Source organism: Asanoa siamensis (assembly GCF_016862555.1).
Classification (GTDB): Bacteria; Actinomycetota; Actinomycetes; order Mycobacteriales; family Micromonosporaceae; genus Asanoa; species Asanoa siamensis.
The window spans coordinates 1-48,499 of the sequence record NZ_BONE01000058.1; the positions used below are offsets into that span (position 1 = coordinate 1).

The window sequence follows — 48,499 nt, forward strand, 5'->3', positions numbered from 1 at the left end:
CCGCCGCCTAGACAACTCATCCGGCGCGACACGACCGCTTGCAGTCAGCGGCGGCTGGGGCGCACGTGTCGAAAGTCGCTGATTCCGCCGTGACTCGTGACTCAGCTCGTGCGCCGCGGGCGTTCATCCGCCCGCGGGCATTGATGCGACCGAAAGCGGCCGATGACCAGCCTGGTCGGCAGCCGGCGGCGGATCAGGCGACTGGCCGGAAGGGGCTGTCGTCGGTCTGGCGCCAGCGGGTCGGCGGTACGCCGGCGTGCCGGCGGAAGGCCCTGCTGAACGCGGCCTCGGACCCGTATCCGAGGCGTACCGCCACCTCGCCCACCGTTGTCCGATCGGTCAGCAGCCGCTTGGCGTGCTCCATCCGGATCCGCGCGAGGTAGCGGGCCGGCGAGTCGCCCACCTCGTCCCGGAAGCGCTTCGCGAACGACGACCGCGAGGCCAGCGCGACCCGGGCGAGCGTCTCGACCGTCCACGGCGACCCGGGCGCGTCGTGGATGGCCTCCAGCGCGCGGGCGACGTCGCTCGCCCGGATCTGGGAGGTGAGCAACGGCAGGCTGCCGCAGCCGGACTCGACCCAGTTCCGGATGGCAGCCGCCGCGACCACGTTGGCGAGCTGGGCGATCACCGACCGGGACCCGGGCCGCTCGGCGCCGGCCTCGCCGGCCATGCCGTCGAGCAGGGCGGCGGCCACCGGCTCGCGCGCCCCGAAGCAGCAGGCGATCACCATGTCCGGCATCGCGACGACGACCTGAGCGGCCTCAGGCGAGACCGCGTCCATGTCGCCGGTGTGCACGACGGTCTCACCCCGCGCCACCAGCGCGTAGTCACCGCCGCGCGGCACCATCAGAAAGCCACCTGAGTCGAGCCGCGCCGCGCTCGCGCCCCGGACATCGAGCGCACCCCGCGCCACGAAATGGAACCGCATCCCGCCACCCCGCACGGGACGACGCTCACCGTCGGACAGGATCTCCTTGCGGAAGGCGCCCACCGACCACCGGAGCCGTTCCAACACGTCACTCAGATCATCGACAGCCTGCGGCACAGTCACCCCCGGTCCAGCACCCCGAACCCGAACCGCATTCCGCATCGTGGCGTTCGCCACGAGTCAGCCCGTGGTCGCCGACCGGCGCATTCAGGACGTCGACGGCCCGCGCCGCACGACAGCGGTCCCCCGAGCGGCGCATTCATCACGCCGACGGCCGCCCGCGCCCGACAGCGGTCCCCGCCTGGTGCGCGGGTGGGCCCGCCGCGGTGCCCGCGACGGACCGACACCGCTGCGCACGGCCCTCAACCCCGCCGGCGGGCGGCCCCACGCCCAGCGTTTGCCGGTGGCCGGCCCCGCGTCCGCGGTAGCGCGGTCCTGGCCGACCCAGCCGGCCCGCCGCCCCGCGGCGGCCGGCTGGGCGGGTCGCTCACACCGCCGGTTTGCTCGTGTAGACCGTGGGATCGCCCTGGATGAGCCAGATCTCGGGTGTGTTGATCGGTAGGAAGGACCGGTCGCCGCCCGGTTCGCGGGTCGTGGGGATCGAGTCGCCGTTTGGTAGGTGCATGATGAAGTTGACCGGTTTGGTGTCGTCGGCCAGCGGGATCGTGTAGTCGGCCCAGCCGTCGGTCACCCGCGAGCGGGGCCAGGGCTTGTCCCAGGCCACCTGGGCGAGGACCTCGGGCGCGACCGCGTCGCCCCACATGTGCAGGCCCCAGCCCGCCGCCGGCGGGTCGCCGTAGTCGTTGCCCGGCCGGTAGTAGTGGACCGTGGCCGAGGTCGCCGGTGGACCGGCCGCGCGGACCCGGCGTGTCTCCGACGTCGCGCCTGGGCCCGCCAGGCCGCCGGGTAGGAGCACCGCCCGGTATTCCACCGGCGTGTTGGCCGCCAAATTCAGTGGCGTCAGGTCGTCGAACACCGTGTAGGCGGGAGACGACGAGTCGGTGCCGACGCGGGTCCAGGCACCGCCGCCGACGCGGCGTTCGATCGCGACCACGTTCGTCGCCCGCTCCGGGTCGACGACCGCGCGCACCTCGACGGTCCCCCGTACCCCGCTGCCCTCGCCCGGGGCCTCGATGGTGACCAGCGGCGCCGGGACCGTCGCCGACCGGACGGCGGACTCCCTGGTGTGGCCGCGGTTGTCGAGCACCACGGCCCGATAGCGGACCGGAGTGCCCGCCCGCAGGTCGCTCACATCGTCGAACACCTGGTAGGGCGCGTTGTCGTCGGTGCCGACCGGGCGCCACTGCCCGCCGCCGACCGAGGCGTAGAAGGTGACCTCGTAGAACGACGAGCCGCTGACGTCCGCGGTGACCTGGAGGCGCCCCCGCGATCCGGGCGCCGGTGCCGGTTGCCCTACGGACACCGACGGGGCCGTCCGCGACCCGGCCACCTTGCCGGTCGCCTCGTAGACGACCGCCGACAGCGGCGGCACCGAAACCGTCAGCCGGCCGTCACCGCCCGACCGCAGCGTCCGCGGCCCTGAGCCGTAGACCAGCTTGAAGTTCTGTCGCCCCGACGCGTAGGTCGGGATCTCCGCCGTCTGCGCGCTCTCGCTGTTGTTGAGCGCCACCACGTATTCCCGCTGGTCGCGCCGATCGAGGCGGGAGAACGCGTAGATGCCCGGGCCGTCGCTGGCGTACCGGTGCTGCTGTGCGCCGTCGCGCAGCGCCGGGTGCCGCGCGGTCAGCGAGGCAAGCCCGCTGATCGACGCGTACAACGGATGGCTCGTGACGTAGTTGTCCTGCGCGTGTGTCGCGTCGGTGCCCAGCAGGTCGTCATCGAGGTAGTCCGGCACCTGGCTCGCGAACAGCGTCTGCCGCGCGTCCTGGTCGCCACCCGGCCCGGTGAATCCCTGCTCGTCGCCGTAGTAGATGACGGGGTTGCCGCGCGAGAGGTACATCAGCTCGTGGGCGAGCCGGTCGCGGGCCACCCACTCGGCGTCGGTCGCACCCGGGTTGTCACCGCGCACGAAGCCGCCGATGCGGCCCATGTCGTGGTTTCCGAGGAACGTCGGCAGCTGGTAGGCGTTGGAGTCGACGTCGGTGTACCAGTCGTCGCCGGCGAAGAACGTGCTCAGCGCCGCCGCGGGCTGCCCACGCGACGCGAAGTTGCGGGCCGCCTCCTGGAACGGGAAGTCGAGCACCGACTGCATCCGGTCGCGGGTGGTGAACTGCGAGGTGAAGCTCTTCGTCGTGTCGAAGACCTCGCCGAACATGAAGAACTCGCGCTTGCCCTGGCGGTGCGCGTATTCCAGGATCTCGGGGCCGAACTGCTGCCAGAACGCGTCGTCGACGTGCTTCATCGTGTCGATGCGGAAGCCGTCGACGCCGAAGTCGCGGATCCAGGTCTTGTAGATGTCGATCATCCCGCGGACGACCCGCGGATTCTCGGTGAAGAGGTCGTCGAGCCCGAAGAAGTCGCCGTAGTAGGAGTTCTCGCCGACGAACGTCGTGTCGCCACGGTTGTGGTAGAGCGTGACGTCGTTGAGCCAGGCCGGCACCTTGAGGTGCTGCTCGGCGGGGTCGAGCACCGGCTTGTAGGGGAACGAGGTCGCCGGGTCGAGCGCGGGGAAGGAGGGCTGGCCGGCGAAGTCACGGTCGTCGAAGGTCGCGCCGGAGGCCGTCCGGTAGGGCACCGCGTCCTTGCTGACGTAGCCGCGGCGCGCGCCCTCCTCGTACCCGATGACGTCCGCGGTGTGGTTCGTGATGATGTCGAAGTAGACCTTCATGCCCTTCGCGTGGGCGGTGTCGATCAGGGCACGCAGGTCGGCGTTGGTGCCGAGGTGGGGGTCGATCTGGGTGAAATCGGTGATCCAGTAGCCGTGGTAGCCCGCCGACGGCCCGTCCTCGAGCTGGACCGCCTTGTTCTTGAAGCTCGGCGTCAGCCAGATCGAGGTGGTGCCGAGGCCCTTGATGTAGTCGATCTTCGAGCGCAGGCCCTTGAGGTCGCCGCCGTTGTAGAAGCCCTTGCGGGTCGGGTCGAAGCCGGAGACCAGCGGGTCGGAGCCGAGGCCACCCTGGTCGTTGGCCGTGTCGCCGTTGGCGAACCGGTCGGCCATCACGAAGTAGAAGTTCTCGTCGGTCACCGACTCACGCAGCGAGTGACGGGCCGGCAGGTCGTCGTCGCGACCGCCGGCCACCGCTGGCGCGGCGGGTAGTGCGGCCACGAGCAGCAACGCGACGAACATGCCGAGCGCGCGCCGGACGGATCCAGGTATGGACATCTTCCCCCCTCGGACATCGACGGACGGGACGTTACCGAAGGGCTACGACATTGCAAGCGGGTGAATCAGATGGACAAATCAGCGGGTACGCGGGCGCAAACGTCCGCATCAGACAGCCGCCGAGGACGATTGCACGGAAACGGTGGGGTCTCCTTGACAGGATCGTTATCTGGACGCCTGTCGGCACGGGTCCAAACTTCGTCAGCGCAATATCGCCGCACTCTCTGGACATCGCCTGACCTGCGCATGCGAACATATGTTCGTGTCAGAAGGGACCATCCTCCACGCCGATCTCGACGCGTTCTACGCGTCGGTCGAGCAGCGCGACGACCCCAGGCTGCGGGGCCGTCCGGTGATCGTGGGCGGCGGCGTGGTGCTGGCGGCGAGCTATGAGGCAAAGGCCGCGGGGGTACGCACGGCGATGGGCGGCCGCGCGGCGCGGCGGCTGTGCCCGGACGCGATCGTGGTCGAGCCTCGGATGTCCGCCTACACGCGGGCGAGCAGAGCGGTGTTCGAGGTGTTCCGGCAGACCACGCCCGAGGTCGAGGGGTTGTCGATCGACGAGGCGTTTCTGGATGTGAGCGGCCTACGGCGGATCGCGGGACCGCCGTCGGAGATCGCGGCCGGCCTACGACGGGAGGTGCGCGAGCGGGTCGGCCTGCCGATCACGGTCGGCGTGGCGCGGACCAAGTTCCTGGCCAAGGTCGCGAGCGGTGTCGCCAAGCCCGACGGCCTCCTGGTCGTGCCGACCGAGAAGGAGTTGCAGTTCCTGCATCCGCTACCGGTCGAGCGACTATGGGGCGTCGGCCCGGTGACCGCGGCCAAGCTCCGGGACCGGCGGATCTTCACGGTCGGCCAGCTCGCGGGGCTCGGCGAGGCGACGCTGGTGTCGCTGTTGGGCCAGGGGGCGGGCCGCCATCTGGACGCCCTGGCGCACAATCGTGACCCGCGGTCGGTGCAGACGGGCCGGCGGCGCGGCTCGATGGGTGCCCAGCGCGCGCTGGGTCGCGGCCCGCGTACCCCGGCCGCGCTCGACGCCATGCTGGCCGGCCTGGTCGACCGGGTCGCCCGCCGGATGCGCGCGGCCGGGCGCACCGGCCGCACGATGGTGCTGCGCATGCGGTTCACCGACTTCACCCGGGCGACCCGTTCGCACACCCTTGCCCGCGCGACCTCGCACACCCAGACCCTCCTCGACGCGGCGCGCCGTCTCCTGGCGACGGCACTACCGATGATCGAAGAGCGCGGCATCACGCTGATCGGCATCTCGGTCGGCAACCTCGACGACCGCTACGTACAGCCCGCGCTCCCCTTCGCGGAACAGGACGGGGTCGCCCTCGACGCCGCCGTCGACGCGGTCCGCGACCGCTTCGGCTCAGCAGCGATCACCCGCGGCGTCCTGGTCGGCCACGGCCAGGGATTGGAGATGCCCATGCTCCCGGACTAACAGAAGGCCAGGCCCGAAGGCCGCTAGGGTGGCGCCCCACCGGCTTAGCGCGGACCGGCAGCGCGCCCGGCGCGGCCCGCGGCCCGCGTGGCGGGCACCACTAGTCGCAAATTGCCCCATTTATGGCGGGCCACAGCGCCAGCGGCGTAGCGTTCCGTAAGTGCCCGGTGACGACTTGGTGACCGTGCGGAGCGCGGCTGGCCGCGGCACCGACGGCCAGGACCCCCGTGATCAACCTGCGGACGACCACGGCCAGACCAGCGCCGACCACGCCCGCACGGACCAGAACGGCCACGACCAGAACGGCCATGACCAGCGCCGCCAAGAGCAGAGCGGCCAGGACCAGACCGGCCACGACCAAAGCCGCCACGGCCAGAACCGCCACGACCACCGCAGTGCCGTCGACGGGGTTGACGTCGCACCTGTGCCGCGCGCCATGCTCCGTGACGCTCTCAGCGCCAACGAGCTGGTCGTCGCCCCGGGCTGCTACGACGTCGTCGGCGCGAGGGTGCTCGAAGCCGCCGGGATCGAGGCCGCCTACCTCACACCCTTCGGCTTCCAGGCCGCCGATGCGCCCGCGCCGCATGCGCCCGATGACCCCTGGGAGCGGTACCTCGACCGGACCCGGGAGCTCGTCGACGCCGCCGGTCTTGCGATGATCGTCGACGGGCAGACCGGCCTGGAGGGCAACCGCTCCGCCGCCGAGCGCGCTGCCGACGCCTTCGAAGCCGGTGCCGCCGGGTTCGTGATCGAGGACCGTCTCGGGTTCGGCAAGGACCGGCCCCTGCGGACCATGGCCGAGATCGGTCGGGAGATCGCCACCGTCCGCCACGAAGTCGGGCGCGAGACCACCGTCATCGTGCGTACCGATGCGGTCCGCGACTCGGTCACCGACGCCCGTGACCGGGCCGAGTCCTATCTGGACGCCGGCGCCGACCTAGTCCTCCCGTTGATGACGCGCTACCTCAACTACCCCGACACACCGGCGGACCGCGAGCGGCGGATGTCCGCGTACCAGTTCATGCTCGAACGCGTCCCCGCCAACCGGATCGTCGTCCACTCCCCGACCGGCCGCCACCTGCCCGTCGACGAGGCCCGGCGGATCGGCTTCGGCATCTACCTCATGTCGCAGCTGCTCATCTCGTCCGCCGTGACCGGGATGACCCACGAGATTGCGGCCGTCCTCGCCGACGAACCCGGACCCATGCCGCTGCTGAACCCCGTCGACCTGGCGGCGCTGACCGGCGTCGACCGCTGGCTGGAAAACAGATGGTGATGCGAGTGACCGACGCGAAGACCTGGGCCCGGACCAACCTGTCCGGCTACATCCCGGTGATGTTCACGCCCTACACCGACACCGGCGAGATCGACGAGGCTGCGGTACGCGCGGACGTCGAGTACACGCTGAGCCTCCCCGGCGTCGGCGGCCTCTACGTCGGCTCCGTCTGGCAGGAGTTCTGGCTGCTCACCCTCCCCGAGCGCAAGCGCCTCGCCGAGATCGTCCTCGACGCCGTCGCGGGCCGTGTACCCGTCGCCGTCTCGGCCACCCACACCGCCCCCGACGACGCGGTCGACCTCGCCACCCACGCGGCCGAGGCGGGCGCCGGCATGATCATGCTCTGGCCGCCCTTCTTCGGCCCGCGCGGGCAGAGCGGCGTGCTCGCCTTCTTCGACTACGTCCTCGGCCGCGTCCCGGCGCCCTTCGGCGTCTACAACACGAGTCTGTCCGAGATCGGCTACGAGATGGGCCTGCCGCTCCTGCGCGAGCTCGCCAACCGCCCGCAGATCGCCCTGCTCCTCGACGGCGCCGTGCGGCTCGACGTCTTCCTCGAGACCCTCGCCGCCGTCGGCCGCGACGTCATGGTGACCAGCCCCGTCGAGGAGTACTTCCTCGTCGCCCGGATGCTCTACCCCGAGGTCGCCCCCGACGTGCTGATGGGCTCCAGCCGCGCGCTGTTCCTGCAGACCCCGCGACAGCCGTACCTGCACGAGTTCTTCGTCTCTGTCGAGAAAGGACAGTGGCACGACGCGCAGAAGCGACTGGGCTGGATCATGGCGTCCGGCGAGTTCGCCCACGGATCCGTGCTGCGCGAGGGCAAGACGCCGCTCGGCCTCATCAAAGCTTTACGACGCGCGTACGGGCAGTCCGGCGGCACGCCCCGCGTACCGATTCCCGCGCCGAGCGACGACGAGGTCGGCGACGCCGTCGCGAACCTCCGCGCCGCCGGCCTGGACCCGCTGTAACTCAGGACTCGTCGTACCGCGTCGGCGGAAACGGGTTGTCCGCGCTCAACGGCGTGGTCTCGCCCTCGTCCTCCTGCCGCGCGGCGACGCCCTCGATGTCCTCGACCAGCGCCGAGTCGCTCAGGTCGGTCGGCACGGGCTCGTCGGTGGCGGGCGGCACGTCGTCGGGGTCGTAGTCGATCGTCCCCGCCTCGACCCGCTCCTCCTCGGTGCGGCGGGCGAGCTCGTCGTCGTCGAGCCGCTGCGGCGCACCCCCGTGGAAACGCCGGTCCCGCTGGCCCTCGGCCGCCTCGGTGGTGAAGTCCTCTTCCCTAGCCATCCATCCAGTCTTACCCCGGACAGCTACGACGCGCCGCCGAAACGAAACAGGCCGTCAGGCGGCCAGCTCCGCATACCGCCCCGCCGAGGACACCAGCGACGAGTGCGTGCCCGACTCCAGGACCCGACCATGATCAACCACCACGATCTGGTCGGCGTCGCGGATCGTCGAGAGCCGATGCGCGATGGTCACCGTCGTACGCCCCCGCGCGAGCGCGTCGAAGGCCCGCTGCACCGCCCGTTCCGTCTCGGTGTCCAGCGCACTCGTCGCCTCGTCGAGAACCAGGATCTTCGGATCCCGCAACAACGTACGCGCGATCGCGATCCGTTGTTTCTCACCGCCCGAGAACCGGTGGCCGCGCGACCCGACGACCGTGTCATAGCCGTCGGGCAGGCCCGCGATCACGTCGTGGATCTGGGCCGCCCGCGCCGCGTTCTCCAGCTCGAGATCGGTGGCCCCCGGCTTCGCGTACCGCAGGTTCTCCCGGATCGTCGTATGCAGCAGATAGGTTTCCTGACTGACCACCCCGACGATCGAGGCGAGGTCCGCCAGCCGCAGCGACCGCACGTCGACGCCGTCGATGGTCACGCGCCCGGCCGTCGGGTCGTACAGCCGCGCGATCAGACCGGCCAGCGTGCTCTTCCCGGACCCGGTCTCGCCCACCAGCGCGAGCGAGGTCCCGGCGGGCACGTCAAGAGAAACCCCGGAAACGGCGGGCACGGCACTCCCCGGGTACGTGAAGGTGACGTCCTCCAGCCGCAGGTGCCCCGCGACGGGGTCGAGCGCCACAGGGGTGGCGGGATCGTCGACCTCGACCGGCAGGTCCAGGTACTCGAAGATGCGCCCGAACAGCGCCAGCGAGCTCGTCAGCGTGACACCCACGTTGAGCAGCCCCATCAACGGCCGGAAGAGCCCGGCCTGCAGCGCGGTGAAGGCGACCAGCGTACCGATGCTCAGCGCACCGGAGGTGAACGGCAGCCCCGCGCTCAGGTAGATCAGCGCCGGGATCGCGGCGAAGATGACGCTCATCGAGGCCATCCGCCACCGCCCGGCCAGCTCCGACCGCAGCTCCAGGTCGATCAGCCGGCGGGACGACGCGGTGAACCGGTCGACCAGCGCGGAGCCGGTCGAGAGCGTCTTGGAGAGCTGGGCGCCGCTGACCGACAGCCCTTCCTCGATCGTGACGTTGAGATCGGCGAGCTCGCGCTGCTTCTGCTCGGTGATCACTCGCCGCATGTTGGCGACCCGGCGGGTCAGCCAGATCGCCGGCGGCAGCACGACCAGCGAGACGAGCGAGAGTTGCCAGGACAAGGCGACCATCGCGGCCATCGTGGCGATGGTGGTGGTGAGGTTCGAGGCGATCGAGGTGGCGGTCGTGGTTACCACGGCTTCCATGCCACCGATGTCGTTTGTGATGCGGGACTGCACCTCGCCGGTCCGGGTCCGCGTGAAGAAGCCGACGGACTGGCGGTGCAGGTGGCTGAAGACGCTCGTACGCAGCCGGTGCATGACCTTCTGCCCCACCGCCGTGGAGATCCACGTCTGCACGACGCCGAGGGCGGAGGTGGCCGCGGCCACGCCGATCATGCCGATGACCAGCCAGACGAGCAGCCGCAGGTCCTGTCGCGGCAGGGCCTGGTCGATCACGGCACGAAGCAGGAACGGCGACGCCATCGCGATGATCGACGACGCCACGATGATCAGGGTCACGACGGCCAGGGGCCGGCGGTACGGCGTGAAGAGCCGCCCGATCCGGCGCAACGACACCTGGCGCGCCTGGGTCTTCTCGGCCTCGCTGACGCGGCGGCCGTACTCACGTGAAGGCAAGATCCGGTGGTCCTCCTGGGCTCGGAATATGCTGAGGTTACCTCAACATGAGGTTACAACCAGATCGGTTGGTACGGTATTCCGCGTGGACCACGTGGACGAAGGCGAAAGCCTCTCCGAGGCGTTCTGGGGGGTGGCCCGCCGCCTACGACACCTGAACCGCCAGACGATGGCGCCGTGGGAGGTGACCCCGGCCCAGTGGCGGGCGGTCAACGTCCTGGTCGACCACGGCCCGCTGCGCCTGGGCGACCTGGCGGAGAAGCTGCACATCGCGCCGCGCTCGACCACGGAGGTGGTCGACGACCTGGAACGCCGCACGCTGGTCGAACGCCACCCGGACCCCGCCGACCGCCGCGCGACCCTGGTGGCCCTGACCCCGCTGGGCGCCGACACCGCGACGGCGATCCGCACGGCTCGCACGGCGGAGTCGGAACGGTTCTTCGGGTCGCTCTCCCCCACGGACCGCGACCACCTGGGCCGCATCCTCCACAACCTGGCCCACGACTGACGGGGCCGATCCCCGCACAACCTCGCCCACGAACGAATGGGCCCCGCTCGCACGACCTCGCCGATGACCGACCGGGCGGGCCGTAGTCGTCGGGCTCCGTTCTCGTTGCCCCCGCCAGTGACACAGCCCACTTCGCGCAAGGCATCCTAGGATGATAAATTCGCTCCAGGCAAGGGGTTCAGCGCCGTCTCCTGTTGGGCCACCCACGCCGCGCACAGTGCACTGTCGGCCGGTTCGGCTCGCGGTATCCGCGGTCACCGCGTCCTCAGTGCATCGTGGTGACGTCGGCGGCAGCCCAGGTCTTCTTGCCCACGACTCACCTGCCCGGCCTCGTCGGGCTCGGGCTCCGTCCTCATTGCGGCCTCCAGTGACAGGGCCCGCTTCGCGTAAGGCGTCCTAGGATGCAAGCCCTTGACGGGAGGCCCGGTCGGGCCAGCGGCGGTCGCTGCCCCGTCGGATCAAGGCGACCATCATCAAGACGCGCGGAGCGGTCGCTCCCGCCAACACCCGCTCCGGACAGGCGTTGGTCCCCGAATCGGCGGCGTGCCAGCGCTGACCGGCCGGGGCGAGGCGGCCGAAGACGGGACACCGCGTCCGCATCTGTCCACGATAGAGTGCCGCGCATGGTAGCGCTCCCAAGGCGGGTCGCAGGGCTGCTGTGTTGTGCCGTGCTGACGGTCGGATTCGCAAGCGCGTGTGGTGGCGACGACCTTCCACCCCGTCCACCGTCCACTGCCGACGAAGCTCCCGAGCCCGCCGAGCGGTGCGGGTCCGCCCCGGCCGACGACGTCGCCAAGGTCGTGCTGACCACGTCCGACGGCGTCGAGCTCGCCGCCGCCCGGTTCGGTGGCGGGCCGCGGGGGCTCGTGCTGGTGCATCAGCTCGGCAGCGATCTCTGCGGTTGGTTCCCGCACGCCCGGCGTTGGGCCGGTGAGGGCTACCACGTCCTGGCCTTCGACCAGCGTTGTGACGGCCTCAGTGAGTGCGGCGGCCCCGAACCCGCGACGGACGTCACCGCCGCGGTCGCCGAGCTACGCCGGGCGGGGGCCACCACCGTGCAGCTCGTCGGCGCGTCGCGGGGTGCGGCCATCGCCCTCGTCGCGGCCGGGCACTCCGAGACCGAGGCCGACGCCGTCGTGTCCCTCTCCGCCCACGACCCCCGCTTCGTAGCGGCCGCCACCGCGCCGGCCACACCCGCCGACGCCGCCCCGGCGATCAAGATCCCGGTCTTGTTCGCCTGCGCCACGGAAGACCGCTCAGCCTTCTGCGGCGACCGTGACCAGGACTTCCTCGCGTCCGTGGCGGCGACCGACAAGAAGCTGGTGGAGCTCGACGACAGCAGCCTGCACGGCTGGGACATGCTCGGCGCCATCGAGTCCGATGTGGACACCTTCCTCGCGGCCCACGCCGGCTGACAGGGCTCAGCCGGTGGCCGTCAGGACCCGGTGGAGGAGCGCGTTGAGCTGGGTGGCCTCCGCCGGCGTCAGGCCCAGGGCGGCCGGCTCGTTCATCGCCGCGATGATCGGCCAGGCGCGGCCGAGCAGCTCGCCGCCCGCCGGGGTCAGGCTGACCGAGAGCGGCTGACCCCGCCGGGGTGCCGGGTGGGTGACCAGGCCGTCCGCCACCAGGCCGCGGAGGAGGGCGCCCATGCTCTGCGGTGTCACCCGCACCTGGCGGGCCAGCTCCGCCGACGACATGCCCGGGTTGCGGCTCAGCGTCGCCAGGATTCCGAACAGGTGCGGCTTCAGCCCCACCCGCGCGAGTTCCGCGGTGAAGACCCGGCTGAGCGCGTGGCTGGTCCGGACGACGGTCCACGGCACGACGGCGTCCTCGTCCAACGCGATGTCGAATTCCGGGTCCATGTTTCGTAGCCTATGATCTCGGCTACCTATAAGGCTCCTTATACCCCGACCCCCGGGAGCGGCGATGTGGACCGAGTGGATCCTGCGGCACCGGCGGCTCGTCATGCTCGGCTGGCTGGTGCTCGCCGTGCTCGGCGGTGCCCTCGCGCCGCGGGCGATCGACCGGCTCAGCTATGACTTCAGCTTCCCGGGGCAGCCCGCCTACGAGGCCAACCAGCAGATCAGGGAGACCTTCGGCGGTGGCGGCGACGTCGACCCGCTGGTCGTGACGGTCACCCTGCCACAGGGCAGGACCTTCGACGACCCGGGTGTACGCGACGAGTTGCGCGAAGCCTTCACCGCCCTCGGGCGGCCGGGGTGGCGCACGGCCACGCCGTTCAACGTCGCCGACCCCGCCCCCTTCATGTCCGGCGGCACCGCGTTCGCGCTGGTCTACCCCCCTATCACACCCGGACCCGGCCCGTACGCCGCCGCGCTCCCCCAGCTCGACCAGGCGCTCGCCGGCGCCACGGTCGGTGGCGCGCCGCTGCTGCTCACCGGCGTCGAGCCGCTCAACGAGAGCGGCGGCGGCTCCGACCGGCCGATCATCGTCGAGATCGCCCTCGGCGCCGGCGGTGCGCTGGTCGTGCTCGCCCTCGCGTTCGGGTCGCTGCTCGCCCTCGTACCCCTGCTGCTCGCCGCCGTCGCCATCACCACCACGTTCCTGCTGGTGCTGGCCCTGACGGCGGGCCTGGACGTGTCGTTCATCGTCCAGTACCTGGTCGGGCTCATCGGCCTCGGCGTCGCCATCGACTACGCCCTGCTGATCATCATGTGCTGGCGCGAGGAACGCGCGGCGGGCGCCGACAACGAGCAGGCGGTACGCACGGCGATGGCCACCGCCGGCCGCGCCGTCGTGTTCAGCGGCGTCACGGTCGCCATCTCGCTGCTGGCCCTGATCGTGCTTCCGCTGCCGTTCCTGCGCAGCGTCGGCCTCGGCGGCCTGCTCATCCCGCTCGTCAGCGTGCTCGTCGCGGTGACGCTGCTGCCCGCCCTGCTGGTCTCGGCCGGGACGCGCCTGGAGTGGCCCCGCCGCCGCGTGCCGAAGACCGAGAGCCGCGCCTGGCTGCGGATCGGCCGCCTCGTCGTCCGCCACCGTTGGGTGTCCGCCGCGCTCGCCACCGCGGCGCTGGTCCTGCTCGCCCTGCCGGTCTTCGGCATCCGGCTCGGGTCGCCGGAGCTGGCCGCGATCGCCGGCGGCGACAGCCCGGCGGCGGTCGGCTACCGCAACCTGGCGGACGCCGGCCTGGCGAGCGTGCTCCGGCCCGTCGAGCTCGTCAGCACCGACCCGGCGGGCGCCGCGCAGCTCGACCAGATCGACGGCGTAAAGGCCGTGGTCACCCCGACCGGCCCGGGCTGGACGGCCGGTGACGGGACGCTGCTGCCGATCCTGCTGGACACGGACCCGGCCACCCCGCAGGGCGCGGACACCGTGGAGAGCATCGTGCGGGCCGACAAGGGCGAGGTCGGCGGTACGGCGGCGCAGGACGCCGACGCGGTCGAGGCCATCTACGGCGACAGCTGGTGGGTGCTCGCCCTGGTCGTCGTGGTCACGTTCGCCCTGCTGGCCCGCGCCCTGCGGTCGATCTGGCTGCCGATCAAGGCATTGCTGCTCAACGTCGTCTCGATCGCCGCCGCGTACGGCCTGACGGTGTTGATCTGGCAGGACGGCCGCGGCAGCGAGGCGCTGTTCGGCACGGAGTCCAGCGGCTCGATCACGGTGTGGGTCCCGATCGCGGCGTTCTCGTTCCTCTTCGGACTGTCGATGGACTACGAGGTCTTCATCCTGTCCCGGATCCGCGAGGGCCACGACGCGGGCCTGTCGACGGACGAGGCGACCATCCACGGCATCGCGTACACGGGCCGGCTGGTCACCTCGGCCGCCCTGATCCTGGTGCTGGCCTTCATCGCCCTCTCGACGGTCCCGGTGGTCGACGTCAAAATCTTCGCGACGACGCTGGCACTGGGCATCGCCCTGGACGCGACCATCGTCCGCGGCGTCCTCACGCCGGCCCTCGTCGCCGCCTTCGGCCGTGTCAACTGGTGGTGGCCCTCCCGATCCTGAGAACGCGTGGGGCGCCTGCCTTGTCAACCGCCCGCCGGGCTTAGGCGCCGCCGCGCCCACGACGGAGGTGGCAGCGGAGCGGTCCCTCGCGGGAGGAACGGTCCGGACCACCGCGGACCCGAGTCATGCGCCTGTTCTATTGATCTTCGCGATCGCACCCGCGGCCTTGTCGCGTTCCCACGGCTTGCGGCGTGGGTTCCCGGCGATCCGCGTCAGCGCCGCGCTTCGCGAAAATCCGGACCGCCCGCCGCGGCCAGGACCCGGGCGACCTCCTCCGGACCGTCCACAGCGGACGACCGTACTAGACCTCGTCCAGGTCCGCCGACGTGACGAGGGAGGCCAGCAGGCGCAGGCGTTCCGCGGAGGGCGACCCGGCCGCGGCGCCGTTGAAGATGATGCGTTGGCCCGGGTCGTCGGGCAGGCGCAGGCTCTCCTCGTTGAGGATCAGGCGGCCGACCAGCGGGTGGTCCCACTCCCGCACGCCGTGCAGGCACTCCGCCACCGGGTGCATGGCCCAGATCCGGGCGAACTCCGCGCTGCGGATGCTCAGGTCGCCGACCAGCTCCGCCAGCAGCGGGTCCTCGGGTGCGTCGCTGGAGGCGTTGCGCAGGTACGCCACCGTGTTGTGGGCCTCCCGCTCCCAGTCGACGATCAGGTCGCGCATGGCCGGTTCGAGGAACATCCGGCGGGCCATGTTCGGGCGCTCGTCCGGGTCCAGGCCCAGCAGCGCGAACCCGAGCCTGTTGCCGCCCAGCAGGTCGGAGCGCCGGCCCACGACGATCACCGCCTGGTCGACGGTGCTGTCGGCCACCGCGAGCACCGAGTCGCGGACGGTCTCCGGGCCAAGGGCCCGGCGCGGTACGGCGGCCGGGCGGGCCAGCCGCACCAGGTGCAGCCGCTCGGCCTCGTCGAGGCGCAGCGCGGCCGCGATCGCGTCCAGCACCGAGTCGGACATCTGATGGCTCTCGCCCTGCTCGATCCGCGTGTAGTAGTTCACACTCACGCCCGCGAGCTGGGCCACCTCCTCGCGGCGCAGGCCGGGCACGCGGCGCGCCGTACCAAATGTCCGGATTCCGGTCGAAGCCGGCGTCAGGGCCGCCCTGCGGGACCTCAGGAAGTCGCCGAGTTCGCTGCTCATGGTGCCGATCATCCCTTCGCGGACCGGGGCGCTGCCGTCCCCTGCCGTGGGTACCCAGCGCAGGGCGTGGTCGCCGCCGCTACCCCGGTGCAACCTCGTCCCGTGAGCAAATATTCGTTGGGCCTCGACACCTTCGGCGACGTCCTCTCCGACAACGACGGCAAACCGGTCAGCCACGCCGAAACCATCCGCGGCCTGGTGGAGCACGCCGTGCTCGCCGACAAGGTGGGCCTCGACTTCTTCGGCATCGGCGAGCACCACACCTTCGACATGCCGCTCTCCGCGCCCGACCTCGTCATGGCCGCCATCGCCGCGAGCACCAGCCGGATCCGGGTCGGCTCGGCGGTGACCGTGCTCAGCTCCGACGACCCGGTGCGGGTCTACCAGCGGTACGCGACCCTGCACGCGCTCTCCCGCGGCCGCGCCGAGGTGATCCTGGGCCGCGGTTCGAGCACCGAGTCCTTCCCGCTTTTCGGGTACGACCTGGCGGACTACGAGGAGCTGTTCGAGGAGAAGGTCGACCTGTTCGCCCGCCTCCTCGAGGAGAAGCCGGTCACCTGGTCGGGCCGGCTGCGCCCCGCGCTCGTCGACGCCGACGTCGTGCCGCACACCGAAGGTGGGCCGATCCCGACCTGGATCGGCGTCGGCGGCAGCCCGAAATCGGTGATCCGGACGGCCACGTACAACCTGTCGTTGATGCTGGCCATCATCGGCGGGCCGATCGAGCGCTTCAAGCCGTTCGCCGACCTGTTCCGCGAGGCGGAGCGGCGGCTCGACAAGCCGGCCAAGTCGATCGGCATCCACTCGCCGGGGCACATCGCGGACACCGACGAGGAGGCGTACGCGCAGCTCGTCCCGCACTACCTCGAGGTGCTGACCCGGGTCGGCCGGCAGCGCGGCTGGCGTGCGCCGACGGCCGACCAGCTCCGGCACGAGATCGCCACGGGCGCGTGGCACGTGGGCAGCCCGGAGACGGTGGCGCGCAAGATCGCGGCGTCGATGAAGACCCTGGGCGCGGTCCGCTTCGACCTCAAGTACGGCCTGGCGGGCGTGCCGCACGACGCGGTGATGCGCAACATCGAGCTGTACGGGACGAAGGTCGCGCCGATGGTCCGGGAGCTGCTCGGGGAGTGACCGGCGGGGCGGCGCGTTCTCGGGTCGTCGGGCACAATCCGTGGCGTGACCGCCAACGAGTCGTCCTTCGACGAGACCGTCGTCGACGACCCGGCGGCCCGGGTCCTCTACTGGGTGCTGTTCCCGGTGCTGGGTGCCGGGCTCGGCTGGGTCGTCCAGTGGATCGCGGGCTGGGTGGCCGGCCTGCCGGTGGCGCCGATGAAGGGCGTCTTCCGGGCGATCGACGAGGCCCCCGACCCGCAGGCGGCGCTGGTCGCGCTCGGCGCCGGCTTCCTGCTCGGCCTGGTGGTCACGTTCCTGGCGATCGCCGACATGCTGGTGGTCCGGGTCGGCTCGGGCGAGGTCACGCTGACGCGGGGTGGCAACAAGGCCAAGGAACGCCGGATGTCCCGGGGCGACATCACCGGCGTCTTCTTCGACCGCAAGGAGCTCGTGGTGCTCGGCCGCGAGTCGCGCGAGCTGGCCCGCGAGAAGACCGATCTGTCCAAGAAGGACGTCGAGGCCGCGTTCACCGCCAAGGGCTACCCGTGGCTGGCCGCCGGCGACCCGCACCGCGACGAGTTCCGGATGTGGACGCGGCTCGACGACGACCTGCCCGGCGTCGCCCACGGCCTGCTGATCGACCGGGCGACGGCGATCGAGAAGGGTCGCGGTGAGGAGGCCGCCGAGCTGCGCGAGCAGCTGCTCAAGCTCGGCGTCGTGGTGCGCGACGAGAAGAAGAAGCAGTACTGGCGGCGCGACCGCCGGGAGCTGGCGTGATCCGGATCGCCATGTGGTCGGGGCCGCGCAACGTCTCGACCGCGCTGATGCGCAGCTTCGGCGCGCGGTCCGACTGCGGGGTCGTCGACGAGCCGCTCTACGCGTTCTATCTTGCGGTGACCGGGCTCGACCATCCCGGGCGTTGCGACGTGCTGGCGAGCCAGCCCACCCACTGGGCGTCGGCGGTGGCGGGGTTGCGGAGGTCGTCGCGGCCGGTCCAGTACGAGAAGCACATGGCGCACCACCTGCTGCCCGAGGTCGGTCGCGCGTGGCTGGGCGAGGTGGTCAACGCCTACCTGATCCGCGACCCGGCGCACGTGGTCACCTCGTACGCCAAGGTCCGGGGCGCGCCCACGCTCGAGGACCTGGGCTACCCGCAGCAGGTCGAGATCTTCCGCGCCCACGGCGGGCCGGTGCTCGACTCGGCCTCGTTGCTCCGCGACCCCGCCGGGCAGCTGCGCAAGCTCTGCGCGGAGCTGGGCATCCCGTTCGAGGAGGCGATGCTCCGCTGGCCGGCCGGGCCGAGGTCGACCGACGGGGTGTGGGCGCCGCACTGGTACGGCGCCGTCGAGCAGTCGACCGGGTTCGCGCCCTATCGCGACGAGCCCGCCGCCGTGCCGGACCACCTGCTGGACCTGGTGGAGGCGGCGCGGCCCTACTACGAGGAGCTGGCCGCCCACCGGCTCTAGAGCACCGGGGTGCCGTGCGTGCGCGCGTACTCCTGGTAGATCGCGGACAGCTTCGCCGTGATCGGGCCGACCTCTCCCGACCCGATCGTGCGGCCGTCGATCGTGGTGACCGCGGCCAGCTCGCCCATGGTGCCGGTGCAGAAGACCTCGTCGGCCGTGTACATCTCGACGAGCGAGACGTCGCGGGCCGTGGCCGGGACGCCGGCGTCGGGCGCGAGCCGCAGGACGGTGTCGCGGGTGATCCCTTCCGGGCAGGCGACGGTACGCGGGGTGACCAGCGCGCCGTCGACCACCGCGAACAGGTGGGTGGCGTTGGTCTCCGCGACGAAGCCGCGCGGGTCGAGCATGAGCGCGTCGTCGGCGCCGGCCACGTTGGCCTCGATCTTGGCGAGGATCGAGTTGAGGAGGTTGGCGTGATGGATCTTCGGGTCGAGCACGTCGGCGCCGGGGCGGCGGACGCTGGCGGTGACGAGCGTCAGGCCCGTCGTGTCGTACACCGGGGGCTTGTGCTCGGCCAGCACGATCAAGGTGCTGCCGGCGGTGTTGAGGCGGGGGTCCATGCCGCTGGTGACCTTGACGCCGCGGGTCAGGGTGAGACGGACGTGTACGCCGTCGCGCATGTCGTTGGCCCTGAGCGTGGCCGTGACGGCGGCGGCAATGTCCGAATCGGACGGAATATCGGCAAAATTCAGGGCGATGGCTGATCTGCGGAGCCGGTCCAGGTGCTCGTGGAGTGCGTAGATCCGTCCGTCGTAGAGCCGCAGCCCTTCCCAGACCGCGTCGCCGCCCTGCACGACGGAGTCGAACGGCGACAGCCCGGGCTCGTCCCGATGCCTGAGCACCCCGTTGACCCAATAGCTGATGTCGGCGTTCCTCGGGTCGAACCTCTGCAGCATCCACCCAGCAGATCACGGCCATCCACACGACTAGCGCGCAGGGCCGCCACGGGGGCAGAGTGTCCTGCGTGTCGCTGCCCTCCCCGCTCGCCACCGCCCTGCGCCAGGCCCAGGCGCTCCGCGACGCCGGCGACCTGACCACGGCCCGCGTCGTGCTGGAGGACGCGATCGACGCGGCCCGCCCGCTGCTCGGCGAGGACCATCCGGAGCTGCTGGGCGGCCAACACGCCCTGGCCACGCTGCACCGCGAGGCCGACGACCCGGCCGCGGCCCGCCGGGTGCTGGAGTCGGCACTCGCGGCGGGCGAGTTGCACCTGGGCGACGCGCACCCAGTGATGCTGGCGCTCTCCTTCGACCTGGGCACGGTCGCCGAGGAGCTGGGCAACCGCCATGAGGCCCGCCGGAACTTCACGCGCGTCGCGACCCACGGCCCGACCACTTTCGGTGAAGACCATCACACGGTACGCACGGCGGTGGCCTACCTGTCCTCCGCGGGCGGCGAGCTACCACCGCTCCCGCCGCTGCAGCCGGAGGTCGCGCCTCCCCCACCCCCGGGCGCCGTGTTGCCGCCCTACCGCCAGGTTGGTGGTGGGACGCCACCGCCGGGCGCCGTGCCGCCGCCCCACCACCAGCCTGGCGTGACGTCGCCCGCGCTACCGGGCCCTCCGCAAGTTGGCGCGGCACGGTTCCCGCCGGAGGTGTCGGCGCTGTTCACGCCGCCCGGCACGGACCGGGACCCGCGATTCGCGCAGCCGACGAGCCCGACGGGTGCGGCCGGGCCGCAGGGCGCGCCCGGGCCGCAGGGTGCCGCCGGACCGCAGGCCGCCGCCGGACCGCAGGCTGCCGCCGGACCGCAGGGTGCCGCCGGGCCGCAGGGTCCGGCGTCGGTCGTGCCGGTGCAGAGCTCGCCGTCCGCCGGCGGTGGGCCAGTCGGGCCGCCGGCGACCTGGCCGCCTTCGTCGGGGGCCGGGTCTCCCGGAAGCGGCGGGGACTCGCCTGCGGTGCATCGGTCGGCGCCGGGCAGGCAGGACGCCGGCGGGGCTCCGCTCGGGGGTGGGGCTCAGGTGGCTCCGGGGGTGTTCGCCCCGCCGTGGAGCGGCGCGGACGCGGCTCGGGCCGCGATCGACGCGCCGACGCAGGCGCTGCCGATGCAAAGTGTTCCGCAATCCGGCGGGTCGAGCACCCACGGTCGACCGCAGAGCCTGGCCGACTGGTCTCCCGCCACACCCGGACCCGCGACGGCGGGGCAGCCCGGCGGCGCGGTCGGCGGCTCGCCCGCCTCACCTGGTCAGGCCGGCAACGTCCCACACAGGAACTCCGGAACCGACGAGGCAGGCAACGGCCGACCCGGGGATGCCGCACCAGGCCATGTGGGAAGCGGCTGGCCGGCGACCGCAACACCAGGGCAAGCCGGCAACGGCTGGCCCGACAACGCCGCACCAGAGCGGGCCGACTACGGCTGGCCGGGCAATTCTTCACCAAGGCAAGCCGGCAATGGCTGGCCCGGGGATAGCGTTCCTGGTCAGCCGTCCAACGCGGCCGTCTGGGGTGGGGCGACCGGGCCGGCGGCGCAAACAGCTGGCTGGGGTGGGCCGGCGCCGGGCGGCCAGGTGGCGTCGGGGCAGGAGGTGGCGGCTGCGCGCGGGGCCGCGCCTCGGGCGTTCGGGGGGCGGCCCGACGTTGTCGCCTCTCCTGCGACGGCGGTCGAGGTGGCGCCCGTATCCCTGCATGGTCCGATGGCTGCCGCCGCGGAGCGTGAGCGGGCGCGGGGCCGCAGTGCGACGGTGGCCGCGTTCGTCGCCGCCGCGGCGGCTGTCGTGGCCGCGTTGCTCGTCGTCTTCGTGGTCCTGCGGCGGGAGACCGAGCCACCCCGGGTCGGCGCGGTCCCCGAGATCAGCGCGGGCGCCGCGGTGCCGAGCGGGCCTGCCCTGGGCGGCGAACCCCCGACCGACCTGGCCGTTCGCGAGGACGGCGACGCCCTCCTGCTCACCTGGCGCGACCCGACCGCCGGCACGGTGCCGTTCATCGTCGCGGCGGGGCGCGCGGGTACGCAGCTTCGCGCGATGGCCACCGTGGAACCCGGCGTGACCCGGTTCCTCGCGAATGGACTGAGCGGTCAGGCCGACTACTGCTTCACGGTGGTGGCGGTCTACTCATCGGACAGGTACGCGGCGTCGGGACAGGTGTGTACCACCCGCGCGACGAAGCCGCCCGCGTAATCCACAACACACGGTCGCGCGCGTGACTGTGGCGACCTGCGGTAACCCGAAGCTGACTCGGAGTTGTCCACAGGGCACCTGCGCACTGTCCACAGCCGACCACAACGGGTGCCCACCGAGATTGACAGCCCCATATGATGGCCCCTGGCTTCGGGGAGGACGCCAGGCGACCTGGGTCGCCACACACGGGTGGGGAGGGGCAGCCGGCTGTGGCCACCACAGACAACGGCACCACGACGGGCGGCGACGGCGCCGCGCAGGATCTCGGCAAGGCGCTCGACGCCGCGCTGGGCAAGCCGCGGCGGCGCATCCCGCGCGGTGGCCTGGTCACCGGCGGCGTGGTGCTCGCGCTGGTCGCGGCGATGGGCTTCACGGTCCTCGGCCTGGGGGTGGCCGACAACGCGGTGGCCAACTACGACGCCAGCTCCTGGCTGTGGAGCCGGGCCAAGAGCGAGGTGGCGCGGGTCAACGGCCTGACGGGCCGGGTCGACACGCGGGTCGAGGTGGCCCAGTCCCGCAACCACGCGATGCAGGTGAGCCAGACCGACCGCTTCCTGATCCTCCGCGACCTCACCACAGGCCAGATCAGCTCGCTCGACCTCGCCACGCTCCAGGTCATGGCGACCACCCGCACCACCTCCGGCCTGGGCGTCAGCGTCGCCCTGCGCGACGACGCGGCCTTCGTGGTCGACGCGCCGCAGGGCATCGTCCGCCAGCTCGACCCCCGCTCGCTGGTGCCGATCGGCGAGCCGGTCCGCTACCCGCCGGGCATCTCGGGCGGCACCTTCGACGGCACCGGGCGACTCTGGGTCGCGGTGCCGAGCGAGGGCACAGTCTCCGCGGTCACCCCGGCGCCGCTGCCGAGCGCGCCGGCCGACCCGCTACCCACCGGCGCGGCGCTGGTCGGCGTGTCCGACCCCGGCTCCGGCGGTGCGGGCGGCGGGGTCAGCCCGACGCTGGTCAAGACCGTGACCGTGGCCGACCCGAGCCACGACCTCGCGGTGACGACCCTCGACGACGGCGTGGCCGTGCTCGACCGCACGACCGGCGCCCTGACCACCGTGCGCGGCGACCGCGAGCACCAGGTCATGCTCCAGCTGCCCGGCATCGGCGCGGTCCCGCCGCGCACCAACGGCGACCGGGTCCCGGTCACCGTCGCCGACGAGCGGCGGGTCGTGGTGGTCGGCGAGGGCGGTCCGTCGACCCAGTTCGAGGTGCCGGGCGCGGGCGCGCAGCTGCGGCCCGCGGTCGCCTGGGCGGGCCGCTTCTACTGCGCCGACGAGCGCACCGGCACCGTGCACGTCTTCGACGAGCGCGGCCAGCTCGTCGAGACGATCGAGGTGAAGGGCGCCAACGGGCCGCTCGAGCTCGAGGTCCGCGAGAACTACCTGTTCGTCAACGCGCCCAACTCCTCGACGGCCCGGGTGGTCGACGAGAAGCACCAGGTGCGGGTGGTTGACAAGTACGCCGACGACGTGCTCGGCGGCGACCCGCCCAAGGACCCGCCGCTGCCTCCGCCGCCCAAGAAGGACGTGGTCAGCAAGCCCGGCGCGCCGCGCTCGGTGACCGCGACCGCGGGCGACAAGCTGGCCCGGGTGAGCTGGCGGGCGGCCGACGCCAACGGCTCGGCGATCACGAAGTACGTCGTCGAGGGCGGGCCGCGGCCCGTCGAGGTGGGCGCGCGGCAGCGGTCGATCGAGATCACCGGGCTGACCAACGGCGAGACCTACCGATTCACCGTACGCGCGGTCAACGGCAAGGGCGCCGGGCCGACCAAGCGCAGCAACCCGGTGATGCCCACCGCCGACGTGCCCGACCCGCCGGCGAGCGTGACCGCGCAGGCCCGGCCCGACGGCACCGTGCGGGTCACCTGGCCCGCGGCCAACGGGCAGGGCAACCGGATCGCGAAGTACGCGGTGACGGCGGCGACCGCCGGTGCCACCTCGCCGGCCGGCGAGACCAACAAGACCGAGCTGATCGTGCCGGCGGGCGAGCTCGACTACGGCACGCAATACGCGTTCACCGTTGTCGCTGTCAGCGACAAGGGCGCCGCGTCGACGCCGTCGCCGGCGAGCGACACGGTGGTCCCGTTCACGGTGCCCGGCCAGCCTGTCGACGTCGCCGCCGTCGCGCCCAACGAGCCGGGCACCATCACGGTGACCTGGGGCGTGCCGGCCGACAACGGGCGGCCGATCACCGAATACCTGGTGACGGTCAACGGCCGGACGCTGCGTACGCCCGGCACCACCCAGAAGATCACCGGGCTCCCCGAGGGCCGGGCGGCGACCGCGACGGTCCGGGCGGTCAACGAGGCCGGCGAGGGTCCGGCGGCGACCGCCACCGCGACGACCATCGCCAAGCCCGCGCTGACCCTCGGCGCCGCGCGGGTCACCTCGACCACGGTGACCGTGCCGGTCACGGTCGACGACAACGGCAGCGCGGCGCAGTGCCAGGTCACGCTCTCGTACGCGGGCCGTTCCGTGCCGAGCGGCTGGCGCGCCTGCGGCAACATCCCGGTCGCCGCGTGGCGGGCCGGCACCGCCTATTCCTATGTGGTCTCCGCGCGCAACAACGCGGGCCAGGTCGACCTGCCGGCCCGCACCGCCACCACGACGGCGGTCAACGGCGAGGTCACCTGCAACAACGACGGCCAGAGCAGCTACTGCAGCGGTGGCATCGGCATCTACACCAACACGCGCCAGGTCGCGAGCGAGGCGGTCGGCGACACTCCCGACGGCACGCGCTACGCCGCGTGGTGCAAGCGCACCGGCACCAACATCCGGGCCGTGCAGTACAACAACGACAAGGCCAGCACGTGGTGGGTGCAGATCACGTTCCGGGGCGGCGCCAACTACATCCCGTTCGCCTGGCTCAACCTCGACAACGGCGACAACATCAACGGCCTGCCGACGTGCGTGTGAGGACCCGGTGACCCCACCACAGCAGGAGCCGTTGCCGGCCGGGCACATCCAGGGCTTCGCCGGCCTGGCCGGGCGGCTGGCCGACGCGATCGGCGCGGTCGTGCTCGGCAAGAGCGAGGTCGTCCGGCTCACGCTGACGGCGCTGTTCGCGCAGGGGCACGTGCTGCTCGAGGACGTGCCGGGCGTCGGCAAGACCACGCTGGCCCGGGCGTTGGCGGCGACCGTGCACGGGCAGTGGCGGCGCATCCAGTTCACGCCCGACCTGCTGCCGTCCGACGTCTCCGGCGTCACGATCTTCAACCAGGCGACGCGCGGCTTCGAGTTCCACCCGGGTCCGGTGTTCGCCAACATCGTCATCGCCGACGAGATCAACCGCGCGTCGCCCAAGACGCAGTCCGCGCTGCTCGAGGTGATGGGGGAACGCACGGTCACCGTCGACGGCGTCCGCCACCCGGTGCCCCGCCCGTTCCTGGTCGTGGCGACGCAGAACCCGGTCGAGATGGACGGCACCTACCGCCTCCCCGAGGCGCAGTTGGACCGCTTCCTGATGAAGCTCTCGGTGGGCTACCCCGACGAGTCGGTGGAGATCGAGGTCCTCCGCGGCGCCACGCTGCGCTCCCCCGACGCGCTCGAGCCGGTCACCGACACCGTGACCGTCGGCGAGATGGTGCGGATGGCGCAGCAGGTGCACATCGCCGACCCGCTCTACGCGTACGCGGTGCGCCTCGCCGCCGCCACCCGCGCCCACCCCCAGGTCCGCGTCGGGGTCAGCCCCCGCGGCGTGATCGCGCTGACCCGCGCGGCCTGCGCCTACGCCCTGATCCACGGCCGCGGCTACGTCCTGCCGGAAGACCTCAAGGCGTTGCTGGGCCCGGTGTTCGCGCACCGCATCCTGCTGACGCCGGACGCCCAACTCCGCGGCACGACGGCCGACGAGGTGCTCGCGGACGCCATCCGCTCGGTCCCGGTCCCGCTACCGGGCGGTGGCGGCGGTGGCGGTGGCACGCCACCCAACGGTCGCGCGACGGCACCGGCCACAGCCAACGGCGCCCAACCCGCGACGGCGTCGGCGCCCCCGGCGACCTACGGCTCGTCAGGCCCGCGCAACGGCACCCAACCCGCCACGGTGACGACCCCGGCCATGTACGGCTCGCCAGGCCTTTCCAACCACGCCCAACCCGCCACAGCTTCGACCGCGTCGGCGCGCCCGGCGACGTACGGCTTGCCAGACCCGTCCAACGGCGCCCAACCTGCCACTGCGCCGGCGGTCCCGGCCACATACGGCTCGCCGGGCGCGCCCAACGGCGCACATCCCACGACGGCGACGACCCCGGCCGCATACGGCTCGCCGGGCCCGCCCAACGGCGCCCAACCCGCGACGCCGTCGGCGCTACCAGCCACCTACGGCTTGCCAGGCCCGCCCAACGGCGCCCAACCCGCGACGGCGCCGGAGCCCCCGGCCACCTACGGCTCTCCCACCAGCGCCGGTAACGACACCGAGGTGCCGGCCCGCGAGGCCGCGCCGGGGCGGCGCAGGATGTTCGGCGGGCTGCGGCCCCTGCCCGGGAGCTGATCCGTGCGGCCCACCGCCCGTGGTGTCGGGCTGGCCGTCGCCGGCCTCGTCCTCGTCGGCGTCGGCTGGCGGTTCGGTTATGCGGAGCTCGCCGCGCTCGGCGGCGCCGCGCTGGTCGCCGTCGGGTTCGCCGTCCTGCACGCCGCGTGGCGGCCCCAGCTGGAGGTCACCCGGCACGTCGATCCCGACCGGGTCGGGCGGGGTGAGCCCGCCGGTGTCACGCTGACCGTGCGCAACGGCGCCCGGCTGCGCGCCGCCAACCTGCTCGCGCACGATCGGTGCGGTGCGGCCGCCGTGCCCGTACCCGTCCTGCGGTTGCGGCCCGGCCGCGACACCACTGTGGACTATCCGGTGCCGACGACCCGGCGCGGCGTTTTGCGGGTCGGTCCACTGCGGGTGTCCCGCCGCGACCCGCTCGGTCTCGTCACCGCCGCCCGCTCGCACGGCGGCACCGCGACCGTCTGGGTGCATCCGCGGATCCATCCCCTGCGCGCCGTGCCGACCGGGGCGATGCGCAGCCTCGACGGCCGGGTCGACAGCGTCCCGCACGGCTCGATCACCTTCGACTCGCTACGTGAGTACGTGGTCGGCGACGAACTGCGCCGCGTCCACTGGCGCACCAGCGCGCGGATCGGCGAGCTGATGGTGCGCGAGCAGCTCGACACCAGCCTGCCCAAGCTGGTGGTGCTCCTCGACAACCGCGCAGCCGTGCACAGGACCAAGGGCGGCGAGGCGCCGACCTTCGAGGCTGCCTGCGAGGCGGCCGCGTCGATCATCACCGCCGCCGCCCGCGAGGACGTCGACGCCACCCTCCTCCTGGTCGCCGGCGACACCACGCCGGCCACCCACCCACTGGACCGGCTCGCCGAGGCCGACCTGACAGCCGGAGACCTCAAGGCCGCCACCGACCGGCTCCGCCAGCAGCGCGCCGGCGACACCGTGATCTTCCTGACCGGCGACCGCGCGCAGGGCGACCTGGGCCTGGTCAGCGCGCTGCGCGGACCGTACGCGGCCGTCGTCGCCGGCGTCTTCGGCGACAGCGACACCGGCACCGGCACCGCCACCCCGGCCACGGCCGACGGCATGGTCGTCCTGGACGCCACCGACGGCGAGTCCTTCGCCGCCGCCTGGGACGGGGTACGCGGGTGGTGACCTTCAAGGCCGCCGGGAGGCGGGCATGCTGAGGTTCGCGCGGGCCGCCGTACCCCCGGTCGCACTGGTTGTCATGATCGCCGCGGCGGCGCTCGCCCTGGGCCGGGTCTACGCCGGCGCCGTCCTCGTCCCGCTCGTGGCCGGCGCCGGCCTGGGTGCCGTACTGGTCTCCGTCGCCGCCCGCCGGGCGCCGTCGTGGCTCGTCGCGCCGGTCTCCGTCCTCGGGATGGTCGGCTACACCGCCGGCGCGCTCTGGTGGTCGGCCGATCGCGCCGGGCTCCCCGGCCCGTTGGCGGACCTCGCGGTCGAGGCCGCCCGGAACGGCATCCCCCGGCTGCTCACCGCCATGATCCCCGTCGAGCCGACCCCCGACACCGTGATCGTGCCGGTCGTCGCCGCCTGGCTGGCCGGGCTGGCCGGTGCCGAGATCGGGCTGCGCTGGGGACGGCTGCTCATCGGGTACGGGCCACCGGTGCTGCTCTTCGGCGGCGCCCTCTACGTCGTCGGCCCGAACGCCGGCCCCGCCCTCCTCCCCGTCCTCATGGTCATCGTCTCGGCCGCCCTCGGGCTCGCGGTCACCGGTCGGCCGCCCGGGCCCGGCGCCGACCTGCCGCGGCCGGCCCGTCTCGCGCTGAACGCCCGTACCGCGGTCGCCGCCCTCGCGGCCATCGGCCTCGTCGCGGCGAGCGCCCCGCTGATCACCGGGCGGGTGGAGGCCACACCCGTCGACCCCCGGCGGTACGTGCAGCCGCCGCAGGTCGACAGCCTCGACGAGAACCCGCTCATCCGCATCTCCGGCTGGGCGCTCAACCCCGACCAGAACCTGTTCGACGTACGCAGTGACCGCACCGGCCCGGCCCGGATCCGGCTCGCCGTGCTCTCCGACTACGACGGGATCACCTGGCGGGTGGGTGCCGTCTACCGGGGCGCCGGCCGGGTGCTGCCCGCCCCGGCCACGCTGCCGGCCGGCGTCGTCGCGCCGGTCACCCAGCGGATCGAGATCGGCGACCTCTCCGGGCGCCTCCTCCCGGCCGTGCCGACGCCGGCGCGGGTGGACGGGGTACGGATCGCGTACGACCCGGCCACCGGCACCATGATCGAGCCGGACGGGTTGCGGCCCGGGCTCGCGTACACGGTGGAGTCGCTGGCCGAGGAGCCCGACCTCAACCTGCTGACCGCCGCCGACGTGCCGTTCGGGGACGGCATCGCCCGGATGGTCGCCTTGGGGCCCGGCGCGCCGCAGCCGGTGCGGGAACTGTCCGACCGGATCGCGGCCGACGCCGGCGGTGGCGCCTACCAGCGGGCCCTCGGCATCGAGGAATACCTGGCCGCGCACTACAGGATGGTCGCCGACGCGCCCAGCGGCCACGCGTACCCCAATCTGGAGTTCTTCCTCTTCGGTCCCGCCAACGGCGGCGGACAGCAGGGGACCTCGGAGCAGTTCGCCGCCGCGTACGCCGTGCTCGCCCGCATGATGGGCCTGCCCACCCGGGTCGTGGTCGGCTTCCGCAGCGCGACCGGCACCGGCCCGGTCCGCGGCGCCGACGCCCAGGCCTGGCCCGAGGTCTACTTCACCGACGTCGGCTGGGTCGCCTTCGACCCGCTGCCGAAGCCCGACACGGTGCCCGAGCCGCCGGAGCGGGAGCCGCCGAAGCCCGAGCCCCCGACTCCCCCGCCGTCCGAAGCGCCGCTCCCGACGCTGGAGCCGACCGCCTCACCGGCGGCGGCACCGATCGCCGCGGCGCCCGACGGCGGAAACGGCACGATCCCCGTGTACGCCGCCGGCGGTGGCGGGCTCCTCCTGCTCGTGGTCGCGGCGCTGGCCGCGTTGGCCCTGCTGCGGCAGCGCCTGACCCGGAGCCGCCTCGCCACCGGCACGCCGGGCGACCGCGTGGCCGGCGCCTGGCTGGAGGTCCGCGACGCCCTCCGCCTCGCGGGCACCCCGGCCCCGGCCCACCTGTCCGCCACAGAACTCGCCACCCACGCGACCAAGGCCGCAACCACCACCGCGGGCACAGCCCCAACCGCCCACCCGGCCTCGACCCCAGAGAGCCCGGCCGCACATCCGGAGGCCCACGACCTGCGGCCCCTGGTCGACCTGGTCAACCGCGACGCCTTCGCCCCCGACCGGACCACCGAGACCGACGCCACCCAGGCCGGCGCGGCCGCCGACGCCTACGCCAAGCGGCTCCGCGCCACCCGCCCGCGCTGGCGGCGCCTCCTCTGGCCGTTCCACCCCGGCCCCCTGCGCTGGCACCGCGACAACCGCTGGCACCGCGACAACCGCTGGCACCGCGACAACCGCTGACAACGGATGGGGCGCGAGTGCCGGCGGGGGTTGGACCGCCGCCCACCGTCCCCGGCGGGTAGCTTGGCCACTGAGGGGACCCGCACCGCAAGGAGCACAGCATGCCCGCGCCGCCCAACGGTTTCGAGCCGAAACGTACCGCGCTGCTGGTGATGGACTTCCAGAACGGGATCGTCGGGCGCCTGCGGGATCCCGACCCGCTGGTGGCCCGGGTCCGCGACGTGATCGCCGACGTCCGCGCCCACGAGGGGATCATCGGGTACGTCCGGGTCGCGTTCACCGACGACGACTACGCCACCGTGCCCGCCACGAACGTCACCTTCGCCGCCGCGGCCGAGCAGCGCTCGATGGGCGACGACGACCCCAGCACCCGCGTCGTCGACGCGCTCACCCCGGAGCAGGGCGACATCGTCGTCCGCAAGGTGCGCGTCGGCGCCATGTCGACCACCGACCTCGACCAGCGCCTGCGCGCCCGCGGCGTCAACACCGTCGTCCTCGCCGGCGTCAGCACCAGCGGCGTCGTGCTCTCCACGGTGCTGGACGCGGCCGACCGCGACTACCGCGTCTACGTGCTCTCCGACGGCGTCGCCGACGTCGACGAAGACGTACACGACGTGCTGCTCAACAAGATCTTCGGCCGCCGCGCCACCGTCATCGACAGCGCCCAGCTGCACAACATGCTCGACAAGTCCTAGACCGTCACCGGGTTGCGCAGGCCGGGATGGCCGGCCGGCAGCGTCCGGCGGACCACCCACCAGCTCACCGCCACGCACGCCGCGACCAGCGGCCAGGTCAGCGCCACCCGCGCCGCGGTCAGGGCCAGCACCCGGTCGGCGGCGTACAGCGGCAGGAACACGGCCACCCGCAGCACGTACTGCATGACCCAGACGACACTGCCCCACGCGTACGCCCGGACCAGCGCCGGATCCTTGCGCCACCGGGTCCGTTGCCCCAGCGCCGCGCCCACGATCACGCCGAGCAGCGGCCACCTGACGGCGATGCTGACCAGCCAGGCCAGCGCGCTCGCCGCGTTGGTCAGCAGTTGCAGGAGGAAGAAGTCGGCGGCCCGCCCGGTGCGCAGCACGACGAGCGCCGCGATGCACACCCCGAACAGGCTGATCACGACCGCCAGCGGCCGGTGTCCCCGGCTGAGCCGCCACACGGCGACCGCGCCGCCGACGCCGAGCGCCGCGAGCACGCCGGCCAGGACGGAACTGCCGCCCGCGACCCAGCCGACGCCGAACGCCAGCGGCGGCAACGACGCCTCGATCGCGCCGCGCCGGCCGCCGAGCACGTCGTTGAGCGACTCCTCGGCCATCGCACCTCCCCGGAACTCGCAGTGAGGCTACCCTAACCAAACGAATCGGTAGGCGACCCGAGCGCCGACAACCGGTAGGTTCTTCGATGTGAGCCACCGTTGGGGAATGACCGTCCCGTTCGGCGGGATCCCGTTGGCCGACCACGGTCGGCTGTTCGCGTTGTTGCACGACGCCGGCTTCACCGACCTGTGGACCTCCGAGGTCGCCGGCGCCGACGCCTTCACCCCGCTGACCATCGGCGCGATCGCCACGCCGCGGATGCGCCTCGGCACCGCCGTCGCGCCGGTCTTCACCCGGGGGCCCGGGCTGCTCGCGATGACCGCGGCCGCGCTGGCCGAGACGGCGCCGGGGCGGTTCACGCTCGGCATCGGCGCGTCGTCGCCGGTCGTCGTCGGTGACTGGAACGCCGTGCCGTTCAGCGAGCCGTTCAAGCGCAGCCGCGACATGCTCCGCTTCCTGCGCGCGGCGCTCGCCGGCGAGACGGTCGACCAGGAGTACGACACGTTCGCCGTGCGCCGCTTCCGCCTCGAACGCCCGCCCGCGACGCCGCCGCCGATCCTGCTCGCCGCCCTGCGCCCCACGATGCTGCGGCTCGCCGCGGCGGAGGCCGACGGCACGATCCTCAACTGGCTCGCCGCGACCGACGTCCCCAAGGTGATGAAGACGCTCGGCGCCGACCTGCCCGCCGGCTTCGAGGTCGCCGCCCGCATCTTCGTGTGCCCCACCGACGACGCCGACCACGCGCGCGCCGTCGGCCGCCGCATGATCACGAGCTACCTGACCGTCCCGGCGTACGCGGCCTTCCACCGCTGGCTCGGCAACAGCGACCTGCTCGACCCGGTCTGGTCGGCCTGGGAGGCGGGCGACCGCCGCGGGGCGCTGGCCGCCGTGCCGGACGCGCTCGTCGACGCGCTGGTCATCCACGGCACACCACACCGGTGCAAGGAGCAGATCATGCGGTACGTCGAGGCGGGCGTCACCACCCCCGTGCTGGCGCCGCTGCCCACCCCCGAGCTGACCGCGGGCGGCGAACCGGCGCTGCACACGCTGATCGGCGAGCTGGGCGCACCATCCAGTGTGGAGAGAGGCTGAACCGTATGGACCTGCGCGGTAAGACCGTCGTCATCACCGGCGCCGCGGGCGGCATCGGCGCCGCGCTGGCCCACCGCTTCGCGGCCGAGGGCGCGACCGGGCTCGTGCTCGCCGACCTCGACGCGACCGCGGTCGACGCGCTCGCACAGTCGATCAACCGCGGCCTGACCCGGTCGGTCACCTGCGACGTCACCGACCCGGCCCAGGTCGCGGCGCTGGTCGACGTGGCACACCGGGAGTTCGGCCCGGTCGACCTGTTCTGCTCCAACGCCGGCATCACGACGGGTACGGGCCTGGACACCACCGACGAGGCCTGGGGCCGGGCGTGGGCGGTCAACGTCCACGCCCATGTGGTCGCCGCCCGCGCGGTGCTGCCGTCCATGGTGGAGCGCGGCGCCGGCTACCTGCTGCAGACCTGCTCGGCCGCGGGCCTGCTGACCGCGGTCGGCGACGCGCCGTACGCGGTGACCAAGCACGCCGCCGTCGGTTTCGCGGAGTGGCTCTCGATGACCTACGGCGACCGCGGCATCAAGGTCAGCGCCCTGTGCCCGCAGGGCGTCCGCACCCCGATGCTCGACCACGGCCTGGCCCGCGGCCACGCGGGCGCCCAGGTGACGGCGGCCGCGGGCGAGGTGCTGACCCCGGAGCAGGTGGCCGACGCCGTGGTCGAGGGCCTGGCGGCCGAGCGCTTCCTGATCCTGCCGCACCCGGAGGTGGCGACCTACCACCAACGCAAGGCCGCGGACCCGGACCGCTGGCTGGCCTCGATGCGCAAACTCATCAGCCGCGTCGCCTCCACCGCCTAGCGGGTCGTCAGCCGGTGGCCTTGACCGCCTCCAGCACGATGTCGATCACCGTCGACGGCGCCGAGACCATCGGGACGTGGTCGACCGGGGCGGTGTGCACGGTCGCCTTCATCCGCTCCGCCAGGAAATGCTGCGTCTGCGCCGGGATCATCCGGTCCTCCTCGGCGACCAGGTACCAGGTCGGCAGGTCCCGCCAGGCGGGCCGGCCCACCTGGACGCCGATGGCGGCCGCCGCGATCGGGCGTTGGGTCGCGGCCAGCAGCGCCTGGTCCTCCAGCGACGCGTGTTGGGCGAACGCCGCCGCGAACGCGTCTTCCGGCAACCAGATCAGGGCGTGGTCGTCCGGCGCGAGCTTCGGCGCCGACGGGTGTGGTTCGCTGCGGTAGAAGACGTCCGCCACCGTCTCGCCCTCGTCGGGTGCGAGCGCGGCCACGTAGACCAGCGCCCGCACGTTCGCCGCCCGCGTCGATCCGACGACCGCGCCGGCGTAGGCGTGGCCGACCAGCACCACCGGGCCGTCCACGTGCTCCACCGTGCGGTCGAGCGCGGCGACGTCGTCCGGCAGCGACGTCAGCGGGAGCGGCGCCGCGACCGCCTTCACCCCCGCCCGGGCCAGTCCCGTGATCACCTTCCGCCAGCTCGATCCGTCGGCCCAGGCGCCGTGCGCCAGCACCACCCGGACATCGTTCTCCGGCATCGCAAACGCCCCCTACTTGTGCTCGATGTCGAAGCCGAGGTTGCCGAGGATCTTCACGGCGCCGCTCCGGCCGCCCTCGAAGTCGCCGGACGCGAGCTTCTGCCCTGTCGCGAACTCGTACGCGGTGCCGAGAATGGCCTTCGGCGGGTAGCTGCGGCCGTGGTCGACCAGCGCGTACGTCGTGGTCGGCGCGAAGCCGTGCGTGGCGAAGAACCTGTCGGGCCCCAGCCGGTCGTACTCCTTCATCGCGCGTGAAACGTCCTTCTCCGTAACCTTTTCCCACGCTGGTGTGGTCATTGGTCAGTCCTTTCCAGGAAGCGGTCGACGAGCCCGGCCACCGTCGCCAGTTGGCTCTCCAGCAGGAAGTGGCCGCCCTCGATCAGGTGGATCTCGGCGTCCCGCGCGTCCGCGGCGAACGCCTCCGCGCCGGCCGGGCCGAAGATGCCGTCGCCGCGGCCCCAGACGGCCAGCACGGGCACGCCGCTGTCGCGCAGGTACGCGTGCAGCTTCGGGTAGAGCGGCACGTTGCCGGCGTAGTCGGCGAACAGCTTCAGCTGCACCGCGTCGTTGCCGGGCCGCGAGACCAGGGCGTAGTCGTGCTGCCAGGTGTCGGGACAGACGACGCTCTCGTCGGGTACGCCGTTCAGGTACTGCCAGCGGATCACGTCGAGCGTGAGCGCCTGGCGCACGCCGGCGTCGTTCGCCGGGTCCTGCCAGTAGTCACGCACCGGCGCCCAGAACTCGTCGACGAAGCCGGCCTCGTACCCGTTGCCGTTCTGGGTCACGATCGCCGTCACGGCGTCGGGCCGTGCGACGGCGAGCCGCCACCCGATGGGCGCGCCATAGTCGTGCACGTACATGGCGTAGCGCTCGACCCCGATCTGCCGCAGCAGCCCGGCGGTGAGATCGGCGAGGGCGTCGAACGTGTAGTCGAACTCCTCGACCGGCGGCGCGTCGGAGTGCCCGAACCCGAGATGGTCGGGCGCGATCACGTGCCAGCGGTCGGCGAGCAGCGGGATCAGGTCGCGGAACATGAACGAGCTGGTCGGGAATCCGTGCAGCAGCACCACCGTGGGTGCGCCGGGGACACCGGCCTCCCGGTAGAACAGCCTCCGGCCGTCTACCTCCGCGTACCTGTTGTAAACGGTTCTCATCGTGATGACCTCCTAACCACCAAAGGTCGATGTGATGGTTATACCTAGCAACGTAGCACCGGCTTTGGCTAACCTGTCAAGGAGAAGACAGAGGTTAGGTGGCAGAAAATGACCGAGGACGAGGACGCGCTGCTCGCGATACTCAACAGCACGCCCGTCATCGACGGCGTGCCCATGGACGAACTGGCCGACCCGGCCGCGGCACGCGACTGGCTGGTGGCGCACGGCGGCCGCGGCACCCGCCGCGAGCGCCAGCACGTGCTGGCCGCCCGGTCGGCACTGCAGGCGGTGGTGCGCGGCGAGCAGCCGCCGACCACGCTGGCCCCACTGCTCGACGGCGTCACGCTGACCCCGGAGGTCACGGCGGCGGGCATCACCTGGGACACGGCCGTGCCGGCCGACCGCGAGCTCGCGGTACGCAGCATCCTGGCGTGGGACACGCTGGCCAAGGAGGCGCCGGGGCGGCTGCGCCCGTGCGCCAACGACGAGTGCCGGCTCTACCTGATAGACCGCAGCCGCGCCAACACGGCCCGCTGGTGCTCGATGGCCATCTGCGGCAACCGGATGAAGGCCCGCCGGCACTACCAGCGCAGGCGCGACACCGTGCGCTGACCGGCTACCCGTGTGGCGGATCGGTCCGCCGCAGACCGAGCCGGGTCAATTCATCCGGTGGCGGCGGCGGCCCGTTCGTCGGCCGCGGTCGGCTCGTCGTGGATGTAGACGCCGCCGCGGAAAAGGGAGACCACCGCGCCTGCCGCCGCTAGCGCCGCGGCCAGGAGGAAGACCACGATCAGGCCATGGTGGAACGGGCCGCTGAGCAGGTCCGGGAAGAACGTGCGGCCCGTCAGGTGGGCGAGGGTCGGCGCCGGCACCTGGTTCGCCACGCCCGCCTGGTCGACGAGCGTGCCGATCGGGTTGGTGCCCAGGAACGCCGCGAACATCAGGGAGACCGGGGGCACCGCGACCACCGACGAGACCGCGTCCGGCGGCAGGCCCTGTGCCGTCAGGCCCGAGCGCAGCGCGTCCGGCAGCGACGACGACAGACCGGCGATCAGGAGCGAGAAGAACACCCCGATCGAGAGGACCATGCCGGCGTTCTGGAACGTCGCCCGGATGCCCGAGGCCACGCCCCGCTCCCCCGGCGGCACCGCGTTCATCACCGCCGTCGTGTTCGGGGCCGAGAAAAGGCCTGAACCGATCCCGTTGAGCAGAAGCAGTGCGGCGAACAAGGGATAACCGAAGTCCACCGGGATCAGCAGCAGGCCGACAAAGGTCGCAGCCATCACGACCAGGCCGCCGGTGGCGAGCAGTTTCGCGCCGTACCGGTCCGAGAGGTAGCCGCTCACCGGGCCCGCCACGATGAAGCCGATCGTCAGCGGCACGAGGTAGATGCCGGCCCAGAGCGGCGTGTCCTCGAACGCGTACCCGCGCAGCGGCAGCCAGATCCCCTGCAGCCAGATGATCAGCATGAACTGCAGCCCGCCGCGGGCGACGGCGTTGAACAGCGCGGCCGCGTTGCCCGCCCAGAACGCCTGGATCCGGAACAGGCGCAGGTGGAACATCGGCTGCGCGACCCGGGTCTCGATGGCGCAGAACGCGACGAGCAGGGCGGCGCCGGCGATCAGGCCGCCGAACACCAACGGGTTCGCCCAACCCTCGACATGATCACGGTACGGCTGGATGCCGTAGGTCAGCGCGGCCAGCAGCACGGTCAGCCCGACCGCCAGCGTGGCGTTGCCCCACCAGTCGATCCGTACGCCCGCCCGGCGTTCGACCGTCTCCCGCAGGTTCCGGTAGGCCCAGACCGCGCCGACCACCCCGACCAGCGCGCTGACCCCGAAGATCGAGCGCCAGTGCCACGCCGAGAGCAGCCCGCCCAGGACCAGGCCGACGAAGCTGCCCGCGAGCCCGGCGACCTGGTTGACGCCCAGCGCGGTGCCCCGTTGCCGCGCCGGGAACGTGTCCGTGATGATCGCCGCCGAGTTGGCCATCAGCATCGCGCCGCCGACGCCCTGCACGATCCGCCAGCCGATCAGCCAGAGCGCCGCCGTGCGCCCCGAGCCGGGCGTGAGCAGGCAGGCCACCGACGCCGCGGCGAAGACGGCGAAGCCGGCGTTGTAGATCCGCACCCGGCCGAAGATGTCGCCCAGCCGCCCCAGCGAGACGACCAGCACGGCGGTCACCAGCAGGTAGCCCATCAGCATCCAGAGCAGGTAGCTGACGTTGCCGGGGGCCAGCGGGTCGAGGTGGATGCCCCGGAAGATCGCCGGCAGCGAGATGATCAGGATCGACGCGTTGACCGTCGCCATCAGCATGCCGAGCGTGGTGTTCGAGAGCACCGACCACTTGTGCGGGATCCGGCCACCCGGCCGGGCGTGGATCGCCATGACCGCCCCATCTCATTAGCTGTACTAAGCATATGGCTGCGCCGGGTCGTCGGCACGTGAACTGGGTCGCACTCACATATCCGGACGGAAACGACTCGCCAGGTGGCTCGCCGCCAGCAGGCCAATGGCGACCTGGCCTACCACAGCCGGGCGCATCTTGCAATCGGCAGTTTTCTTTATCTGTGCCATATTCACGTGAGTCTTGTCACGGGCAGTGTTGGTCCCTACGCTCAGTGTGACGAAGCGCCTTCTGGAACCCCACCGGGAGACGTCCACGAGGGAGGGACCCTAATGACCGTGGAGACCAGTTCCAGCCACGAGGCCGACGCCAAGCTACTGCAAGCCAGCCTCGAGGTCGTCGCCGACCGGGCCGACGAGCTCATCGCGTCGTTCTACGGCCGCCTGTTCGACCAGTACCCGGCGGTCCGGCCCATGTTCCCCGCGAACATGGACGCACAGCACGACAAGCTGCTCGGCGCCATCATCGCCCTCGTGACGAACTACGAGAACCCCGAGGCGCTGCGCCCCACGCTCGAGGCACTGGGCCGCAAGCACGACGGCTGGGGCGTCCGCCCCGAGCACTACACGGCGGTAGCCACCTGCCTGCTGGCCACACTGGACGAGTACGCGGGCGAAGCCTGGACCCCAGAAATCGAAGGCGCCTGGACCCGCGCCTACACCTTCGCCGCAGGCACAATGCTCCAAGGCGCCACAACAGAATCGACAACCACCAAAGCGGCCTAACCGGCCAGCACAGCACCCCCGAGAGCCCGGGCCCAGCCCGGGCTCCCGTGCGCCCACCACCCACAACCACCGGCCACGCCACGACGCCCGGCGACCACCGCAACGCGGGGTTCCCGGGGGCTCGGCCCCCGGGGCCAACATGCCGAAAGCCCCCGTCCGCGCTCTCCGCGGACAGGGGCTCCCTAGGCTTGAGGGAGAGGCCGCCACGGGGGAAGCGGCCCCTCCGCGCAGAACGATACTCCGTTCGGCGCCCTATGGGTAGCGGCGTCGATCAACCATTCGGGAAGAGATGACCATAGTCCGCGTACGCCATCGCGACGTCGGCCTGCGCCCAGAAACGGTGGTACGTGAAGGTCGGCGCCGGACCACCGTCCAGGTAGGACTGGACCTTGGCCCATTCCGGGTCGCGCTTGTAGAACGACCGGATGTCGACGAAGCTCTTCCCCGGCGCGATCGCGTCACCGTTGGGCATGTCGCCGGTCCAGCCCGGCGGCAGGTACAGGCCCTGGCCGGTGCTGGCGTTGTAGACGTCGTCGAACCGCCGGTAGTCCTCGCGGGTCTCCGGGGTCACGACGCCGCGCGCGTCACTGTTGGCGTGCAGCGCGTCGATCAGGCCCTTGGCGCCGGTCTTGGCCGCCGCGTTGCCCGACTTCGCCGCGTAGTACATCAGCGTCCGCGCGTACGCGGCCGCCACGCCCACGTCCCGGCCCTTCTTGGTGACCGTCACGTGCAGGCCGGTGTTGGCCGCCGGTGACGACGGGTTCCACGTCGCCGGCGCCCCGCTCCAGGTCATGTCGGACGGGATCTCGAACGCGCCGCCCGAGCCCAGCGTGGTGTTCGCCAGCGCCCACGGCACCCACTTGTCGAGCAGCGCCTTGGCCTTCGCGTTGCCGGTCGCGTAGTACAGCTCGGCGATCCGGTGCATCGACCAGACCTGCATGCCGAACCACTGGTTCGACGGCGGGTCGTGGTAAACGGGGTCGACGTCGTAGAACATGCCGTAGAACGTCGGCGTCCCCGCGGGCGGCGTCCCGTACGAGCCGTCCCAGCTGTTCGTCGCGCCGCCGGCGATGCCGCCCTCGGCCGACTGCAGCCACTGGTAGAACTCGAGCTGCCGGTCGAAGCTCTTCTGCCAGTCCGCGACCGCCGTCGGCGACCGCGGCTTGAGCTCGTTGACGTTGGTCAGCGCCCACGCGGCCATCGGGTTCTGGTAGCCGAAGTGGTTGTGGCTGGAGCCGATCCGCCACGACCAGCCGGCGTTGGGGTCGGTCGCGCCGCCCCAGGCGTAGTACCAGGACATCAGGTAGTGCGCCGAGTCCTTGCCCGACCCGGCCGGGCACGCGGACGCCCCGACGCAGTTGCCGATCTTCTTGAAGTACTTGTCGAACATCGCGTACCGCAGGTAGTCGCCCATCTTGGCCGCCTTGGCCACGGTGGCCGACACGTCGGCGGCGCGGCCCTGCTCGGTCGCCCAGGTCAGCGCCCAATAGGCTGCCTCGATGGCCCGCGCGTCGGCGTCCGGCGCGTTCGTGTACTTCCACTGTTTCGCCGGCGCCGCGGACTCCTTGATCGAGATGTCCAGGAAGCCCGACGGCCCGCCGTGGACGAACGTGTCGCAGGACGGCTGCGGCACGGTCTCCCACACCGACTCCTGCGGTCCACGCTGGAACGTGTTGATGTACGCGGGCCGCGTGGTCCCGTCGCCGCACCGGCCGAAGCCGTACGTGTTGTCGACGTCGAGCAGCCAGTGCATGCCGTAGATGTCGCCGGTGCCGTACGTCGACTGCAGCTCCGAACGCAGCGGGTCCTGCCCGACGGAGACGTTCGGCTGCAGCGTCGACGGGTACTGGCTGGGCAGGTTGAACTCGGCGGCGTACTGCGGTGTGCCGTTGACGCCCGCGGTGACCTGGTCGTTGTGCGACGGGATGATGTAGCGCTCCATCACGTTCCAGGAGTTGTTGAACGGCGCCCAGTTCTCCGTCACGCGCCCGTACTGCGCCTCGAGCCAGATCCAGAAGCTGAACGCCTCCGAGGTCGTCTCGTGGCCGTGGTCCGGCGCCTCGACGATCAAGGTCTCGATCGAGTGGTACGGGACGCCCTCCTGGCTGAAGTACCCGGAGTTCTTGATCTTCCCGTACTGGTCGAGGAACCGGGTGATGTACTCGTTGTCCCCGGTGGAGCCGTCGTTGTCGATCTCGGTGACGGCGATCGCGACCGGCGCGTACCCGGTGGCGCTCGCGGTGACCGTCGCGGACCCGCCGGCGGTGTCGGCGTCCTCGGCCGCGCTGATCGTGACCGGCACGCCGGTGCTCCAGTTGGTGCTGTTCAGCGTGACGCTGGTCGGCGAGACCGAGACGTCGGTGTCGCCGCTGCGGGCCAGGCCCACGGTGACCGCCGACGACGGGGCGGCGCTGAGCGTCAGCCGGGTCGTCGACGAGCCGCCCTCGGCCACGGAGACCGAGGTCGGGTTGGCCCGCAGCACCGGGCCGGTCGCCTGCGCGACGGTGAAGCTCGCCTCGTCGGTCGCCGTCAGGTTCGCGTTGTCATAGGCCCGGGCCTGCACCGTGTACGCGCCGGCGGGCAGGTCCTCCATCGTGTACCCGTACGGCGCGGTGGTGTCGGTGTTGATCAGCAGGCCGTTCCGGTAGAACTCGACCTTGCTGACCGTCCCGTCGGGGTCGCTGGCGGTCGCGGCGAGCGCGACGTCGGCGGGCGCCTCGAACGGCCCGGCCGGCACGGTCAGGTCCACCGTGGGTGGTTGCTGCACCGGCGCCCCGCCGCAGGTGACGCCGTTGACCGTGAACGCGGTCGGCCGCGGGTTGCTCCCGCTCCAGCTGCCGTTGAAGCCGATCCCGGTCGAGCCACCCGTCGGCAGGTTGCCGTTGTAGGGCATGTTGGTCGCCGTCACCTGGTTGCCGGTCTGGGTCCAGGTGGCGGACCAGCCCTGGGTCACCCGTTGGCTGCCGGGGAAGGTGAAGCCGAGGGTCCACCCGTTGATGGGGTCACCGAGGTTGCGGATGGTGACGTTGGCGGTGAAGCCACCGGGCCAGTCGTTGGTCGCGTAGACCACGTCGCAGGCCACGGCGGCCTGGGCGGGGCCGGCCGGCACGGCGACCGCGGCGGCCACCAGCGAGCCGGCGCCGAGCAGCGCCAGGGCGCGTCTGAGTTTCATGGAAGCGTTGTCTCCTCGCGGAAGCAGGGATGGACCGCGCGTCCTGCCCGGGACGCGTACGCAAGGGGTCGGCTCCCGGCCCGCGATTGTTCGACAGTCTTCCATGGAAGCGCTCCCAGAGGCAAGCGTGCCGAACCGCTCACACTACGTGGCGCACGTGGTGTGATGGGTCGATGGACCGCGTCCTGGCCTGGGTGCTCGGCATCTTCGCCGTCGCGGCGATCCTCGTCGGATTCGGCCCCGACCCGGCCATCACGTCGTGGTCGGCGCAGGCGGTGCTCGAGGGCACGTTCGCGTGGCTGGCGTGGCGGCTCTGGCGCCGTCCCGGCCAGGACTCCCTCTGCCGGCGGTTCTGGGGCGCGGCCGCCGTCGCGGGCGCGCTGAAGACGGCCGGCGGGGTGGTCCGCGCCATCCAGTTCTCGGTGGAGCCGGCCGCCGCCGGCGCCCACCGCACCGTGCCCACGCTGCTGGTCGCGCTGGGCTCGATCGTGCTGCTCACCTTCCTGCTGCTGAGACCACCGGACATGGTGGGCCGCGAGCGGGTGCGGCTCTGGCTGGACGCCGCGATCGTGCTGGTGGCGACGTTCGTCTTCGTCTGGAGCATCGCGCTGACCGGCGGCCAGAAGGCCAAAGGCCCGACCGACGTCGCCTGGACGCTGATCGGCTCGGTGATCATGATCGTGTCGGTCTACGCGATCGTGCGGCTGCTGATGACCAAGACGGCGCCGTTCCTGCGGTCCACCGGCATCGTGCTCGCCATCGCGATCGCGGCCTTCGGCGTCGAGCACGCACTCAACCCGCAGCTCGCCGACGCGGACTCCCGCGGCAGCTACGTGCTGCGGATGCTGCCCGCGCTGATCCTCGCGCTCGCGCCGTGCATCGAGTGGATCCGCGGCACGCTGACCCGGGAGATCCCGCCGCCACGGAGGTATCGCGTCACGCTCCGGCTGCCGTTCATCGCGGTCGCGGCCACCCAGCTCATGCTGATCATCCAGCTACCGATCGAAGGGCTCAACCTCAAGAGCTGGGGCACCGTCATCGGCTCGGTCACCCTGACGGCCGTCGTCGCCGCGCGCCAGTCGGTGGTGCTGATGGAGAACGAGCGCCTGGTGCGGCGGCTCGACGAGAGCGTCGAGGCCCTGGGGCGCCAGGAGGAGAAGCTGCGGCACGCGGCGAACCACGACCACCTCACCGGCCTCGCCAACCGCGCCTTCTTCGACCACCACGCGCAACGCCTGGGCAACAGCGACGCCGGTCGCGGGCGGGCCGTGCTGCTGCTCGACCTCAACGACTTCAAGATGGTCAACGACACCCTGGGCCACCACGCCGGCGACGACCTGCTCAAGCTCACCGCGACCCGGCTGCGGCGCAGCGTACGCCCGGCCGACATCGTGGCCCGGCTCGGCGGCGACGAGTTCAGCGTGCTGCTCGCGGACACCTCCGCGGACGACGCGGTGGCGGCGGCCCACCGCATCCTGGGCGCGCTGGCCAAGCCGGTCCGGGTCGACGGCCGCACGCTCCGGCCGCAGGCCAGCGTCGGCATCGCGGCGAGCGGCACCAAGCCCTTCGAGGCGCTGCTGCGCGACGCGGACGAGGCGATGTACGAGGCCAAGCGCCGCAACTCGGGCTTCTACCTGCACCCCGAGTCCGCCTAGCCATGGACCGGGTGCTGGGCGGAGCGCTCCTCCTCTTCGTGGTCGCCGCGATCGTGACGGGCTGGGGACCGGCGCCGGGCGTCACGGCCTGGGCCGCGCAGGCCGTCCTGCTGGGGACGTTCACCTTCCTGTCCTGGCAGCTCGCCCAGCGCCGGGGCCAACCCGCCGGCCGGCGGCACTTCTGGGAGGTCGCCGCTGTCGCCGGCCTGGTGCTGGCCGCGGGTGCGGTGCTGCGGGCGGTCGAGGCGGTGACCGACGCGGAGTCCGCGACCGCCATCCGGACGGTGCCCGGCATCCTGTTCACCGTCGGCACCGGCGCGCTGCTGGCGTCGATGGTGGCGCGGCCCTGGCGGATCCCGCGCCGGCAGCGGACGCGGCTGTGGCTCGACATCGTGATCGTGCTGGCCGGGGCGGCGGTCGCCATCTGGATCGTCACCGTGATCGGGCGCAGCGAGGCCGACCGTCCCCACCAGGTGGTCTGGGCGATCGTGGGCGCGGCGACGCTGCTGGTGGCGGCGTTCGCCCTCGTCCGCGTCGTCTTCACCCGCTCGGCGCCCGTCCGGCTGCTGGCCGGCATCACGCTCGCCCTTGCCGTCGCGCTGTTCGGTGTCGACCGCGTGCTGAACGCCGAGATCCTCGACTCGCCGGACATCCGGGCCATCCTGGTGGCCCGGATGGTGTGGGGCCTGCTGCTGGTCGCGGGTGCCCGGTTCGAGCAACTGCGGCGCCCGCCCGCGAAGGTGCCGCCGCGGGCCCGCCGCTCCGGCGCGCGGCTGCCGTTCGTCGCCATCGTCGCGACCCAGGTGCTGCTGGTGGTCCTGCTGATCACCGACGGGCTGACGATCAGGACGTGGGGCGCCCTCACGGGCTCGGTGGTCGTGACGGCGCTGGTGCTGATCCGTCAGCACATCGTGTTGAGCGACAACGAGCGGCTGGTGCGCCGCCTCGACGTGACGGTGGTCGCGCTGGCCCGGCAGGAGGAGCGGCTGCGGTACGCGGCGGGCCACGACCACCTCACCGGGCTGTCCAACCGCGCGCACTTCGACGAACAGGCCGAACGCGCGGGCGCGCACCCCGGGGGCCGGGCCGTGCTGCTGCTCGACCTCGACGCGTTCAAGTCGGTCAACGACACCCTCGGCCACCACGCCGGCGACGACCTGCTCCGGGCCACGGCCGGCCGGATCACGCGCTGCGTGCGCCCGGGTGACACGGTGGCCCGGCTCGGCGGCGACGAGTTCTGCGTGCTGCTCACCGACGCGTCGACGGCGGACGCGGTGGGCATCGCACACCGGATCCTGGTCGCGGTGGGCGAACGGATCCGGATCGCGCACCGCACCCTGCGGCCGTCGGCGAGCATCGGCATCGCGGCCGGCGGCCACCGGCCCGTGGAGGCGCTGCTGCGCGAGGCCGACGAGGCGATGTACGAGGCCAAGCGCCGCCATTCGGGCTTTCACCTGCACCCGGACGCCGGCGCGTAAATCGAAAGTTTCGATCATGTCCAGGGGGTTTCCCGCGCGTCGCCGGACAGCTACAGTCTGACCAACGTCGATGGGAGCGCTTCCATTGATGAACGTCAGAGTAGGCCGGCGACGGGCCAGCCCGGACTCCGCCGCCGGTCTCCGCTCCCCCTCGAGAGGAGGTGGAACCACCGCCACTCGCGTGGCCCGGCTCCCGCGCGACACGCACGCCTGGTGCCAACCGTCGTGCGTGTATGTAACTGAGGTTGGGGGTGGGGTTGCCCTCCCCGCCCCCAACGCTAGCCCTCGATTGTTACGGGCATGAATCGGTCGACAGGACAGGCGGCGACGCCCAACCGGTCGACCGTCTGTTTTGTCCGGGACAGTCCGGGGTCCGGCCGATCCGGCATCGGGCCTTCCCAGGACCGTGGTTCCCGCTGTACGATCTTGGGAGCGCTCCCAAACCAGCCCCGAGGAGACCTGCGACATGACCGTGCTGACCCGACGGCGCCTGCTGCGCCGCGCCGCGCTCTCGGCCACCGCCGCGACCGCCGCACGCGTGTCCGTGCGACCGACCGCGGGCGTCGCCATCTCCGCGGCGTCAGCCCTGACCGCCGCCTGCGACCCCGACTCGCCCGACGCCGACCCGAACCCGGAACGCCGGCTGGGCCTGCGTTTCCCCGACGGTTTCCGCTGGGGAGCCGCGACCTCCGCGTACCAGATCGAGGGTGCCGCGAAGGAGGACGGCCGCGGCGCGTCCGTCTGGGACACCTTCAGCCACACGCCGGGCCGCACGCGCAACGGCGACACCGGCGACGTCGCGGCCGACCACTACCACCGGTGGGCGAGCGACCTGGACCTGATGAAGGACCTCGGCCTGCGGACCTACCGCTTCAGCATCTCCTGGCCGCGGGTGCAGGCCGACGGCACCGGCAAGGCCAACCAGCGCGGGCTCGACTTCTACCGCCGGCTGGTCGACGGGCTGCGGGAGCGGGAGATCGAGCCCATGGCGACGCTGTTCCACTGGGACCTGCCGCAGGCGCTGCAGGACGTGGGCGGCTGGGAGAACCGCGACGTGGCCCACCGGTTCGGCGACTACGCCGCGGCCGTGTTCGAGGCGCTCGGGTCGGCCGTGCCGGTCTGGTTGACCATCAACGAGCCGAAGACCGTCGTGCAGAACGGCTACCTCGGCGGGCACCACGCCCCCGGCCTGCGCGACCCGGAGGCCGCCTACCTGGTCGCGCACCACCTCCAACTCGCGCACGGGCTCGCCGTGCGGGCGCTGCGCGCGTCGGCCGACGCGCGGATCGGGCCGGCGTTCAACCTGCACCCCTGCTACCCCGTCGACGACAGCCCCGAGGCGCTGGCCGCGACCCACCTCTACGACGGCTACGAGAACCGGCTCTACCTCGACTCGGTGCTGCGCGGCGCGTACCCGCGAGACGTGCTCGACGACCTGGGACCCGGCAGCCGGATGGTGCGCGGCATCAAGGACGGCGATCTCGCGGTCATCTCGTCACCGGTCGACCTGGTCGCGGTGCAGTACTACACGCCCTACTACGTGGCGCCCAGCGGCGACACCGAGGTGCGCTGGCCGACCTCCGAGGCGTTCTGGCAGCAGATCTTCCCGGACGGCCTGTTCGACACGCTGACCCGGATCACCCGCGACTACGGGCCGGTGCCGCTGACGATCACCGAGAACGGCCTGCCGTGCCCGGACGTGCTCGGCGCCGACGGCACGGTCGACGACCCGGGCCGGGTCGAGTTCCTGCGCGACCACTTCGCCGCGGCACACCGGGCGATCGAGGCCGGTGTGCCGCTGGAGAGCTACCACGTGTGGTCGTTGCTCGACAACTTCGAATGGGCCGAGGGGTACGAGCAACGCTGGGGACTGGTCTATGTGGACTATCCGACGCAGCGCCGCACCCTCAAGCGCAGCGCCAGGTGGTATCAGCGGGTCATCCGGGACAACGAGGTCTAGCGGGGCAGCGCCTGCTGGAGCTCCTCGCGCAAGGCCGGTGTCAGCATCTCGCCGGCCTGCTTGGCCAGCCGGGCCATCTCGTAGCCGACCACGCCGATGTCCGCGTCGGCGCCGGCCAGGGTGGCCAGGATGGAGCCGTCGCGGATGTGCATCACCAGGAAGTAGCCGCGGCCCATCTCGACGACCGTCTGCTTCACGTAGTCGTTGTCGAACATCTGGGCCGCGCCGCTGGTGATGCTCATGACGCCCGACGTGACCGCCGCCAGCTTGTCGGCCGAGTCGCGGGGCAGGTGGTCCGAGACCGCGACCAGCAGGCCGTCCGAGGACACCACGATCGCGTGCGCGACGCCCGGCACCCGCTGGGCGAAGCCGCTGACCAGCCAGCTCAGGTCGCGTGCCTCGCGGCTGAGCGTCGTCATCGTTGCTCCAATTCTCCGCGCCAGGCCGGCGCGCTCGTATCGGTCGGGTCCTCGGACTCGGCGCGCCGAACGCCACCGTAGAACCGGTTGAGAAGGCTGCTCACCGCTTCGGGGTCGGCTTCGCCCCGGGGCGCGGGGATCTGGGCGGCGCCGTTGCCGCCCGGTAGCTGGGCCATCGGCACCCGCAGGGGCAGGCCGGTGCGGCCGGTCCCCCCGATGACCGGCACCGCGGGCTGCGCGTCCGCGGGACCCACGCCGCCCGCGCCCGGCTGGGCCGGGGCGGTGGCGCGGGAGAACCAGGAGGTGGTCTCGCCGGACGCGGGAGCCGCGGCCCGGCGTGGGCTGGTCGACCGGCCGGGCCGCCGGCCCAGCGGGCCGTCGATCGGCTGCCCGGCGGTCGCCGGGAGTGGGGCGGCGGCCGGTGCCGGCACCTCGGGGGCCGGGTGGCCGTTGCCGGCGTGCCCGGGCTCGATCGGCAGCGGGAGCGGCGGCGCCGCGACCGCCGGCAGGCCGCCGCCGGGCGTCGACAGGCTCAGGGCGGGCAGCGGGCCGCCCGACACCGGCGCACCGGCCCGCGGCGCCGGCTGCAGCGACGGCGCCGCGCCCGAGACCGCCGCGACCGCGGCCAGCATCGGCCGGGTCGGCCGGTAGGGCAGCTCGCCGTGGTCGGGCGCGAGCAGGTCGGCCGGGAGCCGGACGACGGCGATCACCCCGCCGCGGCGGCCGGCCCGCAGCTCGACCCGGATGCCGTGCCGGGCGGCGAGGTGGCTGACCACGAACAGGCCCATCCGCTCGGAGGCCGCCACGTCGGCCAGCGGCGGCGCGGCCAGCGTGTCGTTGGCCTCCTGAAGCGCCGTCTCGGACATGCCCAGGCCGTCGTCGGCGATCTCGATGACCGTGCCGACCCGGGAGCCGCCGTGCGCGAACACGTGCACCGTGGTCGTCGGCGGCGAGAACACCGTGGCGTTCTCCAGCAGCTCGGCGAGGAGGTGCACGACGTCGCCGACAGCGTGCCCGACCACGTGCACCGGGTCGATCGCGTCGTGCCGCACCCGCGGGTAGGCCTCGATCTCGGCCACCGCCGCGAGGACGACGGCCGGCAGGGCGACCGGGTCGCTCCACCGCCGCGGCGACTCGATGCCGGCCAGCACCAGGAGACTGTCGTCGTTGCGGCGCATACGGGCGGCGAGATGGTCCAGTTTGAACAGGTTGTCGAGCTGGTCCGGATCGCTCTCCTCGCGCTCCAGCTCGTCGAGCAGCTCGAGCTGCCGCTCGACCAGCACCTGGCTGCGCCGGGCGAGGTTCACGAACATCGCGTTGACGGTGCGGCGCATGGTGGCCTGCTCGACGCCGACCGCGATCGCGCTGTGGTGCACGGCGACGAACGCCTCGGCCACCTCACCGATCTCGTCGCGCGACTTGACCGCGGCCGGCCACACGTCGATCCGCGGGACCGTGCCGCCGCCCATCGCGCGCAGCCGGTCGAGCGCGTCGGGGAGCTGCACCTGCGCGACCTGCAGCGCGTGGGTCCGCAGCGTGCGCAGCGAGCGGGCGATCGAGCGGCCGACGATGAACGAGGCGAGCACCGCGAGCACCAGGACCAGCAGGATGCCGCCGGCGACCAGCAGGCTGTCGCGGAGCTGGGCGGTGCTGCGCGCGTCGGCGGCCCGGGTGGCGTCGCCGCTGACCTGCTCCTCCACCTTGCGCAGCTCTTCGGCGCGGTTCTGGCTGGCGGCCCACCACTGCTCGGCGCCGAGCACCTGCGGCGCCCGGGCGGTGCCGATGGTCTGCTCCTCCAGCCGGGTCGCCTCGACGAACTGCGGCAGCGCCGACGTGTCGTCGTACCTGGTCACCTGGGACGGGGTGGCGTTGACCCGGAAGTCGGCGAGCGCGGCGAGCTGCTGGGTGCGCAGGTCCGAGAGGGTGACCAGGTCGTCGGGGCCGTAGCCGCCGGACATCGAGGCCGCGAAGATCCGGGCCCGGGTGCGCGAGCCCAGCTCCTTGACCCGGGCGAGCTGCACCGAGCGCAGCACCGCCTGGGACAGCTCGGGGTGCTCGGCACCGGGCGACGGCTCCGCCATCAGGGCCACCAGGGCGTCGATCAGCCGGGTGTACGTGTCGAACACGGTCTGCGGCGTCGCGCTGCCACCGGCGGCGGTGCGCAGGGTCGGCAACTGGTCGATCAGGTCGACGCTGCGGCCGTACGCGACCTGCCACGAGACGTCGCCACCGAGCGAGGGTTCGGCCGCGGCGCGGAACCGGGTCGCCGCGGCGTCGACCGCGTCCTCGTAGGGGCGCAGCACAT

General features: G+C 72.5%; 36 protein-coding genes and 1 pseudogene. 22 read left to right on the forward strand and 15 right to left on the reverse strand.

Annotation, left to right across the window (positions count from 1 at the left end; genetic code table 11):
• Positions 1 to 193 precede the first annotated feature (193 nt).
• Positions 194 to 1,090, reverse strand: a complete 897-nt coding sequence (locus Asi02nite_RS41880) for an AraC family transcriptional regulator (protein WP_275410401.1) — start codon at positions 1,088 to 1,090, stop codon at positions 194 to 196.
• 325 nt (positions 1,091 to 1,415) lie between these two features.
• Positions 1,416 to 4,211, reverse strand: coding sequence for an alpha-amylase family glycosyl hydrolase (locus Asi02nite_RS29045; protein WP_203717177.1), 2,796 nt, complete (start codon positions 4,209 to 4,211; stop codon positions 1,416 to 1,418).
• 256 nt (positions 4,212 to 4,467) lie between these two features.
• On the opposite strand from Asi02nite_RS29045, the gene dinB reads away from it, so the two are divergent.
• From dinB to Asi02nite_RS29060, 3 genes are all read left to right on the forward strand, one after another.
• Positions 4,468 to 5,658, forward strand: coding sequence for a DNA polymerase IV (gene dinB, locus Asi02nite_RS29050; protein ID WP_203717178.1), 1,191 nt, complete (start codon positions 4,468 to 4,470; stop codon positions 5,656 to 5,658).
• A 160-nt stretch (positions 5,659 to 5,818) separates the two neighbouring features.
• The gene (locus tag Asi02nite_RS29055) at positions 5,819 to 6,934 is read left to right on the forward strand and encodes an isocitrate lyase/phosphoenolpyruvate mutase family protein (RefSeq protein WP_203717179.1); all 1,116 of its coding nucleotides are present in this window, start codon (positions 5,819 to 5,821) and stop codon (positions 6,932 to 6,934) included.
• Between the two features lie 5 nt (positions 6,935 to 6,939).
• Positions 6,940 to 7,902, forward strand: coding sequence for a dihydrodipicolinate synthase family protein (locus tag Asi02nite_RS29060; protein ID WP_203717180.1), 963 nt, complete (start codon positions 6,940 to 6,942; stop codon positions 7,900 to 7,902).
• 1 nt (position 7,903) lies between these two features.
• Here Asi02nite_RS29060 and Asi02nite_RS29065 read toward each other — a convergent pair whose 3' ends face one another.
• Both Asi02nite_RS29065 and Asi02nite_RS29070 read right to left on the reverse strand, forming a co-directional pair.
• Positions 7,904 to 8,221: a hypothetical protein gene (locus tag Asi02nite_RS29065; RefSeq protein WP_203717181.1), complete on the reverse strand. Its 318-nt coding sequence runs from the start codon at positions 8,219 to 8,221 to the stop codon at positions 7,904 to 7,906.
• Positions 8,222 to 8,275: 54 nt separating this feature from the next.
• Positions 8,276 to 10,048, reverse strand: a complete 1,773-nt coding sequence (locus tag Asi02nite_RS29070) for an ABC transporter ATP-binding protein (protein WP_275410402.1) — start codon at positions 10,046 to 10,048, stop codon at positions 8,276 to 8,278.
• An 85-nt stretch (positions 10,049 to 10,133) separates the two neighbouring features.
• Here Asi02nite_RS29070 and Asi02nite_RS29075 point away from each other — a divergent pair, with 85 nt between their 5' ends.
• Positions 10,134 to 10,556: a MarR family winged helix-turn-helix transcriptional regulator gene (locus Asi02nite_RS29075; RefSeq protein ID WP_373312345.1), complete on the forward strand. Its 423-nt coding sequence runs from the start codon at positions 10,134 to 10,136 to the stop codon at positions 10,554 to 10,556.
• A gap of 623 nt (positions 10,557 to 11,179) precedes the next feature.
• The gene (locus tag Asi02nite_RS29080) at positions 11,180 to 11,971 is read left to right on the forward strand and encodes an alpha/beta hydrolase (protein WP_203717183.1); all 792 of its coding nucleotides are present in this window, start codon (positions 11,180 to 11,182) and stop codon (positions 11,969 to 11,971) included.
• A 6-nt stretch (positions 11,972 to 11,977) separates the two neighbouring features.
• Here the strand turns inward: Asi02nite_RS29080 and Asi02nite_RS29085 are convergent, their stop codons facing one another.
• Entirely contained in the window at positions 11,978 to 12,418 is a 441-nt protein-coding gene (locus Asi02nite_RS29085; RefSeq protein ID WP_203717184.1) for a MarR family winged helix-turn-helix transcriptional regulator, read from the reverse strand.
• Between the two features lie 64 nt (positions 12,419 to 12,482).
• On the opposite strand from Asi02nite_RS29085, the gene Asi02nite_RS29090 reads away from it, so the two are divergent.
• Positions 12,483 to 14,522, forward strand: coding sequence for an MMPL family transporter (locus Asi02nite_RS29090; protein WP_203717185.1), 2,040 nt, complete (start codon positions 12,483 to 12,485; stop codon positions 14,520 to 14,522).
• Positions 14,523 to 14,823: 301 nt separating this feature from the next.
• Here the strand turns inward: Asi02nite_RS29090 and Asi02nite_RS29095 are convergent, their stop codons facing one another.
• Complete coding sequence (locus Asi02nite_RS29095) at positions 14,824 to 15,660, reverse strand: helix-turn-helix transcriptional regulator (protein ID WP_203717186.1); 837 nt, start codon at positions 15,658 to 15,660, stop codon at positions 14,824 to 14,826.
• A 102-nt stretch (positions 15,661 to 15,762) separates the two neighbouring features.
• On the opposite strand from Asi02nite_RS29095, the gene Asi02nite_RS29100 reads away from it, so the two are divergent.
• The 3 genes from Asi02nite_RS29100 to Asi02nite_RS29110 are packed head-to-tail and all read left to right on the forward strand — an operon-like array spanning position 15,763 to position 18,242.
• A complete protein-coding gene (locus tag Asi02nite_RS29100) occupies positions 15,763 to 16,794 on the forward strand; it encodes an LLM class flavin-dependent oxidoreductase (RefSeq protein WP_203717187.1) in 1,032 nt (343 codons plus the stop codon).
• A gap of 45 nt (positions 16,795 to 16,839) precedes the next feature.
• The gene (locus Asi02nite_RS29105; protein WP_203717188.1) at positions 16,840 to 17,553 is read left to right on the forward strand and encodes a YqeB family protein; all 714 of its coding nucleotides are present in this window, start codon (positions 16,840 to 16,842) and stop codon (positions 17,551 to 17,553) included.
• Positions 17,550 to 18,242: a sulfotransferase-like domain-containing protein gene (locus Asi02nite_RS29110; RefSeq protein ID WP_239127202.1), complete on the forward strand. Its 693-nt coding sequence runs from the start codon at positions 17,550 to 17,552 to the stop codon at positions 18,240 to 18,242. Before Asi02nite_RS29105 ends, Asi02nite_RS29110 begins: the two co-directional genes overlap by 4 nt.
• On the opposite strand, the gene Asi02nite_RS29115 is transcribed toward Asi02nite_RS29110, so the two are convergent.
• Positions 18,239 to 19,138, reverse strand: a complete 900-nt coding sequence (locus Asi02nite_RS29115) for an aminotransferase class IV (RefSeq protein ID WP_203717189.1) — start codon at positions 19,136 to 19,138, stop codon at positions 18,239 to 18,241. The two genes, Asi02nite_RS29110 and Asi02nite_RS29115, sit on opposite strands and share 4 nt — an antisense overlap.
• Before the next feature lie 68 nt (positions 19,139 to 19,206).
• Here Asi02nite_RS29115 and Asi02nite_RS41885 point away from each other — a divergent pair, with 68 nt between their 5' ends.
• The 6 genes and pseudogenes from Asi02nite_RS41885 to Asi02nite_RS29145 all read left to right on the forward strand — a co-directional run bounded on the left by Asi02nite_RS41885 (position 19,207) and on the right by Asi02nite_RS29145 (position 30,006).
• Entirely contained in the window at positions 19,207 to 21,357 is a 2,151-nt protein-coding gene (locus Asi02nite_RS41885) for a tetratricopeptide repeat protein (RefSeq protein WP_239127204.1), read from the forward strand.
• A 287-nt stretch (positions 21,358 to 21,644) separates the two neighbouring features.
• A complete protein-coding gene (locus tag Asi02nite_RS29125; protein WP_239127208.1) occupies positions 21,645 to 24,278 on the forward strand; it encodes a fibronectin type III domain-containing protein in 2,634 nt (877 codons plus the stop codon).
• Positions 24,279 to 24,309: 31 nt separating this feature from the next.
• Positions 24,310 to 25,263, forward strand: a pseudogene (locus Asi02nite_RS29130) (AAA family ATPase); the annotation flags it as partial.
• Positions 25,264 to 25,854: 591 nt separating this feature from the next.
• Positions 25,855 to 27,003 carry a DUF58 domain-containing protein gene (locus Asi02nite_RS29135; protein WP_203717190.1) on the forward strand — a complete coding sequence of 383 codons (1,149 nt, stop codon included), beginning with the start codon at positions 25,855 to 25,857 and terminating at the stop codon, positions 27,001 to 27,003.
• 25 nt (positions 27,004 to 27,028) lie between these two features.
• Positions 27,029 to 29,311: a transglutaminase TgpA family protein gene (locus Asi02nite_RS29140; RefSeq protein ID WP_203717191.1), complete on the forward strand. Its 2,283-nt coding sequence runs from the start codon at positions 27,029 to 27,031 to the stop codon at positions 29,309 to 29,311.
• Positions 29,312 to 29,412: 101 nt separating this feature from the next.
• Positions 29,413 to 30,006, forward strand: coding sequence for a cysteine hydrolase family protein (locus Asi02nite_RS29145; RefSeq protein ID WP_203717192.1), 594 nt, complete (start codon positions 29,413 to 29,415; stop codon positions 30,004 to 30,006).
• Here the strand turns inward: Asi02nite_RS29145 and Asi02nite_RS29150 are convergent.
• Positions 30,003 to 30,629 (reverse strand): DUF3159 domain-containing protein, encoded by a 627-nt coding sequence (locus tag Asi02nite_RS29150; protein ID WP_203717193.1) that lies wholly within the window; start codon positions 30,627 to 30,629, stop codon positions 30,003 to 30,005. The genes Asi02nite_RS29145 and Asi02nite_RS29150 overlap by 4 nt on opposite strands.
• Before the next feature lie 106 nt (positions 30,630 to 30,735).
• Here Asi02nite_RS29150 and Asi02nite_RS29155 point away from each other — a divergent pair, with 106 nt between their 5' ends.
• Both Asi02nite_RS29155 and Asi02nite_RS29160 read left to right on the forward strand, forming a co-directional pair.
• A complete protein-coding gene (locus tag Asi02nite_RS29155; protein ID WP_203717194.1) occupies positions 30,736 to 31,722 on the forward strand; it encodes an LLM class F420-dependent oxidoreductase in 987 nt (328 codons plus the stop codon).
• Between the two features lie 5 nt (positions 31,723 to 31,727).
• Positions 31,728 to 32,528, forward strand: coding sequence for an SDR family oxidoreductase (locus Asi02nite_RS29160; RefSeq protein WP_203717195.1), 801 nt, complete (start codon positions 31,728 to 31,730; stop codon positions 32,526 to 32,528).
• A 7-nt stretch (positions 32,529 to 32,535) separates the two neighbouring features.
• Here Asi02nite_RS29160 and Asi02nite_RS29165 read toward each other — a convergent pair whose 3' ends face one another.
• The 3 genes from Asi02nite_RS29165 to Asi02nite_RS29175 are packed head-to-tail and all read right to left on the reverse strand — an operon-like array spanning position 32,536 to position 34,379.
• Entirely contained in the window at positions 32,536 to 33,225 is a 690-nt protein-coding gene (locus Asi02nite_RS29165) for an alpha/beta fold hydrolase (RefSeq protein WP_203717196.1), read from the reverse strand.
• A 12-nt stretch (positions 33,226 to 33,237) separates the two neighbouring features.
• Entirely contained in the window at positions 33,238 to 33,522 is a 285-nt protein-coding gene (locus Asi02nite_RS29170; protein WP_203717197.1) for a ScoMcrA-related endonuclease, read from the reverse strand.
• The gene (locus Asi02nite_RS29175; protein WP_203717198.1) at positions 33,519 to 34,379 is read right to left on the reverse strand and encodes an alpha/beta fold hydrolase; all 861 of its coding nucleotides are present in this window, start codon (positions 34,377 to 34,379) and stop codon (positions 33,519 to 33,521) included. The genes Asi02nite_RS29170 and Asi02nite_RS29175 overlap by 4 nt, the downstream gene beginning before the upstream one ends.
• A 108-nt stretch (positions 34,380 to 34,487) precedes the next feature.
• Between Asi02nite_RS29175 and Asi02nite_RS29180 the strand changes: the two genes are divergently transcribed.
• Positions 34,488 to 34,991 carry a CGNR zinc finger domain-containing protein gene (locus tag Asi02nite_RS29180; RefSeq protein WP_203717199.1) on the forward strand — a complete coding sequence of 168 codons (504 nt, stop codon included), beginning with the start codon at positions 34,488 to 34,490 and terminating at the stop codon, positions 34,989 to 34,991.
• Between the two features lie 50 nt (positions 34,992 to 35,041).
• Here Asi02nite_RS29180 and Asi02nite_RS29185 read toward each other — a convergent pair whose 3' ends face one another.
• Positions 35,042 to 36,766 carry an MFS transporter gene (locus Asi02nite_RS29185; protein ID WP_203717200.1) on the reverse strand — a complete coding sequence of 575 codons (1,725 nt, stop codon included), beginning with the start codon at positions 36,764 to 36,766 and terminating at the stop codon, positions 35,042 to 35,044.
• 291 nt (positions 36,767 to 37,057) lie between these two features.
• On the opposite strand from Asi02nite_RS29185, the gene Asi02nite_RS29190 reads away from it, so the two are divergent.
• Positions 37,058 to 37,510, forward strand: coding sequence for a globin domain-containing protein (locus tag Asi02nite_RS29190; protein ID WP_203717201.1), 453 nt, complete (start codon positions 37,058 to 37,060; stop codon positions 37,508 to 37,510).
• Between the two features lie 271 nt (positions 37,511 to 37,781).
• On the opposite strand, the gene Asi02nite_RS29195 is transcribed toward Asi02nite_RS29190, so the two are convergent.
• Entirely contained in the window at positions 37,782 to 40,682 is a 2,901-nt protein-coding gene (locus tag Asi02nite_RS29195) for a glycoside hydrolase family 48 protein (protein WP_203717202.1), read from the reverse strand.
• 173 nt (positions 40,683 to 40,855) lie between these two features.
• Here Asi02nite_RS29195 and Asi02nite_RS29200 point away from each other — a divergent pair, with 173 nt between their 5' ends.
• The 3 genes from Asi02nite_RS29200 (at position 40,856) to Asi02nite_RS29210 (ending at position 45,775) form a co-directional block, all read left to right on the forward strand.
• Positions 40,856 to 42,337: a GGDEF domain-containing protein gene (locus tag Asi02nite_RS29200; RefSeq protein WP_203717203.1), complete on the forward strand. Its 1,482-nt coding sequence runs from the start codon at positions 40,856 to 40,858 to the stop codon at positions 42,335 to 42,337.
• 2 nt (positions 42,338 to 42,339) lie between these two features.
• The gene (locus tag Asi02nite_RS42435) at positions 42,340 to 43,815 is read left to right on the forward strand and encodes a diguanylate cyclase domain-containing protein (RefSeq protein WP_275410404.1); all 1,476 of its coding nucleotides are present in this window, start codon (positions 42,340 to 42,342) and stop codon (positions 43,813 to 43,815) included.
• Between the two features lie 466 nt (positions 43,816 to 44,281).
• Positions 44,282 to 45,775: a GH1 family beta-glucosidase gene (locus tag Asi02nite_RS29210; protein ID WP_239127205.1), complete on the forward strand. Its 1,494-nt coding sequence runs from the start codon at positions 44,282 to 44,284 to the stop codon at positions 45,773 to 45,775.
• Here the strand turns inward: Asi02nite_RS29210 and Asi02nite_RS29215 are convergent.
• Positions 45,772 to 46,194, reverse strand: coding sequence for a roadblock/LC7 domain-containing protein (locus Asi02nite_RS29215; protein ID WP_203717204.1), 423 nt, complete (start codon positions 46,192 to 46,194; stop codon positions 45,772 to 45,774). The two genes, Asi02nite_RS29210 and Asi02nite_RS29215, sit on opposite strands and share 4 nt — an antisense overlap.
• Positions 46,191 to 48,499: nitrate- and nitrite sensing domain-containing protein (locus Asi02nite_RS42440; protein WP_203717205.1), on the reverse strand; the 2,309-nt coding region annotated here is incomplete at its 5' end. The genes Asi02nite_RS42440 and Asi02nite_RS29215, both read right to left, overlap by 4 nt.

Bases quoted from the DNA above. Each gene is read 5' to 3' on its own strand.
- dinB (WP_203717178.1), top strand. From the start codon at position 4,468: ATGTTCGTGTCAGAAGGGACCATCCTCCACGCCGATCTCGACGCGTTC.
- Asi02nite_RS29170 (WP_203717197.1), bottom strand. From the start codon at position 33,522: ATGACCACACCAGCGTGGGAAAAGGTTACGGAGAAGGACGTTTCACGC.
- Asi02nite_RS29115 (WP_203717189.1), bottom strand. From the start codon at position 19,138: ATGCTGCAGAGGTTCGACCCGAGGAACGCCGACATCAGCTATTGGGTC.
- Asi02nite_RS29210 (WP_239127205.1), top strand. From the start codon at position 44,282: ATGACCGTGCTGACCCGACGGCGCCTGCTGCGCCGCGCCGCGCTCTCG.
- Asi02nite_RS29190 (WP_203717201.1), top strand. From the start codon at position 37,058: ATGACCGTGGAGACCAGTTCCAGCCACGAGGCCGACGCCAAGCTACTG.
- Asi02nite_RS29185 (WP_203717200.1), bottom strand. From the start codon at position 36,766: ATGGCGATCCACGCCCGGCCGGGTGGCCGGATCCCGCACAAGTGGTCG.
- Asi02nite_RS29145 (WP_203717192.1), top strand. From the start codon at position 29,413: ATGCCCGCGCCGCCCAACGGTTTCGAGCCGAAACGTACCGCGCTGCTG.
- Asi02nite_RS29150 (WP_203717193.1), bottom strand. From the start codon at position 30,629: ATGGCCGAGGAGTCGCTCAACGACGTGCTCGGCGGCCGGCGCGGCGCG.
- Asi02nite_RS29045 (WP_203717177.1), bottom strand. From the start codon at position 4,211: ATGTCCATACCTGGATCCGTCCGGCGCGCGCTCGGCATGTTCGTCGCG.
- Asi02nite_RS29195 (WP_203717202.1), bottom strand. From the start codon at position 40,682: ATGAAACTCAGACGCGCCCTGGCGCTGCTCGGCGCCGGCTCGCTGGTG.
- Asi02nite_RS29215 (WP_203717204.1), bottom strand. From the start codon at position 46,194: ATGACGACGCTCAGCCGCGAGGCACGCGACCTGAGCTGGCTGGTCAGC.
- Asi02nite_RS29095 (WP_203717186.1), bottom strand. From the start codon at position 15,660: ATGAGCAGCGAACTCGGCGACTTCCTGAGGTCCCGCAGGGCGGCCCTG.
- Asi02nite_RS29160 (WP_203717195.1), top strand. From the start codon at position 31,728: ATGGACCTGCGCGGTAAGACCGTCGTCATCACCGGCGCCGCGGGCGGC.
- Asi02nite_RS29085 (WP_203717184.1), bottom strand. From the start codon at position 12,418: ATGGACCCGGAATTCGACATCGCGTTGGACGAGGACGCCGTCGTGCCG.
- Asi02nite_RS29090 (WP_203717185.1), top strand. From the start codon at position 12,483: ATGTGGACCGAGTGGATCCTGCGGCACCGGCGGCTCGTCATGCTCGGC.
- Asi02nite_RS29080 (WP_203717183.1), top strand. From the start codon at position 11,180: ATGGTAGCGCTCCCAAGGCGGGTCGCAGGGCTGCTGTGTTGTGCCGTG.
- Asi02nite_RS29180 (WP_203717199.1), top strand. From the start codon at position 34,488: ATGACCGAGGACGAGGACGCGCTGCTCGCGATACTCAACAGCACGCCC.
- Asi02nite_RS41880 (WP_275410401.1), bottom strand. From the start codon at position 1,090: ATGCGGAATGCGGTTCGGGTTCGGGGTGCTGGACCGGGGGTGACTGTG.
- Asi02nite_RS29175 (WP_203717198.1), bottom strand. From the start codon at position 34,379: ATGAGAACCGTTTACAACAGGTACGCGGAGGTAGACGGCCGGAGGCTG.
- Asi02nite_RS29155 (WP_203717194.1), top strand. From the start codon at position 30,736: ATGACCGTCCCGTTCGGCGGGATCCCGTTGGCCGACCACGGTCGGCTG.
- Asi02nite_RS29200 (WP_203717203.1), top strand. From the start codon at position 40,856: ATGGACCGCGTCCTGGCCTGGGTGCTCGGCATCTTCGCCGTCGCGGCG.
- Asi02nite_RS42435 (WP_275410404.1), top strand. From the start codon at position 42,340: ATGGACCGGGTGCTGGGCGGAGCGCTCCTCCTCTTCGTGGTCGCCGCG.
- Asi02nite_RS29140 (WP_203717191.1), top strand. From the start codon at position 27,029: ATGCTGAGGTTCGCGCGGGCCGCCGTACCCCCGGTCGCACTGGTTGTC.
- Asi02nite_RS29165 (WP_203717196.1), bottom strand. From the start codon at position 33,225: ATGCCGGAGAACGATGTCCGGGTGGTGCTGGCGCACGGCGCCTGGGCC.
- Asi02nite_RS29065 (WP_203717181.1), bottom strand. From the start codon at position 8,221: ATGGCTAGGGAAGAGGACTTCACCACCGAGGCGGCCGAGGGCCAGCGG.